At 70.1% G+C, this 57671-nt stretch carries 41 protein-coding genes, 1 tRNA gene and 1 pseudogene (1 of these 43 cut by a window edge); 22 read left to right on the forward strand and 21 right to left on the reverse strand.

Going from position 1 to position 57671, the window contains the following annotated elements:
• Positions 1 to 282 precede the first annotated feature (282 nt).
• On the forward strand, positions 283 to 1692 hold the full coding sequence (locus ACIQD6_RS24540; RefSeq protein WP_401885742.1) for a lysine N(6)-hydroxylase/L-ornithine N(5)-oxygenase family protein: 1410 nt from the start codon (positions 283 to 285) through the stop codon (positions 1690 to 1692).
• 67 nt (positions 1693 to 1759) lie between these two features.
• Here the strand turns inward: ACIQD6_RS24540 and ACIQD6_RS24545 are convergent, their stop codons facing one another.
• A complete protein-coding gene (locus tag ACIQD6_RS24545; RefSeq protein WP_401885743.1) occupies positions 1760 to 3595 on the reverse strand; it encodes a 5'-nucleotidase C-terminal domain-containing protein in 1836 nt (611 codons plus the stop codon).
• A 331-nt stretch (positions 3596 to 3926) separates the two neighbouring features.
• On the opposite strand from ACIQD6_RS24545, the gene ACIQD6_RS24550 reads away from it, so the two are divergent.
• Complete coding sequence (locus ACIQD6_RS24550; protein ID WP_401885745.1) at positions 3927 to 4643, forward strand: SIMPL domain-containing protein; 717 nt, start codon at positions 3927 to 3929, stop codon at positions 4641 to 4643.
• Positions 4644 to 4855: 212 nt separating this feature from the next.
• Positions 4856 to 6289, forward strand: coding sequence for a pyruvate kinase (gene pyk / locus ACIQD6_RS24555; RefSeq protein WP_401885748.1), 1434 nt, complete (start codon positions 4856 to 4858; stop codon positions 6287 to 6289).
• 10 nt (positions 6290 to 6299) lie between these two features.
• Here the strand turns inward: pyk and ACIQD6_RS24560 are convergent, their stop codons facing one another.
• Both ACIQD6_RS24560 and ACIQD6_RS24565 read right to left on the reverse strand, forming a co-directional pair.
• Positions 6300 to 7082: a transcriptional regulator gene (locus ACIQD6_RS24560; RefSeq protein ID WP_401885751.1), complete on the reverse strand. Its 783-nt coding sequence runs from the start codon at positions 7080 to 7082 to the stop codon at positions 6300 to 6302.
• Between the two features lie 108 nt (positions 7083 to 7190).
• Positions 7191 to 7265: transfer RNA gene (locus ACIQD6_RS24565), tRNA-Leu, on the reverse strand.
• Between the two features lie 99 nt (positions 7266 to 7364).
• Here ACIQD6_RS24565 and ACIQD6_RS24570 point away from each other — a divergent pair.
• Entirely contained in the window at positions 7365 to 8018 is a 654-nt protein-coding gene (locus tag ACIQD6_RS24570) for an ANTAR domain-containing response regulator (protein ID WP_401885753.1), read from the forward strand.
• A gap of 107 nt (positions 8019 to 8125) precedes the next feature.
• On the opposite strand, the gene ACIQD6_RS24575 is transcribed toward ACIQD6_RS24570, so the two are convergent.
• The 7 genes and pseudogenes from ACIQD6_RS24575 to ACIQD6_RS24605 form a co-directional block, all read right to left on the reverse strand.
• Positions 8126 to 8842: an ABC transporter ATP-binding protein gene (locus tag ACIQD6_RS24575; RefSeq protein ID WP_401885755.1), complete on the reverse strand. Its 717-nt coding sequence runs from the start codon at positions 8840 to 8842 to the stop codon at positions 8126 to 8128.
• Entirely contained in the window at positions 8839 to 9723 is an 885-nt protein-coding gene (locus tag ACIQD6_RS24580; protein WP_401885757.1) for an ABC transporter ATP-binding protein, read from the reverse strand. The genes ACIQD6_RS24575 and ACIQD6_RS24580 overlap by 4 nt, the downstream gene beginning before the upstream one ends.
• Positions 9724 to 9727: 4 nt before the next feature.
• Entirely contained in the window at positions 9728 to 11533 is a 1806-nt protein-coding gene (locus ACIQD6_RS24585) for a branched-chain amino acid ABC transporter permease (protein WP_401885759.1), read from the reverse strand.
• Between the two features lie 5 nt (positions 11534 to 11538).
• Positions 11539 to 12468 (reverse strand): branched-chain amino acid ABC transporter permease, encoded by a 930-nt coding sequence (locus tag ACIQD6_RS24590; RefSeq protein WP_401885762.1) that lies wholly within the window; start codon positions 12466 to 12468, stop codon positions 11539 to 11541.
• A gap of 103 nt (positions 12469 to 12571) precedes the next feature.
• Entirely contained in the window at positions 12572 to 13804 is a 1233-nt protein-coding gene (locus ACIQD6_RS24595) for a branched-chain amino acid ABC transporter substrate-binding protein (protein WP_401885764.1), read from the reverse strand.
• 640 nt (positions 13805 to 14444) lie between these two features.
• Positions 14445 to 14897, reverse strand: a pseudogene (locus tag ACIQD6_RS24600) (PaaI family thioesterase); the annotation flags it as partial.
• Between the two features lie 197 nt (positions 14898 to 15094).
• The gene (locus ACIQD6_RS24605; protein ID WP_401885766.1) at positions 15095 to 17383 is read right to left on the reverse strand and encodes an FdhF/YdeP family oxidoreductase; all 2289 of its coding nucleotides are present in this window, start codon (positions 17381 to 17383) and stop codon (positions 15095 to 15097) included.
• Positions 17384 to 17615: 232 nt separating this feature from the next.
• Here ACIQD6_RS24605 and polA point away from each other — a divergent pair, with 232 nt between their 5' ends.
• Both polA and ACIQD6_RS24615 read left to right on the forward strand, forming a co-directional pair.
• On the forward strand, positions 17616 to 20327 hold the full coding sequence (gene polA / locus ACIQD6_RS24610) for a DNA polymerase I (RefSeq protein ID WP_401885768.1): 2712 nt from the start codon (positions 17616 to 17618) through the stop codon (positions 20325 to 20327).
• A 278-nt stretch (positions 20328 to 20605) separates the two neighbouring features.
• Complete coding sequence (locus ACIQD6_RS24615; protein ID WP_401885770.1) at positions 20606 to 22375, forward strand: lytic transglycosylase domain-containing protein; 1770 nt, start codon at positions 20606 to 20608, stop codon at positions 22373 to 22375.
• A gap of 100 nt (positions 22376 to 22475) precedes the next feature.
• On the opposite strand, the gene hrpB is transcribed toward ACIQD6_RS24615, so the two are convergent.
• Both hrpB and ACIQD6_RS24625 read right to left on the reverse strand, forming a co-directional pair.
• Positions 22476 to 25070, reverse strand: a complete 2595-nt coding sequence (gene hrpB / locus ACIQD6_RS24620) for an ATP-dependent helicase HrpB (protein ID WP_401885773.1) — start codon at positions 25068 to 25070, stop codon at positions 22476 to 22478.
• A gap of 141 nt (positions 25071 to 25211) precedes the next feature.
• Positions 25212 to 26108, reverse strand: a complete 897-nt coding sequence (locus tag ACIQD6_RS24625) for a class I SAM-dependent methyltransferase (protein ID WP_401885775.1) — start codon at positions 26106 to 26108, stop codon at positions 25212 to 25214.
• A gap of 341 nt (positions 26109 to 26449) precedes the next feature.
• Between ACIQD6_RS24625 and rpsA the strand changes: the two genes are divergently transcribed.
• The 4 genes from rpsA (at position 26450) to ACIQD6_RS24645 (ending at position 30528) form a co-directional block, all read left to right on the forward strand.
• Positions 26450 to 27955, forward strand: coding sequence for a 30S ribosomal protein S1 (rpsA, locus tag ACIQD6_RS24630; protein ID WP_401885778.1), 1506 nt, complete (start codon positions 26450 to 26452; stop codon positions 27953 to 27955).
• Between the two features lie 381 nt (positions 27956 to 28336).
• Complete coding sequence (locus ACIQD6_RS24635; protein WP_401885780.1) at positions 28337 to 29281, forward strand: PAC2 family protein; 945 nt, start codon at positions 28337 to 28339, stop codon at positions 29279 to 29281.
• A gap of 113 nt (positions 29282 to 29394) precedes the next feature.
• Entirely contained in the window at positions 29395 to 30000 is a 606-nt protein-coding gene (gene coaE / locus ACIQD6_RS24640; RefSeq protein WP_401885783.1) for a dephospho-CoA kinase, read from the forward strand.
• A gap of 147 nt (positions 30001 to 30147) precedes the next feature.
• A complete protein-coding gene (locus tag ACIQD6_RS24645; RefSeq protein ID WP_401885785.1) occupies positions 30148 to 30528 on the forward strand; it encodes a tetratricopeptide repeat protein in 381 nt (126 codons plus the stop codon).
• Positions 30529 to 30543: 15 nt separating this feature from the next.
• Here the strand turns inward: ACIQD6_RS24645 and ACIQD6_RS24650 are convergent, their stop codons facing one another.
• Both ACIQD6_RS24650 and ACIQD6_RS24655 read right to left on the reverse strand, forming a co-directional pair.
• Complete coding sequence (locus ACIQD6_RS24650) at positions 30544 to 30894, reverse strand: DUF6343 family protein (RefSeq protein WP_401885787.1); 351 nt, start codon at positions 30892 to 30894, stop codon at positions 30544 to 30546.
• 119 nt (positions 30895 to 31013) lie between these two features.
• On the reverse strand, positions 31014 to 31352 hold the full coding sequence (locus ACIQD6_RS24655; protein WP_401885789.1) for a hypothetical protein: 339 nt from the start codon (positions 31350 to 31352) through the stop codon (positions 31014 to 31016).
• Positions 31353 to 31616: 264 nt separating this feature from the next.
• Between ACIQD6_RS24655 and ACIQD6_RS24660 the strand changes: the two genes are divergently transcribed.
• From ACIQD6_RS24660 to ACIQD6_RS24680, 5 genes are all read left to right on the forward strand, one after another.
• Complete coding sequence (locus ACIQD6_RS24660; RefSeq protein WP_401885792.1) at positions 31617 to 32741, forward strand: slipin family protein; 1125 nt, start codon at positions 31617 to 31619, stop codon at positions 32739 to 32741.
• Positions 32742 to 33066: 325 nt separating this feature from the next.
• Positions 33067 to 36066: a DEAD/DEAH box helicase gene (locus tag ACIQD6_RS24665; protein ID WP_401885794.1), complete on the forward strand. Its 3000-nt coding sequence runs from the start codon at positions 33067 to 33069 to the stop codon at positions 36064 to 36066.
• Entirely contained in the window at positions 36063 to 37319 is a 1257-nt protein-coding gene (locus tag ACIQD6_RS24670) for an SWIM zinc finger family protein (protein WP_401885795.1), read from the forward strand. Before ACIQD6_RS24665 ends, ACIQD6_RS24670 begins: the two co-directional genes overlap by 4 nt.
• 68 nt (positions 37320 to 37387) lie before the next feature.
• Complete coding sequence (locus ACIQD6_RS24675) at positions 37388 to 37849, forward strand: hypothetical protein (RefSeq protein WP_401885798.1); 462 nt, start codon at positions 37388 to 37390, stop codon at positions 37847 to 37849.
• Positions 37846 to 40086 carry an NB-ARC domain-containing protein gene (locus tag ACIQD6_RS24680; protein ID WP_401885800.1) on the forward strand — a complete coding sequence of 747 codons (2241 nt, stop codon included), beginning with the start codon at positions 37846 to 37848 and terminating at the stop codon, positions 40084 to 40086. Before ACIQD6_RS24675 ends, ACIQD6_RS24680 begins: the two co-directional genes overlap by 4 nt.
• Before the next feature lie 121 nt (positions 40087 to 40207).
• Here ACIQD6_RS24680 and ACIQD6_RS24685 read toward each other — a convergent pair whose 3' ends face one another.
• Together ACIQD6_RS24685 and ACIQD6_RS24690 are read right to left on the reverse strand one after the other, a co-directional pair.
• Positions 40208 to 41923: a translation initiation factor 2 gene (locus ACIQD6_RS24685; protein WP_401885803.1), complete on the reverse strand. Its 1716-nt coding sequence runs from the start codon at positions 41921 to 41923 to the stop codon at positions 40208 to 40210.
• Positions 41924 to 42310: 387 nt separating this feature from the next.
• Positions 42311 to 43471, reverse strand: coding sequence for a S1 family peptidase (locus ACIQD6_RS24690; RefSeq protein ID WP_401885806.1), 1161 nt, complete (start codon positions 43469 to 43471; stop codon positions 42311 to 42313).
• Positions 43472 to 43754: 283 nt separating this feature from the next.
• Here ACIQD6_RS24690 and ACIQD6_RS24695 point away from each other — a divergent pair, with 283 nt between their 5' ends.
• On the forward strand, positions 43755 to 45110 hold the full coding sequence (locus ACIQD6_RS24695) for a cytochrome P450 (protein ID WP_401885807.1): 1356 nt from the start codon (positions 43755 to 43757) through the stop codon (positions 45108 to 45110).
• Positions 45111 to 45188: 78 nt separating this feature from the next.
• A complete protein-coding gene (locus ACIQD6_RS24700; protein WP_401885809.1) occupies positions 45189 to 45920 on the forward strand; it encodes a hypothetical protein in 732 nt (243 codons plus the stop codon).
• Between the two features lie 598 nt (positions 45921 to 46518).
• Here ACIQD6_RS24700 and ACIQD6_RS24705 read toward each other — a convergent pair.
• On the reverse strand, positions 46519 to 47730 hold the full coding sequence (locus ACIQD6_RS24705; RefSeq protein ID WP_401885811.1) for a pyridoxal phosphate-dependent aminotransferase: 1212 nt from the start codon (positions 47728 to 47730) through the stop codon (positions 46519 to 46521).
• 68 nt (positions 47731 to 47798) lie between these two features.
• Here ACIQD6_RS24705 and ACIQD6_RS24710 point away from each other — a divergent pair, with 68 nt between their 5' ends.
• The 3 genes from ACIQD6_RS24710 to ACIQD6_RS24720 all read left to right on the forward strand — a co-directional run bounded on the left by ACIQD6_RS24710 (position 47799) and on the right by ACIQD6_RS24720 (position 52032).
• Complete coding sequence (locus tag ACIQD6_RS24710; protein ID WP_401885813.1) at positions 47799 to 48470, forward strand: winged helix-turn-helix transcriptional regulator; 672 nt, start codon at positions 47799 to 47801, stop codon at positions 48468 to 48470.
• A 218-nt stretch (positions 48471 to 48688) separates the two neighbouring features.
• Entirely contained in the window at positions 48689 to 51289 is a 2601-nt protein-coding gene (locus ACIQD6_RS24715) for a SpoIIE family protein phosphatase (protein WP_401885815.1), read from the forward strand.
• A 104-nt stretch (positions 51290 to 51393) separates the two neighbouring features.
• The gene (locus tag ACIQD6_RS24720) at positions 51394 to 52032 is read left to right on the forward strand and encodes a uridine kinase (RefSeq protein ID WP_401885817.1); all 639 of its coding nucleotides are present in this window, start codon (positions 51394 to 51396) and stop codon (positions 52030 to 52032) included.
• Positions 52033 to 52197: 165 nt separating this feature from the next.
• On the opposite strand, the gene ACIQD6_RS24725 is transcribed toward ACIQD6_RS24720, so the two are convergent.
• The 4 genes from ACIQD6_RS24725 to ACIQD6_RS24740 form a co-directional block, all read right to left on the reverse strand.
• Positions 52198 to 53112: a carbohydrate kinase family protein gene (locus ACIQD6_RS24725; protein ID WP_401885820.1), complete on the reverse strand. Its 915-nt coding sequence runs from the start codon at positions 53110 to 53112 to the stop codon at positions 52198 to 52200.
• The gene (locus ACIQD6_RS24730) at positions 53109 to 54053 is read right to left on the reverse strand and encodes a pseudouridine-5'-phosphate glycosidase (RefSeq protein ID WP_401885822.1); all 945 of its coding nucleotides are present in this window, start codon (positions 54051 to 54053) and stop codon (positions 53109 to 53111) included. Before ACIQD6_RS24730 ends, ACIQD6_RS24725 begins: the two co-directional genes overlap by 4 nt.
• Positions 54054 to 54142: 89 nt before the next feature.
• Positions 54143 to 54688 (reverse strand): methylated-DNA--[protein]-cysteine S-methyltransferase, encoded by a 546-nt coding sequence (locus ACIQD6_RS24735; protein WP_401885824.1) that lies wholly within the window; start codon positions 54686 to 54688, stop codon positions 54143 to 54145.
• A 115-nt stretch (positions 54689 to 54803) separates the two neighbouring features.
• A complete protein-coding gene (locus tag ACIQD6_RS24740; protein WP_401885827.1) occupies positions 54804 to 55724 on the reverse strand; it encodes a glycerophosphodiester phosphodiesterase in 921 nt (306 codons plus the stop codon).
• Positions 55725 to 56016: 292 nt separating this feature from the next.
• Here ACIQD6_RS24740 and ACIQD6_RS24745 point away from each other — a divergent pair, with 292 nt between their 5' ends.
• Positions 56017 to 56949: an MHYT domain-containing protein gene (locus ACIQD6_RS24745; RefSeq protein ID WP_401885828.1), complete on the forward strand. Its 933-nt coding sequence runs from the start codon at positions 56017 to 56019 to the stop codon at positions 56947 to 56949.
• Between the two features lie 66 nt (positions 56950 to 57015).
• On the forward strand, positions 57016 to 57671 hold the 5' end (the start) of the coding sequence (uvrB, locus tag ACIQD6_RS24750; RefSeq protein ID WP_401885829.1) for an excinuclease ABC subunit UvrB. The gene runs 1474 nt beyond the window's last position; 656 of the gene's 2130 nt are visible here — the first part of the coding sequence; it begins with the start codon at positions 57016 to 57018; the stop codon falls past the right edge of the window.

The raw sequence follows: 57671 nt of genomic DNA on the forward strand, positions 1-57671 counted from the left end.
CCGGACATGCGCCTCCGGAGGCCCCGGCCCCCGCACCCACCACAAACCCCCCCCGCCCCCCCCCCCCCCCCCCCCCCCCCCCCCCCCCCCGGGGGCCCCCCCCCCCCCCCCCCCCCCCCCCCCCGCTGCGGGGTGGGGCCAAGTGGAGTCTTTTCAGCCGTCCTTCACCACACTTCCGCCCACGGCGATACCACTCCCGGGTCCGGATCGTTGTCTCCCGTAGGCACCACCACCGACCCCCGGGACACCGGGCGCCCGACTCGTGGAAGGCAGTACCTGCCGATGACCGCCCAACCCGCCGAACTCGACCAGCCCCGCGACCTGGTGGGCATCGGCATCGGCCCGTTCAACCTCTCCCTCGCCGCCCTCGCCGACGGCGTCCACGGCGGACTCGACGCCACCTTCTACGACCAGAACCCCGCCTTCCACTGGCACCCCGGCCTGCTCATCGACGGCGCCACCCTCCAAGTGCCCTTCCTCGCCGACCTGGTCACCCTCGCCGACCCCGCCAGCCCCTGGAGCTTCCTCAACTACCTCAAGGCCCGCGACCGGCTCTTCCCCTTCTACTTCGCCGAGCGCTTCCACATCCAGCGCGCCGAATACGACGCCTACTGCCGCTGGGTCAGCCGGCAACTCCCCGAACTCCGCTTCGGACACCAGGTCGACGCCGTCCGCTGGAACCCCGAACGCGGCCTCTTCGAAGTCGACTTCACCCAGCTCGGCACCGACGGCGAAGCCGCCGCCCTCGGCCGCGCCCACACCCGTAACGTGGCACTCGGCATCGGCACCGAGCCCTACATCCCCGACCCCCTCAAACCCCTCGTCGACGCCCCAGCCGCCCCCGTCATCCACGCCGCCGACTACCTCGAACACCGCGAACGGCTCCTGGCCGCCGGTCACATCACCGTCATCGGATCGGGCCAGTCCGGCGCCGAGATCTTCCTCGACCTGCTGCGCGCCCGCCCCAAGGGAGCCGAGAAGATCCACTGGCTCGCCCGCACCGAAGCCTTCGCGCCCATGGAGTACTCCAAGCTCGGCCTGGAACAGTTCACCCCCGACTACACCCGCTACTTCCACGGTCTGTCCCAGCAGGTACGCGACGACCTCGTCCCCCGCCAGTGGCAACTCCACAAAGGCATCGACGCCGACACCCTCGCCGCCATCCACGACGAGCTCTACCGGCGCACCCTCCACGGCGGCTGGCCCGACGCCGTCCTCACCCCCGGAGTCTCCGTCCGCACCGCCGGACGCGTCGCCGTCACCAAAGTCGAACTCCACCTGGAACACACACAACAGGGCGCCCGCACCCGGCTCACCACCGACGCCGTCGTCCTCGCCACCGGCTACCGCGAACGCCCCCTCGACCGGATCCTCGCCGGCCTCGACCCGTACATGCGCCGCGACAACGCCGAACGCCCCCGCGTCGACGAGCACCACCGGATCATGCTCGACGAAGGCGTCACCGGCTCCGTCTACGTACAGAACGCCGAACGGCACACCCACGGAGTCGGCACACCCGACCTCGGACTCGCGGCCTGGCGCAGCGCCACCATCCTCAACCACCTCACCGGCAAAGAGCCCTACCCGCTGCCCCGGCGTACCGCGTTCACCAGCTTCGGACTCGACGGCCAGAACCAGACCCGCTCGCTTCCCGTGCCGAGGGGCCTGGTCCCGCTCACCGAAGTACGCTGAAACCCACTCACCGAGGCACGGCGGGTGAGGCTGAAAGAAACCGCGGACGCCTCCAGGCGCTCCCCGGTCAGAAGACCGGCGTACCGTCCCGCTTCAATTTCCAGTCCACCGAGGCGAACGCCCCCGCGTCGACCGTCCCCGCCTCCCGCACCCAGCCGATGATCGTGTTACGGATCTCGTCCGAATTGGCCCACAACTGCTGAGCCGCCGCGACATGCGGGAAGTTCCCGCCCCCGCTCGCCCGGTAGTTGTTCACCGCCAGCACGAACTTCGCCGCCGGATCCACCGCCGCGCCCCCGAACCACGCATTCACGATCCGCGAACCCACCGGCTTCGCGACATCGATCTCGTACGTCAGCCCCGACACCACGTCATAGTTGTAATCCGGAATGCTGTCGGCATTCGTCAGCTTCGACGTGTCCACCGGCGCACCCGCCGCCGTCCGGACGTAATACCTCGCCGAGTACTCCAGATACTCCAGAATCTGAGCACCCGTCAGCAGCCGTGCCTCCAGCGTGTTCTCGAACGGATACAGACCGGCCGCGTCCCTGATCGTCACATCACCGGCCGGAATCCCCGCCGTACGCGAGAAGCACGACGCCTGCGACAGCACCGGCAGCGCCGCCCACTCGCCACCGGCCAGCGCCGCCTTCACCGTCTCCACCTGAACATGGTTGATCAGATCGATGATCGGCTCGTCCTTCCACGGCGCGTCCGCCGTGGACATCGCGGCGGTCGACGTACCGATCACCTGGTTGACGTACGCCACCACCTTGCGGTGCTCGTCCGAGAGCAGCCGGGTGATCTTCCTGTCCTCGGCGACCGTGCTGGAGTTCAGGACCCGCGAACCGACCCTCTCGACCGTCCAGGAACCCCGCTCCCACACCAGATCCACATCGAAGAGCGTCAGCCGCTGACCCCACTTGAGCGGCTCCGACAACACCACATCCTTGCCGGACTCCTTGTTCACCACCCGGCGCTCCGGGATCTCCACATGCGCGTGCCCGACCAGAATCGCGTCAATACCCGGCACCCGCTCCGCCACCAGCGTCGCGGCATTCTCCACGTACGGGAGCAGATCGCCGTACGAGGACGAACCGTCCGACCCCGAATGCGCCGACACGAACACCACATCCGCACCCATGGACCGCAGCTTCGGCACCCACTTCGCCGCCTGCTCCTCCAGCCCCGGGAACGTCATCTTCCCCTGGACATTCGCCTTGTCCCAGATCGCGATACCCGGATTCGTCAGCCCGAGAATCGCGACCTTCACCTCACGCCCGAACGGCGTCCGCAATTTCTTGATCACATACGGCGCGAAAGCCGGCTTCAACGTCTTCGCGTCCAGTGCGTTGGCACCGAGCAACGGAAAACGACACTGCTCCTCGAACTTCCGCAGCACCGGAATGCCGTAATTGAACTCATGGTTGCCGAGCGCCGCCGCGTCATAACCGATCGCGTTCATCGCCTGCGCCATCGGATGCACCGGACCCCGCGCGGCGGTGATCGGATCGACCTTGGCGTAGTAGTACGAGAGCTGAGTGCCCTGGATCGTGTCACCCGCGTCGATCAGCAGCGTGTTGTGACGGCCCTTCTCCTCACGGACCTGATCCACCAAAGTGGAGATCTTCGCCAGCCCCACATCGTTGTGAGCCGCGTCGTCGAACTCCTTGTCCGTGAAATAGTCCCAGTTGAAGACATTGCCGTGCAGGTCGGTCGTCCCCATCACGGTGAACGAATACCGCTTCCCCTTCCCCGGACGCCCGTGCCCCCCGTCAGGACCGTGGCCGTCGCCAGACCCCCGAACGGCGGCCTCGGCCGGCCCCGCCACCCCTCCCGCCAGCGCCACACCAGCACCGGTGGCAGCGGTACTGCCCAGGAACGTCCTACGGTTCAGCGGCATTTCTTCTCCCTCGATCCCATGCATGCACCCTCGATCTGATGCACAACGCGCGTAGATTCTGGCCCAAGGGCGCGCCCCACAACACCCCTGCACGGTTTCGATCAGGTGACCGCCGATTGTCGGACCCGGATGCGAGAGTGGAGCACGTACACGAAGCACGTACACGAAGCACGTACACGAAGCACGTACACGAAGCACGTACACGAAGCACGTACATCGAGCGCGCACAGCAGGCGGCCTGCAACAGCCGCCGTGCGGTGGGCCGTCGCCGCACAGCGACAGTCGCCGTACGGGCCGGCAGCCGGCCGCCGACCTACGAGGGAGCCCCCCCATGACCACCGACGCGTCCACCCCCGCCGCCCCCTACGGCACCCCCGACACCCCCAGGGTCGCCGTCCGAGGCGAAGCGCGCCTGGTGGTCGACCCCGAAATCGCCAGGATCGGCATCGCCATCAGCGCCCGAGGCACCGACCGGCGCACCGCACTCGACGACCTCACCCGCCGCAACGCCGAAGTCCTCGCCCTCATCAAGACCTACGGCGACTCCGTCGAAAAACTCGAAACCGGCTCCTTCTCCATCAGCCCCGAACTCACCCGCCACGGACGAGGCGAACGCGTCCGCGCCTACCACGGCAGCGTCCACCTCAACGCCGAACTCGCCGACTTCACCGCCCTCGGCGAACTCACCACCCGCCTCGCCGACCTCGACCTCACCCACGTCACCGGCCCCTGGTGGGCGCTGCGCCCCGACTCCCCGGCCCACGGCGACGCCCGCCGCCAGGCCGTACGGGAAGCCGTTCAGCGCGCCCGCGAATACGCCGGAGCCCTCGGCGCCCACCTCGCGGCCCTGGTCGAGCTCGCCGACCTCGGCGCGGAGAGCAGCGCCGGATACGGCATGCCGGCCGCTCCCGGCGGACTGCGCGGCATGAGCTACGGAAGCGCCGAAGCGACCGAAGCCCCCGCACTCGACCTCGAACCCCAGCGCCAGACCGTGTACGCGCAGGTGAACGCGCGCTTCACCATGACCCCGCCGGACCTCACCTCCTGACACTCCTCACCTCCTGACACTCCTCACCTCCTGACACTCCACGACTTCCTGACACTTCCACGTTCTTTGACCGCGTTCCGACAAAGCGAAAAATGCTCATCGGAGCACCCCCGCGCACAATTCAACTCTTGTCAATTACCTTTCACGCAGGGGGTGTTGAGTAGTCATGTACGACCAAATCCCTACCGGCCGGTAAGGTCTAGGCTCGACATATGCGCCGAGCGAAAATCGTCTGCACCCTGGGGCCCGCCACCGACTCGTACGACCAGATCAAGGCACTGGTCGAGGCCGGAATGGACGTAGCTCGCCTCAACCTCAGCCACGGCACCTACGCCGACCACGAGGAGCGCTACCAGCGCGTACGCAAAGCCGCCGAAGAAACCGGCCGAAGCGTCGGCATCCTCGCCGACCTTCAAGGACCGAAGATCCGCCTCGGCCGCTTCAGCGAAGGCCCCGTACTCCTTGAACGCGGCGACGAGTTCACCATCACCGTCGAACCCCTCGAAGGCGACCGCCACACCTGCGGCACCACCTACGAAGGACTCCCCGCCGACGTCACCACCGGCGAACGCATCCTCGTGGACGACGGCAAGGTCGCCCTCGAAGTCACCTCCGTCGACGGACCCCGCGTCCACACACGCGTCGTCGAAGGCGGCATGGTCTCCGACCACAAGGGCCTCAACCTCCCCGGCGTCGCCGTCTCCGTCCCCGCCCTCTCCGACAAGGACATCGAAGACCTCCGCTGGGCCCTGCGCACCGGCGCCGACGTCATCGCCCTCTCCTTCGTACGCAGCGGCGCCGACATCGACGACGTACACCGCATCATGGACGAGGAAGACCGCCGGCTCCCCGTCATCGCCAAAGTCGAAAAACCCCAGGCCGTCGAGAACATCGACGACATCGTCGCCGCCTTCGACGGCATCATGGTCGCCCGCGGCGACCTCGGCGTCGAAATGCCCCTCGAACAGGTCCCGATCGTCCAGAAGCGCGCCATCAAACTGGCCAAACGCAACGCCAAACCCGTCATCGTCGCCACCCAGATGCTCGACTCGATGATCGAGAACTCCCGCCCCACCCGCGCCGAGGCATCCGACGTCGCCAACGCCGTCATCGACGGAACGGACGCCGTGATGCTCTCCGGCGAGACCAGCGTCGGCAAATACCCCGTCGAAACCGTCAGAACGATGGGCCGCATCGTCGAAGCGGCGGAAGAAGACATCCTCGCCAAGGGCCTGCCCCCCATCACGGAACGCAGCAAACCCCGCACCCAGGCCGGCGCGGTCGCCCGCGCGGCGGCCGAGATGGGCGACTTCCTCGGCGCGAAGTTCCTGGTCGCCTTCACCCAGTCCGGCGACACCGTCAAACGCCTCTCCCGCTACCGCTCCCCGATCCCGCTCCTGGCCTTCACCCCCGACCCGGCCACCCGCTCCCAGCTGAACCTCACCTGGGGCGTGGAGACGTTCCTCGGTCCGCACGTGGACTCCACGGACGCGATGGTCGCGCAGGTGGACGAGGAACTGCTCAAGATCGGCCGCTGCGCGAAGGGCGACATCGTGGTGATCACGGCGGGCTCCCCGCCCGGGGTGGCGGGCTCGACGAACCTGGTACGGGTGCACCACATCGGCGAGGACGACAGCCCGAAGTAGCGGGTACGGGTCAGTACTTGGGCCCGATGCGCGTGTCCATGAGAGCGACGGAGGCGCGCTTGGCGACGGAGACGTTCTGGACAGCGCGGCTCTGGTTGCCGGGTTTCCACTCGACGCCGACCGAGTCGAGGGCGTCGGTGAAGAGCCGCAGGATGTCGCGGGACGCGTTGGAGAAGAAGTAGCGAGGGTATTCGTACCGCTTGCGCACCCCACCGATGATCTTCTCGGTCCAGTTGGTGACGCGGCAGCCGTCGGAGTGGATCAGGCCGCGTACGAACTCCCACGGGTGCGCGTCCACGATGTCCTGCTGCCAGGGTTCGAGGCCGACGGGGCGATCGTGTTTCTTGCCCGGCCCGTGCTGAGGGAACAGGCACGGCCAGTGCCTGTCGTAGGACGTCACCATGACGCACCCCTGCTTCTGGAGGAGGCATACGGTGTTCCCGGGCCGGACAGCGGTGATCGCGGTGCGGCACCGGTCGATGAGGCCGGGCCACGCATCCGCGCACGCGATACGCAGGTAGTAGCCGCCATGACGGTGGCGACTGATGCAGCCGTCACCCAGGTAGAGGCCCAACAGGTAGGCGTACGAAGCGGAGTCGGCCGGTGCGACCGGCTCGGGCAGACACCTTGGGCAGGCGGTTGTCCGTCCCCGCATACGAGGAAGCGGGTCGATTCGGATCTGCCATGAGCGGATCGCCGCGCGGGATATGCCAGTCTGCTTGCTGACGGCGCTGAGGCTCTGTCCCCGGTCGACCAGCGACAACGCTCGCTGTCGTGTCTGGAGGTCGTACATGGGGCCGATGCTGGTCAAGAAGCCCGGCACATGGTCACGGAACCGTGGAAATTCACGCGATCAAGTGGTTGACGCGAGCTTTCCCGTGACCTTGGAATCGAAGGAAAGTGCCCCAGGTGGGATTCGAACCCACACTGTCCGCTGTTTGAGAGCGGCCTCTCTGACCAGTTGGAGTACTGGGGCCTGAGAATGCAAGGGATTAAGGTCCCCCGCCTGGGCCTACTTTACCGCAGCTCGGTAGGCTCATGGGGAGCAGCACCCTGTCTGGAACGAGGAGCCCCCGTGACCGCCCCCGAGTCGCCCCAGCCCGTCGACGATGACGACAAGTCCCACGTCCCGCCGCTGACGACACGCGTCGTCATCGCAGAGGACGAGGCCCTGATCCGCCTCGACCTCAAAGAGATGCTCGAAGAAGAGGGCTATTCGGTCGTCGGCGAGGCCGGTGACGGTGAGCAGGCCATCGAGCTGGCCCGGGAGCACCGGCCGGATCTGGTGATCCTCGATGTGAAGATGCCGGTTCTGGACGGGATCTCCGCCGCCGAGAAGATCGCGGAGGAGTCCATCGCGCCGGTTCTGATGCTGACCGCGTTCTCCCAGCGTGATCTGGTGGAGCGGGCGCGGGACGCCGGGGCGATGGCGTATCTGGTGAAGCCGTTCAGCAAGAGTGATGTGGTGCCGGCCATCGAGATGGCGGTGTCGCGGTTCACCGAGCTGAAGACGCTGGAGCAGGAGGTCGCGGATCTTTCGCAGCGGCTGGAGACGCGGAAGCTGGTGGACCGGGCGAAGTCGGTGCTGCAGACGCAGTACGGGCTGACGGAGCCGGCGGCGTTCCGTTGGATTCAGAAGACGTCGATGGATCGGCGGTTGTCGATGCAGCAGGTGGCGGAGGCGGTCATCGAGGATGCCGGTGAGAAGAAGGCGTCTAAGGGCCAGTAGTTCGCGGCCTGTCCCGGATCCGTATGTCAGGGGATCTGTATGTCAGGAGGCCCGCCCCGGAATGTCGGGGCGGGCCTCCTGGCGTGTGTGGGTTGCTCGGTTCGGGTTCAGTCCTCGCCGAGGTATGCCTTGCGGACGGATTCGTCGGTCAGGAGGTCCTGTCCGCTGCCCGAGAGGACGATTTTTCCGACTTCCATGACGTGGCCCTGGTCGGCGAGGGAGAGCGCGGCCTGGGCGTTCTGCTCGACGAGCAGGATGGTGGTGCCCTGCTGCTTGAGTTCGCTGATGGTGGCCATGATCTTCTGCATCATGATCGGCGAGAGGCCCATGGAGGGTTCGTCGAGCATGAGGAGTTTGGGCCGTGACATGAGGGCGCGGCTCATGGCGAGCATTTGCTGTTCGCCGCCGGAGAGTGTGCCCGCGGCCTGTTTCCTGCGTTCTCCGAGGATCGGGAAGAGCTCGTAGGAGCGCTGGATGTCTTTGGCGATGCCGTCGCTGTCGTTGCGGAGGAATGCGCCGAGTTGGAGGTTTTCGGTGATGGTGAGCCGGGGGAAGATCCGGCGGCCTTCGGGGGAGTGGGCGAGGCCGAGGGAGACGATTTTGTGGGCGCCGACTCCGCTGAGGGGTTTGCCGTCGAAGGTGATGCGGCCGCCTGCGGGCTTGAGGAGCCCGGAGAGGGTGCGCAGGGTGGTGGTTTTGCCGGCGCCGTTGGTGCCGACGAGGGTGACGATCTGGCCGGCTTCGACGCTGAAGGAGATGCCTTTGACGGCTTCGATCTTGCCGTAGGCGACCTTGAGGTTTTCGACCTCGAGGAGGGCGGTCACTGGTTGTCTCCTTCTGTGCCGGGCGTGTTCTGCTTCGCCTCGGCGGCCTCCACTTCGGAGGCCTCTTCGGCGCCGGGGGCGCCTTCGTAGGGGGTGCCGAGGTAGGCGGCGACGACGCGTTCGTCTCCTTGGACGACCTCGGCGGTTCCTTCGACGAGTTTTTCGCCTTGGACGAGGACGGCGACGCGGTCGCAGAGGTTGAAGATGAAGCGCATGTCGTGCTCGATGACGAGGACGGCGATGCCTTGGTCGCGGATGGCGAAGACGAGGTCCTGGGTGGTCCTGGTCTCCTGGGGGTTCATGCCCGCGGTGGGTTCGTCGAGGAGCAGCAGGCCGGGTTCGCTGGCGAGGGCGCGGGCGATTTCGAGCTTGCGCTGTTCTCCGTAGGGGAGGTTGCGGGCGAGGTGGTCTCGTTTGTGGGCGAGGCCGGTGAATTCGAGGAGTTCCATGGCGCGTGCTTCGGATTCGCGTTCGGCTTTTTTGAATCCGGGGCCGCGTAGGAGTGCGGAGAGGAGGCCTTCTTTGGTGCGGGTGTGGCGGCCGACGAGGACGTTTTCCAGGACGGTCATGTTGGCGAAGAGCCGGATGTTCTGGAAGGTGCGGGCGATGCCGGCCTGGGTGACGAGGTGGGAGCGGTGGGGGAGGACGGTTCCTTTGTAGGAGACCGTGCCTTCGGTGGGGATGTAGAGGCCGGTGAGGCAGTTGAAGAAGGTGGTTTTGCCGGCGCCGTTGGGTCCGATGAGGCCGACGATCTCGCCGCTGTTGACGGTGAGTTCGACGTTGCGTACGGCGGTGAGTCCGCCGAAGCGCATGGTGACGCCGGAGGCGTGGAGGACGGGGGTGCCGGTGGCCACGCTGGTCTGGGTGGTGTCGGTGGTCATCTGGTCACGTCCCCGCTTTGCTGAGGCCGATATCGCCCTTGGGGGCGTCGAGTTGGCCGGTCTCGTGGAATTCGAGCTGCTTCCTGCGGTCGGCGATGAGGCCTTCGGGGCGGAATCGCATGAGGAGGATGAGGGCGATGCCGAAGAGGAGCAGTTGGTAGTCGGACATGAATTGGAGTTTGGCCGGGATGAGGTAGAGCAGTGAGGCGCCGATGAGGGGGCCGCTGACGGTGCCCATGCCGCCGAGGATGACCGCTGCCAGGAGGAAGGCGGAGTTGGGCGGTACGGCTTCGACGAATTTGTACTGGGCGGGGGTGACGGTGAAGGTCACGTGGGCCTGTACGGTGCCGGCCATTCCGGCGAGGGTGGCGCCGAGGGCGAAGGCGAGGAGTTTGAGCCGGAAGGCGTTGATGCCCATGGCGCGGGCGGCTGTCTCGTCTTCGCGGATGGCGACCCAGGCGCGGCCGATGCGCGATTGGTCGGAGCGGCGGAAGACGGTCACGACGATGATCGTGAAGAACAGCATGAGCAGGTAGTAGTTGGAGAACCTGCCGAGTTCGACGCCGAGGACGGTGTGGGGCTCTCCGAGGTTGAAGCCGAAGAGTTCCAGGTCGGGGATGTTGGGGATGCCGTTGGGTCCGTTGGTGATGTCGGGACCGGAGGCGCCGTCCATGTTCTGCATGGCGATGCGGAAGATCTCGCCGAAGCCGAGGGTGACGATGGCGAGGTAGTCGCCGTGGAGGCGGAGGGTGGGGGCGCCGATGACGACGCCGAAGATGAGTGAGGCGGCGGCGCCGGCGAGTACGGCTGCCCAGAAGGGGAGTTGGATCCCGATGGTGGAGGAGGGCGAGCCGGAGAACAGGGCCGCGGTGTAGGCGCCGACGCCGAGGAAGGCGACGTATCCGAGGTCGAGGAGTCCGGCGAGGCCGACGACGACGTTGAGGCCGAGTGCGACGGTGGCGAAGATGAGGATGTTCGCGCCGATGGTGGCGTAGGCGTCGTTGCTCTGGGTGAACGGGAACGCGAAGGCGGCGACGAAGGCCGCGGTCACGGTGACGTTCTTGTGGGTGGCGGTGAGGGTGGCGAGTCGGCGGTTGAGTCCGGCGCGGGCGACGCCGGTGGCGCCGAAGCCGACCATGAGGAGGAAGCCGATGAAGAGTTCGGCGTATTCGGTGTCGATCCCGTAGGTGAAGACGAACAGGCCGAGGCCGAAGGACACGGCGATGATGACGATTTCGAACCAGGACGGGAGTGGTGCGGCCTTGTCCGGTACGGGGGCTTTGAAGGCCTGGACGAAGCGCTGCGGGAGTGGCGCGGTGCGGCCGTGGCTGCCGGCGTCGGCGGGGACGTCGATGGGGAGTCCGAACGCGGCGACGAGGGTCAGGAGGGAGGTGACGGCGGCGACCCAGCCGCCGGGTTCGAGGTTGGCCAGTCCGCCGAGTTCGACGGCGATGGCGATGATCGTGTACCAGGTGGTGGCGAAGGTGCCGAGGGCGAGGAGCAGGACGGCGCTGCTCTTGCCGCCGGGGGTGAGCCAGCTGAGGCCTCGGACGCCGTAGGTGGAGACGGTGAAGACGAGGGTGAGGAGGGCACCGGTGAGGGTGAGGACCTGGAGGCCGCCGGGGTAGCCGGTGACGGTGAGGTCGCCGGGGAATTCCGCGGTCCAGGTCCAGGCGAGGAAGGTGCTCGCGAGGGTGAGGAGCGCGCCGAGGGCGGTGGCCGCGCGGGCGGCCGATGTGGGCAGGGGGATGACCGGCGGGGTGTGCTGGGTGGTGGCCGGGGTGTCCTGCTGGGGTGTGGTGGTGGTCATGGGTATCACGCCCTGTCCGCGACGCGTTCGCCGAGGAGGCCCTGGGGCCTCAGCAGCAGTACGAGGATGAGGAGGACGAAGGCCCAGACGTCCTTCCAGGCTCCGCCGCCGAACTGCGACATGCCGGGGATGTATTCGATGTAGGCGGTGGCCATGGCTTCGGTGAGGCCGAGGACGAGTCCGCCGATCATGGCGCCGTAGATGTTGCCGATGCCGCCGAGGACGGCGGCGGTGAAGGCCTTGAGGCCGGCGATGAAGCCCATCTTGAAGTTGACTTCGCCGTATTTGAGGCCGTGGGCGATGGCCGCGATGGCGGCGAACGCGGCGCCGATGGCGAAGGCGGTGACGATGATGCGGTCGGTGTTGATGCCCATGAGCTTGGCGGTGTCGGGGTCTTGCGAGGTGGCTTGCATGGCGCGGCCGGTGCGGGTCTTGGAGACGAAGAAGCCGAGGCCGATCATGCAGGCGGGGGCCGCGATGAGGAGGAAGAGGTCACCGCGTCCGATGGCGAAGGCGCCGAGGTCGAGTCGTCCGCCGTCGAATTCGGGGAACGGGCGGGACTTGGTGGCGTCGGGGTAGAAGGCCCAGATGGCTTGCTGGAGTGCGATGGAGAGGCCGATCGCGGTGATGAGCGGTGCCAGCCGGGGGGCGCTTCGCAGGGGGCGGTAGGCGAAGCGTTCGGCGCCTATGGCGACGAGTACGGAGCAGGCCATGGCCATCAGGATCATGAGGGGCAGGGCGAGCAGGAGGCTGGTGCCGTCGGGCAGCCACAGGTAGGCGGTCAGCGCGCCGAAGCCGCCGATCATGAATATTTCGCCGTGGGCGAAGTTGATGAGCTGGACTATGCCATAGACCATCGTGTAACCGATTGCGATGAGTCCGTACAGCGCGCCGAGTAGCAGGCCGTTGGCAAGTTGCTGCGGCAGATCGTTCACCGCGGGGCCTCCGAGTGAGTGTGGTCAGATACGGCCGCGCGGGGGCGCTTGTGGCGCCCCCGCGCGGTATTCAGATGTACGGGGTGGGGCCGGAGGGCTCGGATCAGCCTTCGAACTCGCCGCTCGTGACCGCGACGTGCTTGCCGTTCTTGACCTCGTAGAGGGAGAGCTGCTTGTTGGTGGTGTCGCCGAACTCGTCGAAGCCGACCTTGCCGGAGACTCCGTCGAAGCTGACGTCCTGCATGGCCGCGGTGATCTGTTCGCGGGCGTCCTTGCTCTCGGGGAGCTTGCCGTCGTTCTTCTCGACGACGGCCTTGACGGCCTGGATGATGGCCCAGGTGGAGTCGTAGGAGTAGCCGCCGTACGCCTCGAAGGCGTCCTTGTAGCCGGCGCTCTTGTAGTCGGCTATGAACTTCTTGGCGGTGGCGAGGGTCTCCAGCGGGGCGCCGACGGAGCTGGCGAAGTCGCCTTCGGCGTTGGCCTTGGCGAGGTTGATGTACTCGGCGCTGAAGAGCGCGTCACCGCCGATGGTGGGGATCTTGGCGCCGGCGTTCTTGATCTGGCTGGCGAGGGGGGCGCCGGCGGGGTATTCGCCGCCGTAGTAGACCAGTTCGGCGTCGGTCGCGGCGACCTTGCTGGCGACGGACGAGAAGTCCTTGTCGTCGGGGTTGATGTGGTCGGTGCCGACGACCTTGCCGCCGAGCTTCTTGAACTCCTGGGCGAAGGTGGCGGCGAGGCCGGCTCCGTAGGTCTTCTTGTCGTCGATGACGTAGACCTTCTTGAGCTTCTTCTCGTTGTACATGTACTGCGCGGCGAACGGGCCCTGGATGGCGTCCGTCGTCGAGGTACGGAAGTACGTCTTGAAGCCGCGGACCTTCTTGCCGCTCTGCCAGTCCTTGCCCTGGGTCAGCTCGGGGTTGGTGTTGGCGGGCGAGACCTGCACCAGGTTGGCGTTGGCGAAGACCTTCTGCATGGACTGGCCGACGTCGGAGTTGAGGGGGCCGACGACGCCCATGACATCGGTGTTGGAGACGAGCTTGGTGGCGTTCTGCTGGCCGGTGGAGGCCTGCGCGACGTCGTCGAGGGGCTCGAGCTTGAAGGTGACCCCGTCGACCTCTTTGTTCTTGTTGGCGGTCTTGACCGCGAGGTCGGCGGAGTTCTTGATGCCCTGGCCGAGCGCGGAGAGGTCGCCGCTGAGCGGCGCGTCGAGGCCGATGACGACGGTGGTTCCGCTGCCGCCACCGCTGTTGCTGTCGTCGCGGGAGCCGCAGGCGGACAGTGTGAGTGCCCCCGCGGTGACCGCGGTGGTGATGATGAAGAAGGAACGGTGACGCACGTTCAGGCCTTTCCCCTGGCGCGGCGCCCCTTCTGGAAACGCCGGGTCGAGCGCCGGAGCCGAACTCGAAGGGATTTCGGCGACGCAGTGACTGGCAGTGACTATAAGCACGAGTTACAGGAATGCAGCAGAGGTGTGGACCATGCTGTGACTCTCTTGTTACTACGGAGGGGTTTGTGTAGATCAATTGCGTGGCTGAAAGAGGGGTTTGGGGCTCTTTGGTCCCGCGGGCTGCGAGGAACCAGCAGGACGGGGCCGAGGTGCCCGCTGTGCGGACGGTTTTGCGGGCGGGCCGTCCTGGGTGCCGGGAAAGATCGTCGGGGTGGATTCCGGGGAGGGAGAGACTCCGCTTCCGTGTTGCGCGCTTATTACGCGGTGTTACGCCCAGGAAAGGGAATCCTGGATTCCGCGGCTCTTTTCCGCAATGGCGCACATGCGCCGCGATAGGTGTTTTCCGTGCGGGCCGGGCTTTTGCGGCTCTTGGGGCGAGGGCGGGGCGTGTTCCGTACGGTCAGCGTCGCGTGCCATCGGCGGCTGCCGAAGCGTCCGTACCGGCGTCCGTACCGGCGTCCGGGCCGGTGTTCGCGCCGGGGCTCGTGTCCGTGCTCGTGGCGGTACCGGGGCCGGTGTGGGCGTTGGCGCCGGAGTCGCGGAGCAGGCAGGTGAGCCGGGCGCTGCAGACCCGCTTGCCCTGCTCGTCGGTGATGACGATCTCGTACGTCGTGGTGGTGCGTCCGCGGTGCACGGGGGTCGCGACGCCCGTGACGATGCCGCTGCGGACGCCGCGGTGGTGCGTGCAGTTGAGGTCCACGCCCACGGCGATCTTGGAGCTGCCGCCGTGGAGCATCGCGCCGATGGAGCCGAGGGTCTCCGCGAGGACGGCCGAGGCGCCGCCGTGCAGCAGGCCGTAGGGCTGGGTGTTGCCCTCGACGGGCATGGTGCCGACGACGCGGTCCGGTGACGCCTCGACGATCTCCACGCCCATGCGGGTGCCCAGGTGTCCGGCGGAGAAGAGCGCGGGCAGGTCGACGCCGAGCGCGGCGTACTCGTCGAGGATCGCCTGCGGGAACTTCGTGGTGGACTGCTCACCCATGGCCCGGCTCCGTTCGGCTGTGGTCGTCAAGTGCGTGTTGTGTGCACCGTCTTGTCCTGTCTATCAGACAGGACTGAGCAATCGCTTAGGTTCTGTACGGTCGGTCCTCTCGGGACCAGGGCGACCGACCGGACGGAACCCGGCCCCGGGCCCCTCACGCTGCCCGAAGCCGGCCGTTCAGGCGGATCGCCGGCCGCTCAGGCGGGCCGCTCGAAGCGCACGACGACGGATTTGCTCGCCGGAGTGTTGCTCGTGTCGGCCGTCGAGCCGAGCGGGACCAGCACATTGGTCTCCGGGTAGTAGGCGGCGGCGCAGCCGCGTGCGGTGGGGTAGTGGACGACGCGGAAGCCGGGGGCGCGGCGCTCCACGCCGTCTTTCCACTCGCTGACGATGTCGGTGTACGAGCCGTCGGTGAGGCCCAGTTCGGCCGCGTCCTCGGGGTTCACCAGCACGACCCGGCGGCCGCCCTTGATGCCGCGGTAGCGGTCGTCGAGGCCGTAGATGGTGGTGTTGTACTGGTCGTGCGAGCGCAGGGTCTGGAGCAGCAGCCGTCCTTCGGGCAGCTTCGGGAACTCGACGGGCGCGGCGGTGAAGTTGGCCTTGCCGGTGGCGGTGGGGAAGCGGCGTTCGTCGCGGGGGCCGTGCGGGAGCGCGAAGCCGCCGGGGCGGGCCACGCGCGCGTTGAAGTCCTCGAAGCCGGGGATGACGCGGGCGATCCGGTCGCGGATGCTCGCGTAGTCCTTCTCGAAGTCCTCCCACGGGGTGGTGGAGGCGGGTCCCAGGGTGGCGCGTGCCATGCGGGCGACGATGGCGGGTTCGGAGAGCAGGTGGGGGCTCGCGGGCGGGAGGTTGCCGCGGGAGGTGTGCACCATCCCCATGGAGTCCTCGACGGTGACCGTCTGACGGCCGCCCGCCTGGACGTCCTTGTCGGTGCGGCCCAGGGTGGGCAGGATCAGCGCGCGGGCCCCGGTGACCGCGTGGGAGCGGTTGAGTTTGGTGGAGACGTGCACGGTGAGGCGGGCGCGGCGCATCGCGGCTTCGGTGACGTCGGTGTCGGGGGTCGCGGCGACGAAGTTGCCGCCCATGGCGAAGAAGACCTTGGCCTCGCCGTCGCGCAGTGCCTCGATGGACCGGACGACGTCGTAGCCGTGGTGGCGTGGCGAGGTGATGCCGAATTCCCGGTCGAGGGCGTCGAGGAAGGCGGGGGCGGGGCGTTCGAAGATGCCCATGGTGCGGTCGCCCTGCACGTTGGAGTGCCCGCGCACCGGGCAGACGCCCGCGCCGGGGCGGCCGATGTTGCCGCGCAGCAGCAGGAAGTTGACGACTTCGCGGATGGTCGGCACGGAGTGCTTGTGCTGGGTGAGGCCCATGGCCCAGCAGACGATGGTGCGTTCCGAGGCGAGGACGAGGGAGAGGGCCTGTTCGATCTCCGCGCGCTCCAGGCCGGTGGCGGTCAGGGTCTCGTCCCAGTCGGCGTCCCGGGCGGCGGCGGTGAACTCCTCGTACCCGTGGGTGTGTTCCGCCACGAAGGCGTCGTCGACCGCGCCCGGTGTCTGGAGGATCAGCTTGTTGAGCAGCCGGAAGAGGGCCTGGTCGCCGCCGATACGGATCTGGAGGAAGAGGTCGTTGAGGGCGGCGCCCTTGATCATGCCCTGGAGGGTCTGCGGGTTCTTGAACCGCTGCAGGCCGGCCTCGGGCAGCGGATTGACCGAGATGATCCGGGCGCCGGCCGCCTTGGCCTTCTCCAGCGCGGAGAGCATGCGGGGGTGGTTGGTGCCCGCGTTCTGTCCGGCGACGATGATCAGGTCGGCCTGGTGGAGGTCTTCCAGGGAGACGCTGCCCTTGCCGATGCCGATGGTCTCCGAGAGTGCCGAGCCGGACGACTCGTGGCACATGTTGGAGCAGTCGGGGAGGTTGTTCGTGCCGAATTCGCGGGCGAAGAGCTGGAGCAGGAACGCGGCTTCGTTGCTGGTGCGGCCCGAGGTGTAGAAGAGGGCTTCGTCGGGGGAGCCGAGTGCGGTCAGTTCCTCCGCGATGATCGCGAAGGCCTGCTCCCAGCTCACCGGCGTGTAGTGGTCGGCGCCCGGGCCCGCGGCGTCCCGCTCCAGCAGCATGGGCTGGGTGATCCGGCCCTGCTGTCCCAGCCAGTAGCCGCTGCGGGAGGCGAGGTCGGGCACCGGATGGGCGGCGAAGAACTCGGGGGTGACGCGGCGCAGTGTCGCCTCTTCCGCGACGGCCTTCGCGCCGTTCTCACAGAACTCCGCGGTGTGCCGGTGGTCGCCCTCGGGCCAGGCACAGCCGGGGCAGTCGAAGCCGTTCTTCTGGTTGACCTTGAGCAGCGTCTGAGCGGTGCGCCGCACGCCCATCTGCTGTTGGGCGATCCGGAGTGTGTGTGCGATGGCGGGGAGTCCCGCGGCCGCGTGTTTGGGGGCCGAGACCTCTGGTGCGTCCTGGACCGGGTCACCTGTGGGCGGTTTGCTGGCCATCACGCTCTCCCTCGGGTACGCGTTCTCGGTATCCGTCCGATCCTGTCACGCGCCACTGACCGTGGGGAGTGCGAGGCCCGATCGGGCGGGGCCGGCCCGGTGCACGGCCCGCCCGGCGGGTGTGGAGACGCGGTCGTTCCAGGGCCCCGGATCGTGCCGGGCAGGGGCGAGTGCAGGGTGGCCGGGATCGCGCCGGTCGGGAATGTCAGTGGGGCGTGGCAGGATCGGGTCTGTGGCTGAGACAGCATCGAAGAAGACCGAAGACAACCGTCCTCGCCTGCTCCTCATGGACGGGCACTCTCTGGCGTACCGGGCGTTCTTCGCGCTGCCCGCGGAGAATTTCACGACCGCGACCGGTCAGCCGACGAATGCCATCTACGGCTTCGCGTCGATGCTGGCGAACACGTTGCGTGATGAGTCGCCCACGCATTTCGCCGTGGCGTTCGACGTGTCCCGCAAGACCTGGCGCTCCGAGGAGTTCCCGGAGTACAAGGCGAACCGCTCCAAGACACCCGATGAGTTCAAGGGGCAGGTGGAGCTGATCGGCGAGCTGCTGGACGCGATGCACGCGGACCGGTTCGCGATCGACGGCTTCGAGGCGGACGACGTCATCGCGACGCTCGCCACCCAGGCCGAGGCCGCGGGCTTCGAGGTGCTGATCGTCACCGGTGACCGGGACTCGTTCCAGCTGATCAGCGAGCACACGACGGTGCTGTATCCGACGAAGGGCGTCTCCGAGCTGACGCGCTTCACACCGGAGAAGGTCCAGGAGAAGTACGGGCTCTCGCCCAGCCAGTACCCGGACTTCGCGGCGCTGCGCGGCGACCCGTCCGACAATCTGCCCGGCATCCCCGGGGTGGGCGAGAAGACCGCCGCGAAGTGGATCAACCAGTTCGGTTCCTTCGACGAGCTGGTGGCGCGCGCCGAGGAGGTCAAGGGCAAGGCGGGCCAGAATTTCCGTGACCACCTGGAGTCGGTCAAGCTCAACCGCCGGCTCACGGAGATGGTGAAGGACGTCGAGCTGCCCAAGAGCGCGCGGGACCTGGAGCGCGCCCCGTACGACCGTGCGGCCGTCAAGGGCGTGCTGGACGTCCTGGAGATCCGTAACCCCAGCCTGCGTGAGCGGCTGCTCGCCGTGGACCCCGGCGCCGTCGAGGACGAGGCCCCGCCGCCCGCCGCCGGTGTCGAGCTGGACGGCGCGGTCCTCGGCTCGGGCGAGCTCGCGCCCTGGCTGGCCGAGCACGGGGCGCAGCCGCTCGGTGTCGCCACGGCCGACACCTGGGCGTTGGGCACGGGCAGTGTCGCGGAGGTCGCGCTCGCCGCCGCGGGTGGCGCCGCCGCCTGGTTCGACCCGACCCAGCTGGACGAGGCCGACGAGCAGGCCTTCGCGGCCTGGATCGCCGACGCCGACCGCCCCAAGGTCATGCACAACGCGAAGAGCGCCATGCGGGTCGCTCCCGAGCACGGCTGGCGGGTCGGCGGCGTCACGATGGACACGGCCCTGGCCGCCTACCTGGTCAAGCCGGGCCGCCGCTCCTTCGCTCTGGACGCGCTCGCCATCGAATACCTCGGCCGTGAGCTGGCACCGGCGGCCGCCGCCGACGGACAGCTCGCCTTCGGTACGGACGAGCAGGCCGAGGCCGAGGCGCTGATGACACAGGCGCGCGCCGTCCTCGACCTGGGCGACGCGTTCACCGAGCGGCTGGGAGAGGTCGGTGCCACCGAGCTGCTCCATGACGTGGAGCTGCCCACCTCCGTGCTGCTGGCCCGGCTGGAACGCAACGGCATCGCCGCCGACCGGTCGCATCTGGAGGCCATGGAGCAGCAGTTCGCGGGCGCCGTGCAGCAGGCCGTGAAGGAGGCGCATGCCGCCGTCGGCCATGAGTTCAACCTCGGCTCGCCCAAGCAGCTCCAGGAAGTCCTCTTCAACGAGTTGGGCCTGCCCAAGACGAAGAAGACCAAGACGGGTTACACCACGGACGCGGACGCGCTGGCCTGGCTCGCCGCCCGGACCGAGCACGAACTGCCGGTCATCATGCTGCGCCACCGCGAGCAGGCCAAGCTGCGGGTCACGGTCGAGGGCCTGATCAAGACGATCGGCGCGGACGGCCGGATCCACACCACCTTCAACCAGACCGTGGCGGCGACCGGCCGGCTCTCCTCCACCGATCCCAACCTCCAGAACATCCCGGTGCGCACCGACGAGGGCCGGGCCATCCGCCGCGGCTTCGTCGTGGGCGAGGGCTACGAGTCGCTGATGACGGCCGACTACAGCCAGATCGAGCTGCGGGTGATGGCCCATCTCTCCGAGGACGAGGGGCTGATCGAGGCCTTCACCTCCGGTGAGGACCTGCACACCACCGTCGCCTCCCAGGTGTTCGGTGTGGAGAAGTCCGCCGTGGATCCCGAGATGCGCCGGAAGATCAAGGCGATGTCGTACGGACTGGCCTACGGGCTCTCGGCGTTCGGCCTCTCCCAGCAGCTGAACATCGAGGCGGCCGAGGCGCGCGGACTGATGGACACCTTCTTCGAGCGCTTCGGAGGCGTCCGCGACTATCTGCACCGAGCGGTCGTGGAGGCCAGGGCCACGGGCTATACGGAGACGATGCTGGGCCGCCGCCGCTATCTGCCCGACCTCAACAGCGACAACCGGCAGCGTCGTGAGATGGCCGAGCGCATGGCCCTCAACGCCCCCATCCAGGGCACGGCGGCGGACATCGTCAAGGTGGCCATGCTCAAGGTCGACCGGGCGATGACCGAGGCGGCCCTGAACTCCCGGATGCTCCTCCAGGTCCATGACGAAATCGTCCTGGAGATCGCCCCGGGCGAGCGTGACCGGGTGGAGGAGCTGCTGCGCCGGGAAATGCCGACCGCGGTCGAACTGCGGGCGCCGCTCGATGTCTCGGTGGGTGTGGGCGACAACTGGGAGTCGGCGGCGCACTGATCCACTGGGCCACCCGCCCCACTACTCCTCCCGCCCGACGAGACCGGCAGCCGGGCGACGGGCGGGAGGGGGACGGGGGCGCGGGAGGCGACGTGTTCGGACGTAGAGCGACGTTTCCGAACCCGGCGGGGGCCTTCCCGCACGTAGGGGATGCGGAGGATGGCGAACCGGTGAAAGGCCGTCACGGACCGGTGTGCTGGGGCCAGGAGTTGACGTAGGGTCGCCTGTGTCCTCGCGCGGGGAGCGCGGAAAGCCGACCACGGGGAGGGACCAGACGTATGACAGCGCTATTCGGTCGCCGACTGCGCAGAAGTGCGACCACCACGGCGGTGGCCGCCGCCGCCATCGCCGCACTCTCCGCTTCGCAGGCGCCCGGCGCCATCCCCACCACGGGCTCGGGTGACTCCCGGGCCGCCGACGCGACCCCGCCCCCCGGCACCTCGGCAACCGGCAACTCCCCGTACTACACCGAGCTTCCGCCGCTCACCACGCCCGACAAGCCGGGTACCTCGATAGACCTGCCGGCCACGGGTCCGGCGGAAGCAGGTATTCCGGCCACGGTGCTGGCCGCGTACAAGCAGGCGGAAAAGGCCCTCGCGGAGAGCAAGCCGGGCTGCAACCTGTCCTGGCAACTGCTCGCCGCGATCGGCAAGGTCGAGTCGGGCCAGGCGCGCGGCGGCCGGGTGGACGCCGACGGCACCACGCTCGCGCCGATCCTCGGTCCGGTTCTCAACGGCGTCGGGTTCGCCAACATCTCCGACACCGACGACGGCGAGTACGACGGCGACACGACGCACGACCGGGCGGTCGGCCCGATGCAGTTCATCCCCTCGACCTGGGACACCTGGGGCCAGGACGCCAACGGCGACGGCCGCGAGGACCCCAACAACATCTACGACGCGGCACTGGCGGCCGCGAAGTATCTCTGCCACGCGAACCGGGACCTCTCCGCCGACGACGGTCTCCATCGGGCCATCCTCAGTTACAACCGCTCGCAGGAGTACCTGAACACGGTCCTGACCTGGTTCCGGTACTACAAGAACGGTACGCACGAGGTCCCGGACGGTGCCGGCGTGCTGCCCGCCGACAGCGGACCGGACAGTTCCGGCTCCTCGTCGACGCCGAGTCCGGGCACGAGCCCGAGCACGAGCCCGAGTGCCGGCCCGAGCACGAGCCCGACGAAGCCCGGCCACACGCCGAGCCCCAGCTCTCCCGGTTCGTCGCCCTCCAAGCCCGGGGGCGGCGGGAGTTCGGGCCCGACGAAGCCCGGCGGTGGCGGTTCGTCCTCGCCGACTCCGGGTGGCGGCGGCAGCGGCAGCCCGGAACCCACGCCTCCTTCCACCACCCCCACGCCTCCCAAGCCGCCCAAGCCTGTTGTCACGCAGTTGGAGAAGGCCGGCACGGGGACGCTGACCGCCGTGGCCGGCGGCCAGTTCGCCGGACGGGTCGCGGTACGTGCGGTCGACGCGAAGGCCAAGCCCGTCGCCGGGGTGCCGGTGCGCTTCGAGATCATCGGTGACACGGAAGCACGCTTCCCCGGAGCCACGTCCGAAGTCACCCTCATCACGGCCAAGGACGGCATGGCGATCGCCCCGGCCCTCCAGGCGGGCGAGAAGGCCGGTGACTTCTCGATCCGGGCCACCACCACCGTCCGGGGCATCGCACCCGTCGACCACGCCGCGACCGTCACCGCCCGTCAGGCGGACGCTCTCGCCAGGACCTCCGACAAGGTACTGACGGCCGCGCCCGGCACCGAGTTCGCCGAGCCGGTCGAGGTCAAGGCCACGTACAAGAACGCCGTGGCATCGGGCGTGGCGGTGACCGCCGCCATGATCACGTCCGCGGACGACCTCGCCCCGCTCGGCAAGGGCCCCTACTTCAAGGACGCGAAGGGCGACCCGCTCCGCGAGCTGACGGACCTCAAGACCGACGCCAACGGTGTCCTCCGGCTCCCGAAGATCTTCGCGGACGGCACGACGGGCACGTTCCTGCTCCGCCTCGAAACCGAGGGCGGCGCGACGTTGACGGTCGAGCTGAAGGTCGCCTGACCCCACGCTCCGCACTCCGGCGCCGTATGCCGTACCGCCCTCCGTCCGATCGACCGGACGGAGGGCGGTGTGCGTACACGCGTGTGTACGTGTGTGTCCGTCACCGCCGGTTGTTCGTGCGGCGCGTCGCCGTGGCCGTGGACGGGTCCTCCGGCCACGGGTGGCGGGGGTAGCGGCCGCGCAGTTCCGCTCGTACGGCCCGGTACCCCTCCTGCCAGAAGGACGCCAGGTCCGCCGTCACCGCCGCGGGCCGCCCCGCCGGGGAGAGCAGGTGGACCAGTACCGGGACCCCGGCGACCGCAGGAGTCTCCCGGAGGCCGAACAACTCCTGGAGTTTCACGGCCAGTACGGGCTGAGGCCCGCCGTACTCCACCCGCACCCGGGACCCGCTCGGTACCTCGATACGTTCCGGCGCCAGCTCGTCCAGCCGTGTCGCCTCGCCCGTCGCCCAGGGCAGCAGACGCCGCAGCGCCTGGCCCGCGTCGAGCCGGGCCAGGTCCGACCGGCGCCGGGCCCTGGACAGTTCGGGTTCCAGCCAGTCGTCCGCGTGTTCCAGCAGAGCGGCGTCCGACACGTCCGGCCAGGCCCCGCCCAGCTCCCGGTGCAGAAAACCGAGCCGCTCGCGCAGCCCCTCCGAGTCCCGCGTCCAGCGCAGCAGGCCGAGTCCCTCGCGCCGTAGCCCGTCCAGGAGCGCCGCGCGCACCAGGGGCGGCTCCGGCGCTTTCAGGGGGCGTACGGACAGGTCGACCGCCCCGAGCCGTTCCACCCGCCGTGCGACGACATCGCCGTCCTCCCAGCGCACTTCCTCGCCCGCCACACGCAGCTGCCCGGCGGCGGTCCGCGCCGTGTCCTCGTCGATGACCGCGGCGAGCCGTACCCGTGCGGCGGCGGCCGTGGCCGGCCGGTCCGCGACCGCCACCGCCAGCCACGGAGCGCTGCGCAGCCGCGAACCGTCGCCCAGCTCGCCCCCGGTGCCGGACACCATCAGATACGTACCGTCGCCGCGCGCCCGCGCCACCCGCTCCGGAAAGGCGAGCGCCACGACGAGCCCGGCGACCGCGTCATCCGTGCCGACCGTGCCGACCGTGCCGTATGGCTCCCGCCCGGCAGCCGACGCCGGGTCCGACGCCGAGCCCGATGCCGAGCCCGGTGCCGAGCCCGGTGCCGAGCCGGTTGCCGGATCCGCCGCCGAGGTCAGCCGCCGCGCCTCCTGCCGCCAGCGCGCCGCATACGCGTCACCGCCCCCACTCCCGCGGGCCGTACGCCACGCCGCCGTCAGATCGTCCCCGTACGACCTCGGCGGCTCCTCGCTCAACAGGGCCACGACCTCCGCCGCCCGGCGCGCACCCACCTGCCGCGCGCCGTCGAGGAGCGCCCGCGCGAGCCGGGGGTGCAGGCCGATCCTGGCCATCCGTACACCCCGGTCCGTCACCCGGCCGTTCCCGTCCACCGCGCCGATCGCGGTCAGCACGGTGTGCGCGGCGGCCAGCGCCCCGGCGGGCGGCGGGTCCAGCAGGGCGAGGCCGTCCGCCGAAGGGTCGCCCCAGCACGCGGCCTGGAGCGCGAAGGCCGCCAGATCCGCGACCCTGATCTCGGGGGAGGGGAAACGGACCAGCCGGCTGTCCTCGGCCTCGGTCCAGCAGCGGTAGACGGCCCCGGGGGCCTCGCGTCCGGCCCGCCCGGCCCGCTGCCGGGCGCCCGCCTGCGACACCCGCACCGTTGTCAGGGCGCTCAGCCCCCGGGCGTGATCGGTACGGGGCTCACGCGCGAGCCCGGCGTCCACGACGATCCGTACGCCCGGCACGGTCAGGCTCGACTCAGCGACCGCCGTGGCCAGAACGACCCGCCGGTCGCCCGAAGCGGCCGAAGAACCGGCCAGCACCGCGTCCTGCACCGCCGCCGGTGCCCGCCCGTGCACCTGGAGGACCTCGGCGCCGGTGTTCCCGAGCAGGCCCGCCACCCGGCCGATCTCCCCCACTCCCGGCAGGAAACAGAGCACGTCACCGTCCCGTTCGGCCAGCGCCCGCCGCACGACCGACGCCACATGCGTCAGCAGCGCCGGATCGACCCGCATCCCGTGCGGCGGCCGTACGGGCTTCACGGGCGGCGCCCAGACCACCTCCACCGGATACGAGACGCCCTGCGCCTCCACCACCGGCGCGTCCCCCAGCAACCGCGCCCAGCCGGCCGCGTCGGTCGTCGCCGACGCCGCCACCAGCCGTAGCTCCGGCCGCAGCGCGGCCCGTACATCCAGCAGGAACGCGGCCACGGTGTCCGCGTCCAGATGCCGCTCGTGGCACTCGTCGAGGATCACCACATCGACCCCGGCCAGTTCCTGGTCGCGCTGGAGCCGCTGCAGCAGCACCCCGGTGGTCACCACTTCCACCACCGTGTCGCGCCCCACCACGCGCTCCCCGCGCACGGTGAAGCCGACGCGCTCCCCGGCGCGCTCACCGAGCAGCCAGGCCATCCGGCGGGCCGCCGCCCGCGCCGCGATCCGCCGCGGCTCGGCGACGACGACCCGCCGTACCGGACCGTCGCCGAGCAACCCCGCCAGCGCCAGCGGCACCAGCGTCGTCTTTCCCGTCCCCGGCGGCGCGCAGAGCACCGCGCAGCCGTGTTCTTCGAGAGCGCTCTTCAGCGCGGGGACGGCCGTATGTACGGGAAGGCTGCCGAGGATGTCGTCGCGGATCACCCGCTCAGTGTCGTACCCACGAGGCCTTCGGCCCCACCCGGTCCCGCTGACAGGAGAGCGGGCGGCTCAGTCCCGTGCACGAGCGGGCGGCTCAGCCCCGTACACGAGCGGGCGGCTCAGCCCCGTGCACGAGCGGGCGGCTCAGTCCCGTACGCAGACGAAGATCGCCGATCCCGGGATCAGGTTTCCCCGCAGCGGGGACCAGCCGCCCCACTCCTGGGTGTTCCACTCCGGCCACTGCGGCTCCACCAGGTCGACCAGCCGGAATCCGCCCGCGACGACGTCCCGTACCCGGTCGCCGACCGTCCGGTGGTGCTCGACGTACACCGCCTGCCCCTCCTCGTCCTGCTCGACATAGGGGGTGCGGTCGAAGTACGAGGAAGAGACCGACAGGCCCTCGGGCCCCGGCTCGTCCGGGAACGCCCAGCGGATGGGGTGCGTGACGGAGAAGACCCAGCGTCCGCCGGGCCGCAGCACCCGCCGTACCTCGCGGAACACCTTCACCGGATCGGCGACGAAGGGGATCGCGCCGTACGCGGAACAAGCCAGGTCGAAGGAGCCGTCGCGGAAGGGCAGCGCACCCGCGTCCGCCTCCACCAGCGGGAAGCCGAGGGAGCGGCCGTCGGCTATGCGCAGTGCGTGCTGGAGCTGGCGGTGCGAGAGGTCCAGAGCCACCGGACGCGCGCCCTGCCCCGCCAGCCAGCGGGAGCACTGGGCGGCGCCCGCCCCGATCTCCAGGACGTCCAGCCCCTCCAGCGACTCCGGGGGTCCGAGCAGGCAGGCCTCCACTTCGTCGAGCCCCTCGGGGCCCCAGACGAACCGGTCGTCTCCCAGGAACGTGCCGTGCTCGATCTGATAATCGTCGGCGTTCCGGTTCCACCAGCCACGGTTGGCCCGGCTGCTCTCCGCGTCCCCGCTGTCGCGGCGGGTGGCTTCGGGTTCGGGTTCGGCTTCGGGGTTGGGTGCGGAGCCGAGTCCGGGATCGGCGCCGGCCCCCGGCGTCGTGCGTGCGGCTTCGGCTGCGTGCTCTTGGATCATCGTGCCCGTCGTCGTAGTGTGCGAAGAGTGCTCGTGGGGCCGTTGTGGCCTCAACAAACGCTTGTTGTGCCGGGTATGAGAGGTTCCACCCCGGGTGTGCGCGTTCGCGCATTGACCCCGCCCGGCTGCCCCCGTATGCTAAAGGTTGCGCTGCGGGCTTGCGCGCCTCAGACGTAGCAGCCGCGCTCGCATCTGCATGTAAGACCCCTCGGTTGTCGAGGCGCTTTCCCTATTGTCCAGGGGCGGCGCTTCCTTGGCTGTCCGGTTGATGCAGAGGCGATATCGGGCTCTCGGCGTAGCAGTACCTACGACTCAATGTCCGTACCGGAGCCCTTTCCCACATGACGAGCAGCACCGAGACCACCGCCACCACCCCGCAGGTTGCGGTCAACGACATCGGTAACGAGGAAGCTTTCCTCGCCGCGATCGACGAGACGATCAAGTACTTCAACGACGGCGACATCGTCGACGGCGTCATCGTGAAGGTCGACCGGGACGAGGTCCTGCTCGACATCGGTTACAAGACCGAAGGCGTCATTCCTTCCCGCGAGCTTTCGATCAAGCATGACGTCGACCCCAACGAGGTCGTCGCCGTGGGCGATGAGATCGAGGCCCTGGTTCTCCAGAAGGAGGACAAGGAAGGCCGTCTCATCCTGTCCAAGAAGCGTGCTCAGTACGAGCGCGCCTGGGGCACGATCGAGAAGATCAAGGAAGAAGACGGCATCGTCACCGGTACCGTCATCGAGGTCGTCAAGGGTGGTCTCATCCTCGACATCGGCCTCCGTGGCTTCCTGCCGGCCTCCCTCGTCGAGATGCGCCGTGTCCGCGACCTCCAGCCCTACGTGGGCAAGGAGCTCGAGGCCAAGATCATCGAGCTGGACAAGAACCGCAACAACGTGGTTCTGTCCCGCCGTGCCTGGCTGGAGCAGACCCAGAGCGAGGTCCGTCAGACCTTCCTCACGACCCTGCAGAAGGGCCAGGTCCGCTCCGGCGTCGTTTCCTCGATCGTCAACTTCGGTGCGTTCGTGGACCTCGGCGGCGTCGACGGTCTGGTGCACGTCTCCGAGCTGTCCTGGAAGCACATCGACCACCCCTCCGAGGTTGTCGAGGTCGGCCAGGAAGTCACCGTCGAGGTTCTCGACGTGGACATGGACCGCGAGCGTGTCTCCCTGTCGCTCAAGGCGACGCAGGAAGACCCGTGGCAGCAGTTCGCCCGGACGCACCAGATCGGTCAGGTCGTCCCCGGCAAGGTCACGAAGCTCGTTCCGTTCGGTGCGTTCGTCCGCGTCGACGAGGGCATCGAGGGTCTGGTCCACATCTCCGAGCTGGCCGAGCGCCACGTGGAGATCCCGGAGCAGGTCGTCCAGGTCAACGACGAGATCTTCGTCAAGGTCATCGACATCGACCTGGAGCGTCGTCGCATCAGCCTCTCGCTGAAGCAGGCCAACGAGGCCTTCGGTGGAGACCCGGCCGCGGTCGAGTTCGACCCGACGCTCTACGGCATGGCGGCGTCCTACGACGACCAGGGCAACTACATCTACCCCGAGGGCTTCGACCCCGAGACCAACGACTGGCTCGAGGGCTTCGAATCCCAGCGCGAGGTGTGGGAGACCCAGTACGCCGAGGCGCAGACGCGCTTCGAGCAGCACCAGGCTCAGGTCATCAAGTCCCGCGAGGCCGACGAGGCCGCCGCTGCCGAGGGTGCTGCCGCGCCCGCCGGCGCCGGCAGCGCTCCGGCCGCCTCGGGTGGCTCGTACTCCTCGGAGTCCACGGACAACTCCGGCGCCCTGGCGTCGGACGAGGCCCTGGCCGCCCTGCGCGAGAAGCTGGCCGGTGGTCAGAGCTGACGGCTCGGACTGTAGGCGGCTGTTCGCACAGCTGAAGAGTTGAACGTAAGGCCCGTTCCCTTGGGGGAGCGGGCCTTACGCGTGCGCAGACAGATGCTGGGGAGCGGGTCTCATGGCCGTTGTCGGGTGGTGTCCCGACCGGTGTTGCCCTCGACGAGTTCGTTACCGCCTGTCACATCGACTCAGGAGCCGCCCCGAAGCGCCCGCCTTCGTGGTGCTCGACAAGCGAAGCGTCTCAATGGTGCTCAACAAGCCTGCCAGACACGTGTACTTCGCCGCCGACTACCTCTCGTCGCCGATGCCTGGCAGTGTCTGGGGGCGCGGGGAATGTCGGCGCTCTGTGGTGCGTTCTTCGATAGAACACGAGGAGGAGCGGTAATCGTGCTTGATCCGCAGGGATTGTACGAGTGGGAGCCCAAGGGCCTGGCCGTCGTCGACATGGCACTGGCGCAGGAGTCGGCGGGCCTGGTCATGCTGTACCACTTCGACGGCTACATCGACGCGGGTGAGACCGGCGACCAGATCGTCGAGAACCTGCTGGAGGAGCTGCCTCATCAGGTGGTGGCCCGATTCGACCACGACCGGTTGGTCGACTACCGCGCGCGGCGCCCGCTGCTGACCTTCCGGCGTGACCGCTATGCGAGCTACGAGACGCCGACGCTCGACGTACGGCTCGTACAGGACGCCACGGGTGCGCCGTTCCTGCTGCTGTCGGGGCCCGAGCCGGACGTGGAGTGGGAGCGCTTCGCGAGAGCCGTACAGCAGGTCGTGGACCGGCTGGGCGTGCGCCTCTCGGTCAACTTCCACGGTATTCCGATGGGTGTTCCGCACACACGCCCCGTCGGCATGACCCCGCATGGCAACCGGACCGACCTCATGCCCGGCCATCGCAGCCCCTTCGACGAGGCGCAGGTGCCCGGCAGCGCGCAGTCGCTGGTCGAGTACCGGCTGATGGAGTCCGACCACGATGTCCTCGGTGTCGCGGTGCATGTCCCGCACTATGTCGCCCGGTCCTCGTACCCCGACGCGGCGCTGACCGCCCTGGAAGCGATCACGGCCGCGACCGGCCTGGTACTGCCGACCGTCGCGCACTCCCTCCGTACGGAGGCGCAGCGCACCCAGACCGAGATCGAGCGGCAGCTGGGCGAGGGCGACGAGGAACTGGTCACGATGGTCAGGGGACTTGAGCACCAGTACGACGCGATCGCGGGCGCCGAGACGCGGGGGAACCTGGTCGCCGAGCCCGCTGAACTGCCGTCGGCCGACGAGATCGGCCGCGAGTTCGAGAAGTTCCTGGCGGAGCGTGAGGGGGAGAGCGGCGGATGATGCGGCCTGGTGCGCGGATCCACGGACGAGGCTCGGTGCTGCGCCACGGACGAGGCTCGGTGCTGTGCCACGGACGAGGCTCGGTGCTGCGGGACAGCCCTTAGGCTGAGCGCATGTTGAGGTTGGGACTCACCGGCGGAATCGGCGCGGGCAAGAGCGAAGTGTCTCGTTTGCTGGCCAGTTACGGGGCGGTACTGATCGACTCCGACCGGATCGCGCGCGAAGTGGTCGAGCCGGGGACACCGGGACTGACGGCCGTGGCCGCGGAGTTCGGTGCGGAGGTACTGACGGCGGACGGCGCGCTCGACCGGCCGAAGCTCGGCGGGATCGTGTTCGGCGACCCGGAGAGGCTGCGTGCTCTGAACGCGATCGTGCACCCCTTGGTGCGTGCCCGATCTGCCGAGTTGGAGGCGGCGGCCGGGCCGGACAGCATCGTGGTGCATGACGTGCCCCTGCTCGTGGAGAACGGGATGGCCGCGCTGTACGACTTGGTGGTCGTCGTGGACGCCTCGCCCGGGACCCAGCTGGACCGGCTCGTACGGCAGCGGGGGATGGCGGAGTCGGAGGCGCGTCGGCGGATGGCCGCGCAGGCGACCCGTGAGGAGCGTCGCGCCGTCGCGGACGTCGTCATCGACAACGACGGCCCACTGGAACAGCTGGAACCGCAGGTCCGGGCGGTCTGGCTGGAGCTGAAGGAGCGCGCCGAGGCGGGGAGCTGACCGCTCCAGGGGCAGGGTGCGGAACGGCCCCTGGAGCACGGTGCGGAACTGCCCCCGGTGCGCGGTGCGGAACAGCCCCGGCAGGCGGTGCGGAATAGCACTGGCGTGCGTGGCGTTGAAAGCGGGCAGCCAGGGAAGGATGCGACCGTGCCCGAGAGCCCGGAGACCCACGTCATCGACTATCGCGCGGCGGAGCAACTGCTGGCCGCGCGGGATCCGCGCGGGGCCGTGAAGCTGCTGGATTCGGTGATCGCGGCCCACCCCGAGAACACGGCCGCCCGACTGCTGCGCGCCCGTGCGTTCTTCGCCGCGGCCCAACTGAGGCCCGCGGAACTTGAGTTCGAGCTGGTCCTGGAGCGCGAGCCGGACAACGCCTTCGCGCATTTCGCCCTGGCCCGTACCTTCGAGCGCTCCGGACGGCCGGAACAGGCGAAACGACACTTCCGTCTGGCGGCCGCGCTGGATCCCAAGCCGGAGTATGTGAAGGCCGCCCAGTTCGATTCCGGTCCCCGGGACATCGACGGCTGAGCGTCGCCGCGACCGTCACCGGCCGTGCGAGCCGCGATCCGGCCCCTCGCCCCGGCCGGGACGTGTACCGGCACCGGGGTCGTCGTGGTGGTCCGGCTCGTACGGTGGGACATCCTGCCCCGGCTGGTACGGCGGGACGTCCCGCCCCGGCTGGTAGTGCGGCCCCTGACGGATATGGCGTACCACCATGACCAGGTCCGTCGCGACGATCAGGAAGAGCACACCGCAAGCGACGGCCCACCCCGTCCGCCCGGCGAACGCGAACGCGGTGGTGCCGAGGGCGGTCCAGACCAGGCCCCACACACTCAGCCAGAACCGCATACGCAGCGGGCTGCGCGCGGTCACAGGTTCATTCCCGGTGCGCATAACCGTCGCACCTCCTGTCTCTTATGTACCCGTGGGCCCGGACACGGACACGGACACGGGCACAAGTGCAGACATACGCACAGACAGGTGCGGACCGTCCCGGTCGAACCGGTCGGGGTTCAGTGCACGATGGTGTAGCTGCGCCAGGGGCTCTTGCCGGGCGTGACCACGTCGGAGAGCGTGGTGGCGATGTACGCCGTCTTCTCGCCGGTGCAGTCGGGCGTCCGGTACATCACGAGGTCGACCAGGGTGCGGTTCGTGACCTCGACGGCCCCGGGCCCGAGCCGGTGGCAGCCGGTGACCAGAGGGCTGGACACCTTGACGTGCTGCTTCTGCTCGGTGTCGTACGTGATGGTGCCCACCGCGGTCCGGCCGAGGCCGGAACAGCCCGCGGTGGCCAGGGTCAGGAACGCTGCCCCGGCGGCGATGCCGAGGCGCCGGTGATCGGTCACGGACATGGGCGCTCCTCGTCTGTACGGACAAGCCCGGTGCTGGTCACACTGCATGATCAGGGGTGCGGCGGCACCAGATGCGCGGCCGGCCGGGCTAGGCCGTGTCCGGCGGGTCGTCGCGGGCCCGGGAAGATCCGCCGGGCAGTCCCCGGCGTGAGAGCCCGTAACTTCTCTTTTCGCGCATCTCGACTTTCACGCATCTCGACCCATGGGTCATACAGGGCATACCGTGGTTATTGGCACCTCGGTCCGGCGTCTAGGGAGCCCATGATGGTCGAGGAACTTGTGGTAGCTGTCATAGCGGCGATATGCGCGTGCGGGCTGTACGCACTGGCGGCCGCCCGGGTCGTCAAGCAGTACGAGCGGGGAGTGGTCCTGCGTCTCGGGCGGCTGCGCGACGGCATCAGGGGGCCCGGATTCACGACGATCATTCCGTTCGTGGACAAGCTGCGCAAAGTCAACATGCAGATCGTCACGATGCCGGTGCCGGCGCAGGACGGCATCACGCGTGACAACGTCACCGTGCGCGTGGACGCCGTGATCTATTTCAAGGTGGTGGACCCGGCGGACGCGGTGATCCGGGTCGAGGACTACAGGTTCGCGGTGTCGCAGATGGCGCAGACGTCACTGCGGTCGATCATCGGCAAGAGCGATCTGGACGACCTGCTCTCGAACCGGGAGAAGCTGAATCAGGGCCTGGAATTGATGATCGACAGTCCGTCGATCGGCTGGGGCGTTCAGATCGACCGCGTCGAGATCAAGGACGTGTCGTTGCCGGAGACGATGAAGCGTTCGATGGCTCGCCAGGCGGAGGCCGACCGGGAGCGGCGCGCGCGGGTGATCAACGCCGACGCGGAGCTGCAGGCGTCGAAGAAGCTCGCCGAGGCGGCACAGCAGATGTCCGGGCAGCCCGCCGCGCTCCAGCTGCGGCTGCTCCAGACCGTGGTGGCTGTCGCCGCCGAGAAGAACTCCACACTCGTTCTGCCCTTCCCCGTCGAACTGCTCCGCTTCCTCGAACGGGCGACGCCGGCCGAGGCCGTGCAGGCTGTGCGGAGCGTCTCGGGTGCCGCGGCGGCGGCTCCGGGAGCGGGGACCGGACCCTCCGAGCCGTCCACGCCCTCCCCGTCGTCCGCACAGGAGACACAGGAGACACAGGAGACGCCGGAGGTACCGGCGGCATCGACCGCCGTAGCGGGCACACCGGCCGGGGCCACGCCCGCCGCCTCCGCCGGTCCCGTGTCGCGGCCCGAGCCCGGTTCGGGCTCCGAGCCCGAGCCCGAGCCCGACACCGATCCCGTCCGGTCTTTCGGTACTACGGCCGGATCCGGCGGGGCGGCCGCGTCCGCGCGGCCCGCGCCGCGTCAGACATCCGAGCCGCCCCGCTCCCACGCCTGATTCGTCGGCGGGGCGTGAGGTCTGAAGCGTCCTGGAGCAACGCGTAATTTCGCTGGGAGAACAGCGCTGAGCTGCGGAAACACGGTTCAGGGACCGACTGTCAGACCCCCCGCCTAGACTCGCAGAGGTAATCAGATCTCGAGGTGGGAGGGAGTCGGTGGCGATGGCGCGATTGGGACATACTCGTGCGCGGCTGACCGCGCGTGCCCCGGCGACCGACCAGCTCGCAACGCCCACGCCGGCACCCGCATCAGCACCCACTCCTGCTTCGCCCACCCCTGATTCCTCAACGTCCGTTTCCGCGTCCACGTCCCCTGCTTCACGCGTGGTCGAGTCCGCTTCCGTGGACCTCTCCGCGTCTCTGAGCGCCGAGCTCGGGCGCTGCGCCGCTGTATTCCTGCCCGCCGCACTGCCGCACGAGGGGCGGGTCGCCTTCTGGGCCCCGGAAGGGGAGCCGTTCCTCGCGGCGGCGGAGGAATTCGCGTCCGCCGCCGCGGGTGGGGCGGGTGCCGGAGGGCTTGGCCGGGGGGAGCTGACGGTCGTACGGCGCCACGGCACCGGTGTCCGTACGCGCGAGGTGCCCGCCGTGCTGCTGCCCGTCGCCGACGCCGTCCCGCTGCTGGTCCGTGCCAGGCGGCACAGAGCGGCGCATCCCTCGGCGGCCTGCTGGGGCGCCGCCGCGCTCCACGCCCTCCAGCTGGCCGCGCGTGGCAGGCTGCTCCCCGGCCTCACCGCGTCCGACCACGACGCCTGGCGGGCAGGGCCGCTCGACGCCGACGACATCGCCCAGCTGAGGGCCATCGCCGCGGCCATGCCTCCCGAAGCGCATGCCGTGCCGCTCCCGGATCTGCGCCCGCTCCAACTGCCCGATCCCGAAGCCCTGGTGAGGGCGTTCCTCGACGCCGTGGCCGACTCCCTGCCCCGGACCCCGGCGGCCGCGTACGCGGCGGGGGCGCCGTTCGCCGCCCGCGCCCCTCAGCATCTCCCCGGTGCCAGGGCCTGGGCGGCGGAGGCGGCTGCCGGTATGGACGCGGGGGTGCGGGTCTCGCTGCGCCTGGACCTGTCCGCCTACGAGCTGTTCGACCAGGAGGCGGACGGGGGTGGAGGCGAGGACGCGGGCTCGCACCCGGCCTCCGACGCGCTCTCGGGCACCGCCTCCCTCGCCCGCTCCACCGCCCGCCCGGGCGAGGCGGACGTCCCGCGCCGGGCCGGCGCCGCTCTCGTCCAGATCCACAGCCTCGCGGACCCCACCCTGGTCATCGACGCGGCCGGGCTCTGGGCGGGCCACGGCGACGAGAGCTTCGGTCCGCGCGCCCGTATCGACGCGATGCTCGCCCTGCGCCGCGCGGCGCGCGTCTGGACCCCGCTCGCCCGGCTCCTGGAGCGCGATGTCCCCGACGCGCTGCCGCTCTCCGAGGACGAGCTGTACGAACTGCTCGGCCCGGGGGCGGCCCGCCTCTCGGCGGCGGGCGTCGCCGTCCACTGGCCCAGGGAGCTGGCCCGTACGCTCACCGCCGCCGCGGTCGTCCGCCCCGCGCCCGGTTCGGCCACGGACGGCACGCCCTTCTTCGACAGCGAGGAACTGCTCAAGTTCAACTGGCAGTTGGCGCTCAACGGCGAACCCCTCACCGAGCAGGAGATGGACGCGCTCGCCGAGTCGCACCGCCCGATCGTGCGGCTGCGTGACCAGTGGGTGGTCGTCGACCCCGCGCTCGTCCGCAAGGCGCGCAAAAGGGAGTTGGGCCTGCTGGAGCCGGCCGACGCGCTGGCCGTCGCCCTCACCGGCACCGCCGAGGTCGACGGTGAGACGGTCGAAGCGGTCCCGACGGGCACGCTGGCGTTGCTGCGTGACCGCCTGACCTCAGGCCAGCACACGGTCCCCCAGCCACCGGCCCTGGCAGCCACGCTGCGCGACTACCAACTGCGCGGTCTCGCCTGGCTGGACATGATGACCTCGCTCGGTCTCGGCGGCTGCCTCGCGGACGACATGGGCCTCGGCAAGACGATCACGGTCATCGCCCTCCACCTGCACCGGGCCCGTACGGAACCGACGCTCGTGATCTGCCCCGCCTCCCTCCTCGGCAACTGGCAGCGGGAGATCACCCGTTTCGCGCCCGGAGTACCCGTCCACCGTTTCCACGGCGCCGGTCGCACCCTGGACGATGTGACGGACGGCTTCGTCCTCACCACCTACGGCACGATGCGCGGCAGCGCCGACACGCTGGCCGCGCACAGGTGGGGCATGGTCGTGGCCGATGAGGCCCAGCACGTCAAGAATCCCTTCTCGTCCACCGCCAAGGCGCTCCGTACGATCCCGGCGCCCGCCAGGATCGCGCTGACCGGCACCCCCGTGGAGAACAACCTCTCCGAGCTGTGGGCCCTGCTCGACTGGACCACCCCCGGTCTGCTCGGCCCGCTCAAGGCGTTCCGGTCCCGCCACGCCCGGATCGTGGAGAACGTGGAGAACGCCAAGAGCGCCGACGTCAAGGACGCGGACAACACACAGGCGGTGGAGCGGCTGTCCCGACTGGTCCGGCCGTTCCTGCTGCGCAGGAAGAAGTCCGACCCCGGCATCGTGCCCGAGCTGCCGCCCAAGACCGAGAGCGATCACCCCGTCGCGCTCACCCGCGAACAGGCCTCCCTCTACGAGGCGGTCGTCCGCGAGACGATGGCGGCCATCGAGGACGCCGAGGGCATCGCGCGCCGCGGCCTCGTCATGAAGCTGCTCACCTCCCTCAAGCAGATCTGCAACCACCCGGCGCAGTATCTGAAGGAGGACGGCGCCCGGCTCACCGGCCGTTCCGGCAAGCTCGCCCTCCTCGAAGAGCTTCTCGACACGATCCTCGCGGAGGACGGCTCGGTCCTGATCTTCACTCAGTACGTCTCGATGGCACGGCTGCTCTCCGCCCACCTCACGACCCGTGCGATTCCGTCCCAGTTGCTGCACGGCGGTACACCCGTGGCGGAGCGCGAGCGGATGGTGGACCGGTTCCAGTCCGGCGAGACACCGGTCTTCGTCCTCTCGCTGAAGGCCGCGGGCACCGGCCTCAACCTGACCAGGGCCGGCCATGTCGTCCACTTCGACCGCTGGTGGAATCCGGCCGTGGAGGAGCAGGCGACGGACCGCGCGTACCGCATCGGCCAGACCCAGCCCGTACAGGTCCACCGGTTGATCGCGGAGGGCACGGTCGAGGACCGGATCGCCGAGATGCTCGCGTCCAAGCGGGCGCTGGCCGACGCCGTCCTCGGCTCGGGCGAGGCGGCACTGACCGAGCTGACCGACCGTGAACTGGCCGATCTGGTCTCCCTGCGGAGGCTCTCATGACGACTCCGCGCGCTCCCCGGCACGACGACCGGCGCCGCACCTTCCCCGCTCTGTCCCCCAGGCCGGGGGGACACGGCGCGGAAGGCGACTTCGCCGCCACCTGGTGGGGGAACGCCTGGGTGGAATCCATGGAGGACACCGCCCTCGACGTGGCCCGCCTCCAGCGCGGCCGCGCCTACGCGGGCCGGGGCCAGGTCGACGCGATCACCGTCACCCCCGGCCGGGTCATGGCGTACGTCCACGGCTCCAGGCCTCGCCCGTACCGTACGGAAATCCGCCTCCGCACCCTCGCCGAGACCGACTGGGAAGAGCTCCTCGACGCCGCTGCGGTCCGCCCCGACCACATCGCGGCGCTCCTGGACAAGGACATGCCGCACGCGCTCGCGGCATCGGCCGACCTCCTGCCCACGGCGGGAGATCTCACCCCCGACTGCTCCTGCCCGGACGACGGTTACCCCTGCAAGCATGCCGCCGCGCTCTGCTACCAGACGGCCAGACTTCTCGACGAGGATCCGTTCGTCCTGTTCCTGATGCGCGGACGCGGTGAGAACGAGGTCCTCGCCGACCTGACCCGGCGCAACGCCACCCGCTCGGCGGCCGAACGGGGCACCACGGCGCCGCTGATGCCCTCCGTGGCGGCCCGCGCCGCTCTGACGCCGCGTATGTTTCCGGAGCTTCCGCCGCCGTTCCCCGTACCGGCGCAGCCCGGCCGCCCACCCGTCTATCCGCAGGCCCCCGGCGCGCCCGACCCGCTCGCGCTCGACCTCCTCGCCACCGAGGCGGCGGCCCGCGCACACACGTTCCTCACCACGGGACTCGACCCGATCGGCGCTCTGACCCCCTGGCAGGACGCCGTGCGCCTGGCCGCCGCCCACCCCGGCTCCGGGCTGACCGCCTCCACCCGCGCCCTCTACCGCGACCTCGCGTCCGCCCTCGACCGCACCCCCACCGACCTGGCGCGCGCCGTCGCAGCCTGGCGGCAGGGCGGCCTCGCGGGACTCGCCGTGCTGGAAGAGCCCTGGGACCCGCCCGCGGGCCCCTTCGACCGGGCGCGCCCCGGCCTCGCCGCCGCCGACTTCCCGTCGTTCCGCCCCTGGCGCAACCGGCTCTCCACGTCCTCCCTCCAACTCCGTTTCGGCCGGGATGGCGTCTGGTACGGCTATGAATCCGACCGCGACCGCGAGGACTGGTGGCCGCGCGGCACGCCCGACACCGATCCGGTGGGCGCGCTGACCGCCCTGCTCGGCAGGTGAGGGGGCGGCCGGTAGGCTCGTGTCCCGCGTACGGATCAGCGGTTCAATCAGCGGTCTAAGGGGGCCCGGTGGAAGCCGAGTTGGTGGCACTCGCGACAGCGAGCGCGACAGCGATCGTCCAGCAGATGGCGACGGACGGCTGGACTCGCGCACGCGACCGAGTGGTGAGTTTCTTCGCGAACCGGGGCGCGGCGTCCCCGTCCGCGGAGGACATCGCGTCCGACCCGGAGGGCATCGCGTCCGACCTGGACAGATCACAGGGCGAACTGGCCACCGCCCAGCAGGAGGGGGACGAGGAGGCCGCCGCCGACGTCCGCGCGGAATGGCGCAACCGCATGCGCCGCGTGCTCCGGGATGACCCGGAAGCAGCCTCCGAACTGCGCGTGCTGCTGGACGAGTTGAAGCCCGGGATCCCGGCCCAGCAGGTCGGTGATGTCCACAACACGATCAGCGGCGGCACCCAGCACGGCCCGGTCGTCCAGACCGGCACGATCGGCAGCCTGCACTTCGGCACCGGCGGAGGGGAATGAGCGCCGTGACCGGCGACGGGGGAAGCGACGGGCCGGATGACGGGCGAGTCGACGGAAGAGACGCCGGAGGAAACAGCGTCAGCGGCGGTAGTCAGCACGGCCTGGTCCAGGCGGGCGAGATCGGCAACTACACGCAGCATCTTCACTTCCACGGTCACGGAGCGGGAGATGCTTCCGGCTCGCCCGGCTCCCCCTCTCCCTCGTTGATGGGGCATCAACTCCCCTTGGACAGTGATGTGTTCGAGAACAGGGACCTCGATCGCGGCAAGGTGTGGCAGGCGCTCGACGAGCGGCAGCGGTCACCTCGTCCCGTACGCCCGCTGACAGTCGTCATCAGCGGGGTGGGCGGCATCGGCAAGACCGCGCTGGCCGTCCGCCTGAGTCACGAGTTGAAGAGCCGTTTCACGGCGGCGTACATCGATCTGGACGAATGGCGCACGGCGGGCTCGATCGACATCCAGGCCCTGCTGAAGCACCTGCTCCGCTGGCTCGGGGCAGGGGAGAGCTGGCTGACGGCGGATTACCGGGAACAGGTGCGACTGTACGAGCGGAAGACCCACGGCGCGCGCGTGGCGCTCGTCCTCGACAACGTCTGGTCCGCCGACGAGATCTCCACACTGCTGCCGGTCTCCGCCGAGTCGGTGGTCCTGGTCGCCAGCCAGGAACGGCTGCGCCCTCTGGAAGCGCGCGGGGCGATCAGCATCGCACTGGACCCTCTGGCGGAGGAGCACGCCTCGGCCGTGCTCCACAAGATCGTCGCGGGGGCGGAGCGCGATGTGCCGCCGCCGGTTCTGGACCAACTCGCGCGGCTCTGCGCGGGTTTCCCCATCGCCCTGCACGCCGCCGGCAGGCTGCTGTGCGAGCACCCCAGCAGGCGAACGGAACGGATCGTCGCGGACCTCACGACGGACCTCTACGAGAAGGGGCTGTCCGTGGTGGAGGCGGTCTGGAACGCCGCGTACGACACGCTCTCCGTCCCCGCCGCTCAGCGGCTCTACCGTCTGATGCCCCAGCACCCCGGCTACGACATCACGCTCGAAGCGGCCACGGCCCTGCTCGGGACCGGTCTCGACGACGCGGAGGACGCACTCGACGCGCTGGCGGACGCGGGACTGCTGGCGCTGTCACCACGTCCCGGCCGGAGACAGCTGCACGGCCTGCTGCGCGCGCATGCCACCCGCTGTGCGAACCGGCACACCGACCCGGCCGAGACGGAAGAAGGCCTGCGTCGGCTCCTGGTCTGGTACCGCAGGCAGGCGGAGCGAGCCGACCGGACGATCGACCCGGACAGGCCGCGCGTGGCCGAACCAGTCCCCGAGCCGTCAGACGTTCCTGAGTCGCCGGACGTTTCCGAGTCGTCAGCGGCTCCCGAGCTTCCGGACGCCCCCGACGTGCCGTTCGCGAGCGCGGCGGAGGCCCGGACATGGCTCGACACCGAGCGCAAGGCGCTCTACGGACTGGTACGGATCGCGAGCGATCTGGGCGAGGACACGCATGCCTGGTCCCTCTGCGAGCCACTGTGGAAGCACTACGAGGACCACCACAACCACACGGACGCGATCCGCGCTTTCGGGACCGGCAGGGACGCCGCGCAGCGCGCCGGGGCCGTCGAGGGCCTGATCCGGATGCGCTGTCAGCTCGCCCAGGCGCTGTGGAAGGCCGGCCGGGTGGCTGAAGCGGACATGGAGACACAGCAGGCGGTGCGATCGGCGGAGTCGGTCGTGCCCGGGCGGAGAGTGCATGCCTCGGCCCTGGAGTTCCGGGGAAAGTACTTCGCGTGGAACGGTGAACCGGACCGGGCCGTGGAGTACTTCGAGCGGTCGCGTGCGGTCCACCGCACGATCGGAAACGACTACGGCATCCTGCTGCAGAGCTTCCTGCTCGGCCGCACGCTCCGTGCGGCGGGCCGGTTGCCCGAAGCGGAGACCGAGCTGACGGCCGCGCTCGGACTGGCCCGGGACCAGAAGCGCGAGCGCATGATCGGCCGGGCAGCGGCCGAGCTGGGCCGTACGTACCGCGAACTGGCCCGGCCGGAACGGGCCGTCGCCGTGTACGAGGAGGCTCTGGCGCAGGAGCAGGCGCGTGGGTCCACGTACGACCAGACACAGCTGCACGAAGAACTCGCCGAGCTGGTCGAGGAGACCGGCGACGCGGGAGCGGCCGAGAGCCACCGTGTGCGCGCCCTTGAACTGCGTGTTCAGGCGGGCGTGGGGCCAAGGGGCGAGCTGGGGGCCTGAACCGGGTGTGTCTGAGCCGGATTCCCGGGCCGGATGCCTGCGTCGGATGTCTGCCTCTGGCGCCTCTGAGACGGATTCCCGGGCTGGACGTCTGAGCCGGGTGCCTGGCGGCTCCTGACGGCTACAACTCGGCGTAGGCGTCCGCGCCTTCCTCGCCGTCCGCCACATACGTCAGCCGGACCGTTGACCGTCGGCCGCCCACTACACAGTGGACGGTCGCGGGCAGCGCGGGACATCCGTTCTCCTCCAGCCAGCCGTGGACGCCGGAGAGCACCGCCGCCGGGTCGGTCCGTGTCCGGGGTTCGCCCCGGGAGACCTCGGTCGTGATGCGCGCCGAGAGAAGCGGATGCCCGTACGGTCCCGGTTCACCGGGTCCTCCCGGACCTCCCGGACCTCCCGGTTCACGACGTCGGAACACGCAGTGGTCGTGCGCGAGAACGGCGACCGCCGTCCGGCAGCCGGGATAGGTGTCCAGAATGTGATTCGTCCAGTCGGCCGCGGTCCATGTCACATGGGTCCACACCGTGTCGGACTCGCGTGATGTGGACCGCGGGCGCCGGTGGATGAGCCCGGCGGTTCGCATCTCGTCCAGCGTCGAGAGCCCGTCCTCCGCGACCACGTGGCCGCCGTGCGGGCCCCCGTCCAGGGGATACCGCGCCACCGTGACCGTCTCCCCGCGTGCCTCGACGCGGGCCGCGAGCGCGGTCGGCCGCTGTCCGGAGAGCCGGGGGACGGGCAACGGCCGGACGGCGACCGGACCGGGATACGGTTCGAGCCCGAGCAGCCGGTAGCAGCGGGTACGCAGATGCTCCAGCGAGCGTCCCTGCTCGGCGAAGGCCGCTGCGGCGAGGGCGCTGGTGTCGCCCGGACGGTGGCCCGCGACGGCGGCATCGATCTGCGCGGCCAAGGGCTCGTCCGCCGTCAAACGCGGTACGCGCGAGAGGAGTTCGGCCATCGGGCTGCCGGGAATCAGTTCCGTACCACCCTCGTGGCAGCCGATCAGGGGCCGGTCCAGGGCCGCCGGATACAGCGCGGTGGACCCATGGTCGGTCAGCACGCAATCGGCCGCGCCGAGGACCGCCGCCCACTCCTCGTACGGTCGCGCCAGCAGCAGCCCGGCGGCGAACGCGGGCTCCAGGTGCTGCCGCAGTGTGAACGTGCCGAGTTCGCTGTGGACGTTGGGGTGCAGTACGAGCGCCACCTGACAGGCGTCGTAGGGCAGTTCGGCGATCAGCCGCCGGGGCAGCTCCGGCCGGCGCTCCAGCAGCGATTCGGGTCCCCAGGTGGACACGACGGCCACCAGCCGCCGCCCACCGGTCCCCAGCGCGTCCCGGTACCGCTCCCGCCGGGTACGGGACGCCAGCATCCGGTCCAGCGTCGGATCCCCCACGACCGCGGCCCGTTCCGCCACGGCCGGTGACTTCTCGGCGAGCCGGGCCAGTTGATCGGGATGCGCGAGCGCGTGCAGCGCCGCCAGCGGGGTCCCGTCACGCAGGAGCTGCCTCGGATGCAGCCCGGACGCGGAGTCGTCGGCGGATGTCTGGGGGAGCCGCTTGTTGAATCCGGCCCCGTGCGGAAGGAGCACGAGTGGCCCGGTCAGCTCATGCAGCGGCCCGTTCGGACTGGCCGCCACCACGAGATCGTGCCCGCCGCGCACGGCTTCCGGCCACGGGATCGTACGGGCGCCCGCTCCGTCGAGCGCGGCGAGCGCGTCCGTACTGAAGTCGGACCCGGGAACGAGGGTGAAGACGGGCCGGACACGGGGATCACCGGCGAAGACGGGGAGGGTGTCGAGCAGCCGGTTCAGTGCGGTGGCGGACCGTACGGCATACAACACGGTCCGCCGGGCCCGAGCCGTCAGCCCGCTGCCCGCTGCCCGCTGCCCGCTGCCCGCTGCCCGCTGCCCGCTGCCCGCTGCCCGCTGCCCGCTGCCCGCTGCCCGCTGCCCGCTGCCCGCTTTTTGATGGTTGAGTCTACTTTGTTCCGTACGGCTGGGTGTGCCGTTTTCCTCAACCGCCGCTGTGGCAGCACAGGACTCGTGAGGTGGTTCCGGCGACATGCCGGAGATCGTACGCGGACGGTGCGCGGACGGCCGAAGCCGGGAGTGCGGGGGCTACGCCGTGTTGCCCGCGTAGTCGCGCCGTACTCCCGGCTTCGGCGGGTGCCGCTGCCTCGGCAGGCGACGCGGAGGTCACCCGGCGCGGCTGTCACCCGGCGCGGAGGATCAGGCGGTGTGCAGCGTCAGGCCGTACCGGCTCAGGATCGGCTTGATCGGCTGGTAGATGGACTGGCCTCCGGCGGTGCAGTTGCCCGAGCCGCCCGAGGTCACTCCCTGGGCCTGGTCGCCGCTGATGTAGGCGCCGCCGGAGTCGCCGCCCTCGACGCAGACGCTCGTCTGGGTCAGCGAGTAGACGGTGCCCTGGGAGTAATTGACCGTGACGTTCTTGGCCTGGACGTTGCCGCAGTGCCAGTGCGTGGTGGAGCCGGAGCGGCAGATGGAGGCGCCGACCGGGGCCTCGTTGGAGCCGCGGACCAGCTGGTCGGAGACGGTGCCCCAGCCGAGGACCACCGGGACGGTCCACCAGCCGTTGGCGACGTTCACCCACGCGTAGTCGTTGCCGGGGAAGGACGATCCCTGGAAGTTGCCGATGGCCGAGTTGTCCCAGCCGCGTACGGCCGCGCCCGTCTGGCCGCAGTGGCCGGCGGTGACGAAGCCGCCGTGCACGGAGAAGCCGATGGAACAGCGGACGTTGCCCGTGTAGTACGGGTCGCCGCCGACGGTTCCGGCCGCGGTCGTCCGCGGCGCCTCGGCGATCTCCTCGACCGTGACGGGGCCGGTCTTCAGTGCGCGCGTCACGAAGTCGCGGACGTCGTTGTCGTTCTTCTGCGCGGCGACGACGCTCACCACGACCTGGTTGCTCTTGGGGTCGACGCGCCAGCCGCTGACGCCGGTGGGCGCGTCGAGCGCGTCGAGACGCTCCTTGACCGTGTCCAGCTGCCGCGCGCTGTTCTTCACCAGACGTATCGTCGCGCCGGTCGCCCGTACGGCATCGGCGTTCCGGTCGCTGGTGACGGCGACGGTCAGCTTGCCGGTGTCCGGGGTGAACCAGGAGCCGCCGTACGTCGAGCCCGCCGCCTGCCGCGCCTTTCCTTCGACAGCCGTCGCTGTCTTCTCGGCGGCCAGGCGCGCCGTGGCCTGGCTCTTCGTCAGACCGAGGTCCTTCTGCATCGCGGAGAGCAGGCCGGCGGAGGCCGGTGCATCGGCGGAGGCCGGTGCCTCGGCGGTGGGGGAGGCCGCGGTCGCCGGGGTGATACCGGCGGTTGCCCAGGTGCCGAGCAGGAGGAGTGCGGACAGGCCGGTACGTATCACGGTCGTACGTCTCACGGGGTGGCCCTTCTGTGTTCCAGCGACGGGGGGAACGTGCAAGCGTGAGAGCGCTCTCAGGCGTTGCCAGCCGGAGCGTAGCCGAGGGCGATTGTCAGGTCCATACCAATCGTCAAGTCCGGTCGATCCGGCCGGATCCAGCGGGAGCGTGGTCCGGACAAGGTGGGCCGTCGGGGGTTTTGTGCACGCTCCCGGTCGGCGACCGACCGATGGTACGTGGCGCATTCCGGCCACCTGGGCGCCCTCAACAGCCGCTCGGCGAGGCGCTGTTTAGGCTGGGGCCATGGCAATCACGACATCCGGCCAGGCGCCCCTCTACGATCCGACCAGCGAGCTGCTGGCGGATCCGTACGCGGTGTACGAGCGACTGCGCGAGACCGCGCCCGTCCAGCGGATCGTGGGGCCCGACGGGCGGCCCGCCTGGATCGTCACACGGTACGACGATGTGCGACAGGCACTCGCCGACCCCCGGCTGTCCCTCGACAAGAGCCATGCCCTGCCCGGTGGTTACCGGGGCTTCGGGCTGCCGCCCGCTCTCGACGCCAACCTGCTGAACATGGACCCGCCGGACCACACCCGTATCCGGCGCTTCGTCGTACGGGCGTTCACCGCCAAGCGGATCGAGACGCTGCGGGAGCCGATCCGGCGCACCGCCGACGAACTGCTGGACGCCATGCCCTCCGGCGGGCCGGCGGATCTGGTCGCCTCGTACGCCGCGCCCCTGCCCATCGTCGTCATCTGCGAACTGCTGGGCGTGCCCCCGCGGGACCGGCGTGACTTCCGTGAGTGGACCGACGCCCTGGTCACGCCCGATCCGACCCGGCCGGAGCTGATGAAGGAAGCCATCGGCAGCATGCTCGCCTTCTTCACCGAACTGCTCGCCACCAAGCGGGCCGAGCCCGGTGACGACCTGCTCTCGGCGCTGATCGCGGCGCGCGACGAGGGGGAGCGGGGCGAAGCGGCGCAGGAGCGCGAGGCGAGTGAGGCAGGCGGGGCAGAAGGGGCAGGCAGGGCAGGCGCGGCAGGTCAAGGATGCCCGGCGCACGCGGGCGCTCCGGGAGGCGCGGGGAGTGAGCGAGGCGCGAGCGCGGGCGACGACCGGCTCAGCGAGGACGAGTTGATGTCGCTGGCCTTCCTCATCCTCTTCGCCGGATACGAGAACACCGTCCAGCTCATCGGCAACGCCGTCCTCGCCCTGCTCCGGCATCCCGGCCAGCTGGCGGCGCTCCGCGCGGAGCCCGGCAGGGCCGGCGCGGCGGTCGGGGAGTTCCTGCGGTACGAGGGGCCGACCCTGCTGGCCATCCGCCGTTTCCCGGTCGAGGATCTGCCGATCGGCGGGGTGACCGTACCGGCCGGTGAGACCGTCATGCTGTCCCTCACCGCCGCCAACCGTGATCCGCGCCGCTTCTCCGACCCGGACCGGCTCGACCTGGACCGGGACACGGCAGGCCATGTCGCCCTCGGCCACGGCATCCACTACTGCCTGGGCGCCCCGCTCGCCCGGTTGGAGACCGAGGTCGCGCTCACCGCGCTGCTGGAGCGCTTTCCACGGCTCGCGCTCGACGTTCCGTACGAGGAGCTGCGGTGGCGGGCCTCGACGCGTGCCCGAGGACTGATGGCCCTGCCCGTTCGGTACTGAACGGGTGACTCATCGCCGTCGTCCCGCGTCCAACAATTCGTTCGATCGCCGCTGTTCGACCTTGATAGCGTCGGTGACGTGGCGAAACTCAATCAGATCATCGCAGTCGAGAAAGGCGTCAAGTCCAAGGCGCACCAGGACCTGACGGCGGCCCATCACGGCCTGCAGAAGCCGGCGTTGCTGGCCGGAATCTCCCGTACGTACCAGACGAAGGACGAGGAGGGCGAGCAGCTCCCGCCCGAATCGACCCGGGTGCAGGTCAAGGCCGAGGACGTACTGCGCGAGACCGCGAAGACCCTGACGAGGCTGTTCGATGTGACCGCCACCAAGGACTGGGCGAACTGCGCCGCGCGCGCCGATGTCACCGTCGACGGGCGGGTGCTGGTGAGTGACGTGCCGGTGGCGTATCTGCTCTTCCTGGAGAAGCAGTTGACCGACCTCAACACCTTTGTGCGCAAGCTGCCGGTGCTGGACGCGTCGGAGTCCTGGAGCCAGGACCCGTCGACGGACGCGTGGAAGACGGAGGCGGTACGGACACTCCGTACGAAGAAGGTCCCCCGTAACCATGTGAAGGCCGAGGCCACGGAGAAGCACCCGGCGCAGGTCGAGGTGTACTACGAAGACATACCCGTCGGTTACTGGACGACGGTGAAGTTCAGTGGCGCGCTGCCGGCCCGGCGGGTGAACGAGCTGCTCGACCGGGTCGAGAAGCTCCAGCAGGCCGTGAAGTTCGCCCGTGAGGAGGCCAACGGCGCCGAGGTCACCGACCAGCGGGTGGGTGACGCGGTGTTCGGCTACCTGTTCGGGTAGCCTCAATGGTTCCCCGACCGCCGTTTCGTGCGGCCGGGGTGCGCGAGGAGCGCAAGCTGAAACTGAGGCTTGTCGTGAACGGCGCGGTTCCAGTGGAGGTTCGAGTCCTCCCCGCGGCACACCAGGAAGCACCCGGGAGGTTCGGGTGTGTCGGAAGCATCCGGGAGATCCGGAGGCGTCCGGGAGGGTGGACGGGCCGCGGTAGCCCAACGGGCAGAGGCAGACCGCGATCAATCTCAGACTATTGCTCCAGACTCAGCATTCGCCGCCGATCGCCGGATCGAACGGGCCCAGGCCCCGTACGTCGAAATGCCGGTTCAAGTCCGGCCTGCGCAGCTCGATGCGCGGTGGTCCAAAGGCAGGACGCGGCGACATAACGACTGACCTGGGTCCTCAAGTGTGCCGGCGTGCGACATGGGTGGCATCAAAGGGCCCGGGGGCCGGCTACGCCCTCGGGTCCGCTCCTCCTCGTCCCCTGTGGTTCCTTGTCCTCGGTGGTGACCGACGTGTCCCCTGTGGTGGACGTGCCCCCTGCGGTGACCTGCGTGTTCCCTGTGGTGACCGACGTGTCCCCTGTGTCGGCCGAGGCTCCCGCGGCCTACTGGCGGTAGCCGCTCAGGAAGCGGCCGATACGGCTGATGGCCGCGTCGAGATCGTCCGCGTACGGCAGGGTCAAGATCCGGAAGTGGTCGGGGCGTGGCCAGTTGAAGCCCGTTCCCTGGACGACCTGGATCTTCTCCCGTAGCAGCAGGTCCAGTACGAACCGCTCGTCGTCGTGGATCTTGTGCACCTTGGGGTCGATCCGGGGGAAGGCGTACAGCGCGCCCTTCGGCTTCACACAGGACACGCCGGGGATCTCGTTGAGCTTCTCCCAGGCGCGGTCGCGCTGTTCGTACAGCCTGCCTCCGGGCGCGACGAGTTCCCGGATGGACTGACGGCCACCGAGCGCGGCCTGAATGGCGTACTGCGCCGGCGCGTTGGGGCACAGGCGCATCGAGGCGAGCATCGTCAAGCCCTCCAGATAGCTGCGCGCGTGCTGCCGGGGGCCGCTGACGACGAGCCAGCCGGAACGGAAACCGGCGATCCGGTACGTCTTCGAGAGTCCGCTGAACGTGAGAACGACCAGGTCGGGCGCGAGGGCCGCGGCGGTGTGGTGGACCGCGTCGTCGTAGACGATCTGGTCGTAGATCTCGTCGGCGAACACCATCAGCTGGTGGCGGCGGGCGAGATCGAGGATGCCTTCGACGATCTCGCGTGGATAGACCGCGCCGGTGGGGTTGTTGGGGTTGATGATCACGACGGCCTTCGTACGGTCGGTGATCTTCGACGCCATGTCGTCCAGGTCCGGATACCAGTCCGCGGACTCGTCGCACAGGTAGTGCACGGGACGGCCGCCGGCCAGTGTGGTGACGGCGGTCCAGAGCGGGAAGTCGGGCGCCGGGATCAGGACTTCGTCGCCGTTCTCCAGCAGTGCCTGTACGGCCATCGAGATCAGCTCGGAGACGCCGTTGCCGAGGTAGATGTCATCGACGGTGACGTCGGGCAGCCCCATGGTCTGGTAGCGCTGGGCGACGGCACGGCGCGCGGAGAGGATGCCGCGCGAGTCCGAGTACCCGTGTGCCTGCGGCAGCATCCGGATCATGTCCTGGAGGATCTCCTCCGGTGCCTCGAACCCGAAGAGCGCGGGGTTGCCGGTGTTGAGGCGCAGGACGCTGTGGCCCGCCTCCTCCAGTGCGTTGGCTTGCTCGATCACCGGGCCGCGGATCTCGTAGCAGACCTCGCTGAGCTTGCTCGACTGCCGGAATTCCATTCGGTGGCCTCCCAGACCTTGTTGCGATACTTGGTTTTACCAAGTGTGAGCTTGGAAAGTCCAACAACATGTCTAGACTGCGTCGCATGCCACGCCGCCGAAGCTACGACCAGTACTGCGCCGCCGCCCGTGCCCTGGACGCCGTGGGTGACCGCTGGACCCTGCTGATCGTCCGGGAACTGCTCGCGGGTCCCCGCCGCTACACCGACCTGCACGCCGATCTGCCCGGCGTGAGCACGGATGTGCTCGCGTCCCGGCTCAAGGACATGGAGCGCGACGAACTGGCCACGCGCCGGAGGCTTCCCCCGCCGGCCGCCGCGTACGTGTACGAACTCACGGAGCGGGGGCGGGGATTGCTGCCCGTCCTCACGGCCCTGGCGGAGTGGGGCGCCCCGGCGCTGGACGAGCGCCGGCCGGCCGATGCCGTACGGGCGCACTGGTTCGCCGTACCGCTGCTGCCGGTGCTGGACGGGCTGCTGACCGGTCCCGGGGGTGATGCCCAGGAGGGCGGTGTGGTGGAGGTCCGGCTGGACGAGGGTGCGTTCCATGTACGGCTCGGCGCCGACGGCCCGGTGTACGGAGACGGCCCGGCGGAGAGCCCGGACGCACGTCTCGTCCTCGATGCCGACACCTGCCGCGCGCTGAGCGGGGGTGCGCTGACGGTCGGGGAGGGCGTGCGGGAGGGGCGTATCGAGGTATCGGGCGAGGGGGTGTTCGCGAAGGTGCTGCGGGGGGAGTGAGCGGGCGCCGGCGCGGACCGGTCGCTCGCGCGCCCCCGGTGGGCCGATCGCGCCCCTCCCTCTGCCGCCACCCCTGGTGCCTGGCTGCCGTATGCGCCAGAAATCGCCCCGTTCATCACTAATGCCATACTTGAAGGCGTCAGTATCCACTGGCGGTCCCGCGAGGCCGCGGCCTCGCGGGTGGGCGGTCGAGGCCAGGCAGGGTGAGATGAGCGACGATGAGGCGACCGGACACCGCGCGGGACGAGCAGTCCGTCCGGTCGAACGGCCTCTCCGGCGAGTCGAACGACCCCTTTGACGAGGCGTCCACCGCCAAGGCCACCGTCGATTCCCGGGGCATGGTGACGGAGTGGAGCGAGGGGGCCCGCAGGCTCCTCGGCCACCTGCCCGACGAGATCGTGGGGCGCCCAGTCATGGAACTGCTCGCCTCACCCCCGGAAACCCCGGCCCCGAGCGCCCCGAGCGCCCCGAGGGACCCGAGCGCCCCGAGCGCCCCGAGGGACCCGAGCGCCCCGAGGGACCCGAGCGACCCGAGCTCGCTGAGGGACCCGAGCTCGCCGAGCCCCCCGCTCCCTGAGTCCGTCCGGTCCGTGGAGCGACTCGGCAGGTGGAACGGCACGGTAAAGCTGCTGCACCGGGACGGCAGCCACCGGGACGTACCGCTCCTGGCGCATCCCCGCAGGGCGGAGGACGGATCCACCGAATGGCTCGTCGTCTCCCCCCTGCCCCGGGCCTCGCGGTACCGGAAGGACGAGGAGCTGATCGAGCAGTCCTTCGTCCACTCCCCGTGCACGACGGCGATCTACGACACACACCTGCGGCTGCGGCGCGTCAGCCAGAACTTCGAGCGCCTGCTGGACCTCACGGAGGACGACGTACGAGGGCTGCGCGTCCCGGAGGTCGTGCCCGGTCCCCAGAGCGACCGGACGGAGCAGCGGCTGCGGATGGTGCTGGAGACCGGCGAGCCGCAGCACATCGAGTTCGCCATCCATCTGGTGGGCCACGAACGCGAGTTCGTCTGGTCGCTCTCCGCCGCTCCGCTGCGGGACCGCGACGGCAGGATACGGGGCGTGATCTCGGCGGCGCACAATGTGACGACGCAGTTCACCGCCCAGCAGCGGCTGCTTCTGGTCAACGAGGCCAGCAACCGCATCGGCAGCACCCTCGACATCGTGCGTACGGCCCAGGAACTGGCCGACGTGTCCGTCCCGACTCTCGCCGACTTCGTCACGGTCGATCTGCTCCCCTCCGTCAGCTCCGGCGGCGAGCCCCCCGCCGGCCCGCTGACCGGCCACGTCATGCTGCGGCGCGTCGCCTGCCGGTCGGTCCTGGAGGGGGCTCCCGAGTCCGTGATCGACATCGGGGACACCGCCTCCTACCCCGACTTCTCGCCCGCCGCCGAGTCCCTGATCACCGAGCGGGGGATCATGAACAACGTCTCGGACCCCAGCGTGGCCCGCTGGGCGACACAGGCCCCGGACCGGGCCTCGAAGATACGCGAATTCGGGTTCCACTCGACGATGGCCATTCCCCTGCGCGCTCGCGGCACCATCCTCGGCGTGGCCACCTTCTCCCGGCACCGGCGCCCCGAGGCGTTCGAGCGGGACGATCTGCTGCTGGCCGAGGAGATCACGGCCCGGGCGGCCGTCTGTGTCGACAACGCACGCCGTTTCACCCGCGAGCGCGATACGGCCCTGACCCTTCAGCGCAGCCTGCTGCCGAAGAGGCTGCCCGAGCACGCGGCCATCGAGTTCGCCTTCCGCTACCTCCCCGCCGATACGGGAGCCGGGGTGGGAGGCGACTGGTTCGACGTGATCCCGCTGTCCAGCTCACGGGTCGCCCTGGTCGTCGGCGACGTGGTCGGCCATGGAGTCCAGGCGTCGGCCACGATGGGCCGGCTCCGTACGGCGGTGCGCACCCTGGCCGACGTCGACCTGCCCCCCGACGAACTGCTCACCCACCTCGACGACCTCGTCAACCACCTGGCCGCCGAGGCGGCGAGCGGGCAGAGTGCCGGCACGCCGGCCGAGACCACCGGGGACGTCGGCGCCACCTGCCTCTACGCGGTCTACGACCCGGTCTCCCGCCGCTGTTCCCTCGCCCGCGCCGGACACCCCCAGCCCGTACTGGTCGGCCCGGACGGGGCCGTCGAATTCTTCGACCTGCCCGCCGGCCCGCCGCTCGGCCTCGGCAATCTGCCCTTCGAGGCCGTCGAGGTGGAACTGCCGGAGGGCAGCCTGCTCGCCCTCTACACCAACGGACTCATCGAGTCCCGCGAGCGCGGCATCGACGACACGCTGACCGCGCTCCGTACGGCCCTCGCCCAGCCCGCCGCGCCCCTCGAAGACACCTGCGACACCGTGCTCAAGACGCTGCTTCCCGCCCACCCCGCCGACGACGTCGCCCTGCTCCTCGCCCGTACCCGAGCGCTCGACACGAGCCAGGTGGTCACCTGGGACCTGCCCTGCGATCCCGCCGTCGTGGGCCAGGCCCGCAAGGACGCCTCCGCCCAGCTGACCGCGTGGGGGCTGGAGGACGCCGTGTTCACCACGGAACTGGTGGTCAGCGAACTGGTCACCAACGCCATCCGGTACGCCCAGGCGCCCATCCAGCTGCGCCTCATCCATGACCGCAGCCTGATCTGCGAAGTCTCCGACGGCAGCAACACCGCTCCGCATCTGCGCCGGGCCCGCGTATTCGACGAAGGCGGGCGCGGCCTGCTGCTGGTTGCTCAGCTCACCCAGAGCTGGGGCACCCGCCAGGGCACGGGCGGCAAGACCATCTGGGCGGAGCAGACCCTTCCGGTGACGGGTCTGTGAGGCCTGGCCGGAGTCTGTCTCCTTTGCGGCTGGGCTGCTGGGCTGCTGGGCGGCCGGGCGGCCGGGGCGGTTGAGCTGCTGGGCGGCTGGACCATGATGGACGGGTGCGACTCGAAGCGATCACCTGGGAGCGGCTGACCGACGCCCTCGCCGAACGGGTGCGGGAGACCCGCGCGGCGGACGGCGGGTCCTGGACGCGCGTCGCCTTCGACGGGGCGGGTGCCGCCCGGCCGGGGGAGCGGGCCGCCGCGCTCGCCGAGGCGTTGCGGGTACGCGGCCGGTCGGCGCTGGTCGTCGGCACCGAGGGGTTCCTGCGGCCGGCCTCGCTGCGGTACGAGTACGGGCGCGAGGACCCCGAGGCGTACTACAGCGGCTGGTTCGACACGGGGGCGCTGTGGCGGGAGGTCTTCGGGCCGCTGGAGCCCGGCGGTACGGGGAGGGTGCTGCCCGATCTCTGGGATCCCGCCACCGACCGGGCGACGCGCAGCCCGCGCGCCCAACTCCCGCCCGGCGGCGTGCTGGTGCTGCACGGGCCGCTGCTGCTCGGGCACTGGTTCCCGTTCGACCTCACGGTGCATCTGCGGCTGTCGCCGGGCGCGCTCCGGCGCCGTACCGACGAGAGCGAACGCTGGACGCTCCCCGCCTTCGAGCGGTACGAGGACGAGGTGGGCCCGTCCGAGGCCGCCGACGTGGTCGTACGGGCCGACGACCCGCGCCATCCGGCCTGGAGCGGGCTCGGCTGACGGGCTTTGCCGACGGACACGGCCGGCATGCGCCATGACGTGCGGCGCACGCGCCAAGGGCCGTGCGGGCCCGACGTGCGGCGAACGCCAGGGGGGCCGCGCTCGCGCTACCGGTCCGCGCCTCGTGCACCCCGACCTTCGCCCTCCACTCCGACCCTCTGCCCTCTATCCCGGCTCCGGCCGCCCGCCCGGTATCGTCACCGCCCGCGCTCCCGCCCGGCAGCCCTCCTTCGCGGCCTCCACCGGGTCCGCCCCCGCCAGCCGTGCCGCGAGGAACGCGCCGGTGAAGGCGTCGCCCGCCCCCGTCGAGTCCACGGCCCGCGCCGGGAACGCCGGTACACGGGCCGTCACGGCGCCCGCCTCCGCCACCAGAGCCCCCTCGCCCCCGACGGTCACCACCGCCACCGGCACCCGCCGGCTCAGCTCGGCGGCGGCGCTCGCCAGGTCCGCCAGACCGGTGAGGAAGCGTGCCTCGTCCGCGTTGGGAAGCAGCGTCTCCGCGCTCGCGACCGCCGCCAGGAACCGGTCCACGCCCACTTCCTTGAGGAATCCCGCGGAGGCGGGATCCACACTCACCGGAACCCCGCGCTCCCGCGCCGCCCTCATCGCGGCCACGGCCAGTCCACGGCTCGCGTCGGTGACGAAGAGGTAGCCGGAGAGATGCATCCGGCCGACCCCGTCCAGCAGGGAGGGAGACCAGTCGGCGGCCGACAGGCAGAGACTGGCGCTGCTGTTGGTGAGGAAGGTGCGCTCGGCGGAGGAGTCGACCAGGCATATCACCGTGCCGGTCGGCACTTCCTCGTCGACGACGAGATGAGCGTGTACCCCTGCCCGCCGCAGCCGTTCCCCGTGCCAGTCATGGGCGTCCGTTCCGACCCGGGCCAGCAGCCGTACGTCCGCACAGCCGGTGTGGGCCGCCCAGCAGGCCGCGTTGGCCCCGGCGCCGCCCGGCAGCGTACGGATCTCGGCGGCCGTGTCCGTACCGTGTGCCAGCGGTGTGCGGTACCGCGCCACCACATCGGTGACCACGTCCCCGACCACCAGCAGCGCCCCTCGGCCCACGGCGGCTCCTGCGCTCACAGATCCTCCGTCACCGGTGCCGCCTCGATCCGCGCCGCCGCGATCGCGATGCGTGCCGCGAGCCGCACATTGCCGCGTACCGCCGCGACGTTGGCCTCCAGCGACGCACCGCCGGTCCGGCGCATCAGCTGGTCCAGCAGGAACGGAGTCACGGCCTGGCCGCGGATCCCGCGCTCCCGGCACTCGACGAGCGCCTCCGCGAGGACCCGGTCGTGCAGCACCGGATCCAATTGCTCCGCTTCCGGTACGGGTTGGGCGACGACGAGCGCCGCCTCCGGGCCGCCGAGCGCGTCCTGCGCGCCCATCACGGCCGCCACCTCCTCGGGCGTACGGACCGTCCAGTCGACCCGCTCGCCGGACGAGGACAGATAGAAGCCGGGAAAATGTTCCGTCCCGTAGCCGAGGATGCCCACGCCCAGCGTCTCCAGCCGCTGGAGCGTCGCCGGTACGTCGAGGATGGACTTGACGCCCGCGCAGACGACCGTGATCCGGGTCCTGGCCAGCAGCCGCAGGTCGGCCGACTCGTCCTGGATCTCGGTCCAGCCGCGGTGGACGCCGCCCAGGCCGCCCGTCGCGAACACCCGGATCCCGGCCCGCGCGGCCAGGAACGCCGTGGCGGACACGGTCGTCGCCCCGCTCGCGCCCGCCGCGAGCGCGGGCGCCAGGTCACGCTGGCCCAGTTTGGTTAACGACTTGTCCTGGGCCACCCGCTCCAACTGGTCCTTGACCAGCCCCACATGGGGCCGGCCGTCCAGCACGGCCACCGTGGCGGGCACGGCGCCGGCGGACCGTACGAGCGCCTCCAGCTCGTCCGCGACCGCCAGATTGCGCGGGCGCGGCAGTCCGTGCGCGATGATCGTCGATTCCAGGGCGACCACGGGGCGGCGCGCGGCCAGCGCTTCTCGTACCTCGGGGGACAGATGCAGTGTGGTGTCTGACATGTCCCCATCCCTGGCGCGCCCGGGGCCCGCGCAAACGTCAGCCGGGCAGCGGGAGCCGGCCCACGGCCCGTGCTGTCCGCAGCCACCGCTCAGAACAGCGGCTCCGGGAGCACCCCTTCCAGGGCCAGCAGGCGGCGCTTCGTCTCCAGCCCGCCCCCGAAGCCACCGAGCCCGCCGTCGCTCTCCACCACCCGGTGGCACGGCACGACCACCGGCAGCGGATTGGCACCCATTGCCGCGCCGACCGCCTGCGCCGCCCCCGGACTACCCACCCGCTCGGCGAGATCGCCGTAACCGGCCACCGTGCCGTACGGGACCCCACCCGCCAGCTCGCGCAGTACCTGGCGGTTGAAGCCCGCGCAGAGCGACCAGTCCAGCGGCAGCCCGAACTCCCGCAGCTCGCCCGCGAAATACGCCGTCAGCGCCCGTATCGGCTCGGCCAGCCGGCCCGCCGCGGACTCGACGAGCCCGGCGCCGAGCCGGTCCCCGAGCTGCCCGAGCGCCTTCTCCCGCACCGGACCGTCGGCGTGGAAGACGACGTTCACCAGCCCATGGCCGGTCGCGGCGAGCAGCAGCGGCCCGATGTCGCTGCTCACCACGGTCCATTCCACCCGCGACTGCCCGAAGTCGTTCATAGGGACCACGGTACGGGCCGCCACTGACAACGGACCGGAAACGGACCGCCGCGGGGGCCGTCGCAGGGGTCGGCGGCAGGCGGGCGGTCGGCCGGCGGAGAGCCGGACGCGGGGCTCAGCCCACCGCGTCCCGCACCACGTCCGGGTTGTTGGTGATGATCCCGTCCACGCCGAGATCATCGGCGCGCACCGCGTCCGCCGCTTCGTTGACCGTCCAGGTGCTGACCGTGAGCGGCTTGTTGTGCGGCCCCTTCAGCGCGTGCACCGCCGCCACGTAGTCGCCGGTGAGCGAGGTGTACGCGGGGTTGATCTGGTCCGTGAACTCCGCGTACGAGGGCAGGTCGGCCACCGCGGGCGTACCGAGGAAGCCCGTGGTGACGTCGGGGCGCTGCTCGTGCACCGTACGGATGCTGTCGGCGCCGAAGCTCTGCAGGACCAGCTTCTGCCGGACGTGCGCGCGGTCCAGCCAGCCCTCCTGGCGCAGTACCCGCAGGATCTCCTTCTCGATGCCCGGGTACAGCTCGGGTGCCTTGATCTCCAGCAGCAGCTTCTGCCGGTTGGCCTCGACGGTGTGCAGATACTGCTTGAGCGTCGGTACGCGGGCGCCCGCCCACCGCTCGCCGAACCAACTGCCCGCGTCCAGCCGGGCGATCTCCGCCGCGGTGAAGTCCTTGACCTTCCAGGGCGCCCGGTCCGGGAAGACCTGCTCCACGTCCGTGGTCCGCCCGAGACTGTCGTCGTGGATCACGACCAACTGGCCGTCCTTGGTGCGCTGGACGTCGTTCTCGACCCAGTCGATGCCCAGATCGGCGGCTGCGTCGACGGCCGCCAGGGTGTTCTCCGGTGCGTACGCCGAGGCGCCCCGGTGCGCGATGACGAGCGGGCTCCCCGTTCCGCCGGGCGTCCCGGTGGCGGATCCCGAGGCCGTGGCGGTCACGGAGGCCGAAGGCGAAGCCGCGGTGGCGGTGCCCGGCAGCGCCACCGCCGTGACTGCCAGCAGTGCGGCGGCCGTTGTCACTGAGGTGCGTGCGTACACGTGGACTCCTCGCGTCGTAAGTTGACGGTCGGCCCGAGAGTGGCAGCCTCCGACCAACAACGGACAGGCGAAGGTTGGCCACAACATGAAGCCGCGGTATGAAGCAACAAGAGGCAACAATATGAAGGCATACCGTGAAGCGGTGATGGGGAAGCCGTGCCGGAGCGCGCATTTATGGCTTTCCAGGTCGATAAATCGCCACCCTCTTGTTTGCTTCGAGGGCCGGCCGTCCTACCCTCGCCCCGAACCGGCACTTCCGTACACGCAACACAAGGGGTGAGGGCATATCGCCGTGCAGGGCACAATCGACGGCTTCAGCTACGGTCTGGTCACACCCGTGGCGGCCTTTCTCATGGCCTGCCTCGGCGGGGCGCTCGGCCTGCGCTGCACCGCGAGATCCCTGCGCGCCCGGGGCTCCTGGAAGCCCGGCGGGCTGTTGCTCGGCGCGGCCTCGATCGGCTCCGGCATCTGGACCATGCACTTCATCGCGATGATGGGGTTCTCCGTCAACGAGGTGCCGGTCGGCTACGACAGGCTGACGACGTTCGCCAGCCTTGTGGTGGCGATCGTCATGGTCGGTGTCGGGATCTTCATCGTGGGGTACCGCCGTACGACCCCGGTGGTGGCCCTGGTCAACGGGGGCACCATCACCGGCCTCGGCATCGCCACCATGCACTACCTGGGTATGGCCGGCATGCGGCTGAACGGGCGGGTGGACTACGAGACCGGGACCGTCATCCTCTCCGTCGTGATCGGCGTCGTCGCGGCGACCACCGCGCTGTGGGCGGTGGTCTCGCACCGCGGTCTGCTGGCCAGTGTGGGCGCCAGCCTGGTGATGGGCGTCGCCGCGACCGGTATGCACTACACCGGGATGGCCGCGGTCCATGTCCATCTGGAGGACTCCACCGGCGCCACGGGCGGCGCTCCGGCCACCGAACTGCTCGTCCCGATGCTGATCGGTCCGGCGGTCTTCCTGTTCCTGGCGGGCGCGGCCGTACTCTTCGATCCGCTGCTGGTGGCGGACGGCCGTGCCCGCCAGGACCGGGGACGGCCCGTAGGGCCGAGGGCCGCGCAGTGCGGCCGCGCCGGGGTGCCCGCCCAGCGGATGCGGCCGCGTGCCCCGCACCGGAGGCCGGCCGACCGGGAGCCGCCCTACCAGCAGACGGCGGACCGTACGGCCGCCAGATCCCCGCGCCGGAGTTCCACCGATCTCCACGACTGGTGACCCGTGGCCGGGTGATCCGACACCGCTCACGGCCCGGTTGTCAGTGCGGGGTCGTACGGTGGATCCATGCGGCCCGTTTCCAAGATCGAACGTACGGTGGCGCCTTTCGAGGTCGTCAGCTCCTACCAGCCCAGCGGCGACCAGCCGACGGCCATCGCCGACCTTGAGCGGCGTGTCCGCGCGGGTGAGGAGGACGTCGTCCTGCTGGGGGCCACCGGCACGGGAAAGTCGGCGACGACCGCCTGGATGATCGAGAAGCTTCAGCGCCCCACCCTGGTCATGGCGCCGAACAAGACGCTCGCCGCCCAGCTGGCGAACGAATTCCGCGAGCTGCTTCCCAACAACGCCGTCGAGTACTTCGTCTCGTACTACGACTACTACCAGCCCGAGGCGTATGTCCCTCAGTCGGACACCTACATCGAGAAGGACTCCTCGGTCAACGACGAGGTCGAGCGGCTGCGGCACTCCGCGACGAACTCCCTCCTCACCCGCCGTGACGTGGTCGTGGTCGCCTCGGTGTCCTGCATCTACGGCCTCGGCACGCCGCAGGAGTACGTGGACCGGATGGTGCCGCTGAAGGTCGGCGCCGAGATGGACCGGGACCAGCTGCTGCGCCGGTTCGTCGACATCCAGTACACGCGCAACGACGTGGCGTTCGCGCGGGGCACCTTCCGGGTCCGGGGCGACACCATCGAGATCTTCCCGGTGTACGAGGAGCTGGC

The organism is Streptomyces sp. NPDC088400 (genome assembly GCF_044753355.1).
Taxonomy (GTDB): domain Bacteria; phylum Actinomycetota; class Actinomycetes; order Streptomycetales; family Streptomycetaceae; genus Streptomyces.

Coding starts and splice junctions, on each gene's coding strand:
- ACIQD6_RS24540 (WP_401885742.1), top strand. CDS start 283: ATGACCGCCCAACCCGCCGAACTCGACCAGCCCCGCGACCTGGTGGGC.
- ACIQD6_RS24545 (WP_401885743.1), bottom strand. CDS start 3,595: ATGCCGCTGAACCGTAGGACGTTCCTGGGCAGTACCGCTGCCACCGGT.
- ACIQD6_RS24550 (WP_401885745.1), top strand. CDS start 3,927: ATGACCACCGACGCGTCCACCCCCGCCGCCCCCTACGGCACCCCCGAC.
- pyk (WP_401885748.1), top strand. CDS start 4,856: ATGCGCCGAGCGAAAATCGTCTGCACCCTGGGGCCCGCCACCGACTCG.
- ACIQD6_RS24560 (WP_401885751.1), bottom strand. CDS start 7,082: ATGTACGACCTCCAGACACGACAGCGAGCGTTGTCGCTGGTCGACCGG.
- ACIQD6_RS24580 (WP_401885757.1), bottom strand. CDS start 9,723: ATGACCACCGACACCACCCAGACCAGCGTGGCCACCGGCACCCCCGTC.
- ACIQD6_RS24585 (WP_401885759.1), bottom strand. CDS start 11,533: ATGACCACCACCACACCCCAGCAGGACACCCCGGCCACCACCCAGCAC.
- ACIQD6_RS24605 (WP_401885766.1), bottom strand. CDS start 17,383: ATGGCCAGCAAACCGCCCACAGGTGACCCGGTCCAGGACGCACCAGAG.
- ACIQD6_RS24615 (WP_401885770.1), top strand. CDS start 20,606: ATGACAGCGCTATTCGGTCGCCGACTGCGCAGAAGTGCGACCACCACG.
- ACIQD6_RS24625 (WP_401885775.1), bottom strand. CDS start 26,108: ATGATCCAAGAGCACGCAGCCGAAGCCGCACGCACGACGCCGGGGGCC.
- rpsA (WP_401885778.1), top strand. CDS start 26,450: ATGACGAGCAGCACCGAGACCACCGCCACCACCCCGCAGGTTGCGGTC.
- coaE (WP_401885783.1), top strand. CDS start 29,395: ATGTTGAGGTTGGGACTCACCGGCGGAATCGGCGCGGGCAAGAGCGAA.
- ACIQD6_RS24650 (WP_401885787.1), bottom strand. CDS start 30,894: ATGCGCACCGGGAATGAACCTGTGACCGCGCGCAGCCCGCTGCGTATG.
- ACIQD6_RS24655 (WP_401885789.1), bottom strand. CDS start 31,352: ATGTCCGTGACCGATCACCGGCGCCTCGGCATCGCCGCCGGGGCAGCG.
- ACIQD6_RS24660 (WP_401885792.1), top strand. CDS start 31,617: ATGGTCGAGGAACTTGTGGTAGCTGTCATAGCGGCGATATGCGCGTGC.
- ACIQD6_RS24670 (WP_401885795.1), top strand. CDS start 36,063: ATGACGACTCCGCGCGCTCCCCGGCACGACGACCGGCGCCGCACCTTC.
- ACIQD6_RS24680 (WP_401885800.1), top strand. CDS start 37,846: ATGAGCGCCGTGACCGGCGACGGGGGAAGCGACGGGCCGGATGACGGG.
- ACIQD6_RS24695 (WP_401885807.1), top strand. CDS start 43,755: ATGGCAATCACGACATCCGGCCAGGCGCCCCTCTACGATCCGACCAGC.
- ACIQD6_RS24705 (WP_401885811.1), bottom strand. CDS start 47,730: ATGGAATTCCGGCAGTCGAGCAAGCTCAGCGAGGTCTGCTACGAGATC.
- ACIQD6_RS24710 (WP_401885813.1), top strand. CDS start 47,799: ATGTCTAGACTGCGTCGCATGCCACGCCGCCGAAGCTACGACCAGTAC.
- ACIQD6_RS24715 (WP_401885815.1), top strand. CDS start 48,689: ATGAGGCGACCGGACACCGCGCGGGACGAGCAGTCCGTCCGGTCGAAC.
- ACIQD6_RS24730 (WP_401885822.1), bottom strand. CDS start 54,053: ATGTCAGACACCACACTGCATCTGTCCCCCGAGGTACGAGAAGCGCTG.
- ACIQD6_RS24735 (WP_401885824.1), bottom strand. CDS start 54,688: ATGAACGACTTCGGGCAGTCGCGGGTGGAATGGACCGTGGTGAGCAGC.